Origin of the sequence: Buttiauxella cochleicola, from assembly GCF_021283185.1 — a bacterium.
Classification (GTDB): Bacteria; Pseudomonadota; Gammaproteobacteria; order Enterobacterales; family Enterobacteriaceae; genus Buttiauxella; species Buttiauxella massiliensis.
In genome coordinates, this window is sequence record NZ_JAJSOS010000008.1 from 1 (window position 1) to 57,671 (window position 57,671).

The window sequence follows — 57,671 nt, forward strand, 5'->3', positions numbered from 1 at the left end:
GTCTGGCGGGTGCAGCCGGAGCAGGAACGACAGCGCTGGCAGGGGAAGCGATTAAAAATGCGTTGTTTGGTGATATTCCGACAGATCAACTGACAGAGCAGCAAAAGCAAACGCTGATAGGACTGGGAACCCTGGCAACTGCTTTGGCCGGAGGTATCACGGGAGACAGCACTGGCAGTGTTGTTGCAGGTGCTCAGGCAGGGCAGAACGAACTCAGTAATAATATGGCGAGTATCGGGATGCTCCAGCAAATGATGGCGCAACAGACCCTGGCTTCAGCAGCACTGGCAGAAGCCGGCAGCACGAACGCGAATGATGTAGCGGCACTGGCGCTGACGAAAGCGGTTAAGCAGGGACTGAGTGCCGGATGTCTTGCAAGCGATGTGTGTGTACTGATGGCGGTGATTGCGGCGCAGAATCAGGGAAAAGCTGAAAGTGACAGTGCGCCGAATGTGGGTAAAGATCTGACGGATGCGGAAAAGGCTGAGCTTGGTGGGACGAGTTCGGGAACACCTGGCGGCTGGGAACCGGAGGATGAGGAAAATGCTCGGAATAGTGAGTCCTCTGCAAATCCCGAAAATCGAGCAGAGTATGAAAAATATGTCGATTCTCTACGCGCATCAATGGAAAAACCAAATGTTCAAGATGAGAATCTTAGCAATATAATCGACGATCTTTATCGGCCAAACGCTAAGATCGGAAGTGGGAGTACAGCCGATGCAGTCAGATACGAAATAGCAACCGGAGAAAAAGTCGGCGGAAGGGGTCATATTGAAAAGGCGGAAACGTATTCAAAAGCCCTACAAGACTGGTTGAATAAAAATCCACAGGCTTCTACAAGTGATAAAGCTGCTGCAGAAAACGTTCTTAAAGACATGCAGAATGCTCTTAAGGGTCAATAATGAAAAAGTCAATAAATGATTATGTAGCTGTGTTTACTCAGCGATCAGAGCCTATAAGGAATGCAGTTTATCAATGTGTGGAGTACTGGTTGCCTGAGCAAGCACCGCTAATCTTACTGTTTTCCACTATAGGTAAAGCTTATGTAAAACAGTTTGATGTACTTAGTGAGGTTGAGAAAACATTATTATTTCAACATATAGAGGATGGCATGCGATCAGATGACGATGAACTAGCCACAGCTGTAGCTACTGGTTTGGTTGAATCTCTAGTGACCGCATCAGATGGAAATGATGAACAGTGGGGGTATATCCAGCAGCATCTAGGAAGTGAATCAAATAAGCATGCTGTAGCGTGGAAAAATTTCGGGCAATAAATATTGATCCCGGCCACCGAGCCGGGATTTTTTTACCTGTCACTCAGCTAACAGCCGGATCACCAGTTGCCCCCGTTCAACAGCAATGGTAACCGGCGTATCTGTACCGAACCCCGCCTCCTCCAGCCAGTCGCCCTTCAGGTGCTGGCTGGGTGTACTGCTGAAATACGTGGTCATTTTAGTGGCGCGTTTTACATGCCAGATAGTGATGTAGACGATTTGTCACTGTGTCACTGCTTTACCCGGCATAGCCTCGCCCCGAAGGGGCCAGCGCAAGCGCTGTTTAAAAGGCTGAAGCCTTTTGTCCTGCAGCTTGAATTATTTTGGGTATATTTCGGGGGAAGGCTGCTGATGAAAACAATATGCTTTAAAAGCAGCATTTACACTGGTTTTGAAATATATCTAAACGTAGAAGTTTTTCTTATTATGTCGCAAATTTAGATATTAAATTTCAATGATTTTATGAAAAGTAACAGTGCTATCCTTCTGTTTGTAATCACTAATTTATGCCTTGTGTCATTAAGTGCCGCAAAAGTACCAGACAATAAAACCAATTCTGTGTTGCGCCTCACTTGCTGCTTTTTCCCACACTCCTCAGAATATATTTTGCCGCATGCTGCGGGTAATCGTGCTTATTACACCAGGGAGATGTGATGAAAAAGATCTTTTTATGCTGCGCTGCTGGAATGTCCACCAGTATGTTAGTGGAAAGAATGAAACAGTCCGCTGCCAGCCGAAATATTGAAGTAGAAATTACGGCGGTGCCGGTGTCTGATTTTGACCAAATCATCACGGACGCTGATGTCATTTTGCTTGGGCCACAGGTGAAATTCCAGCTACAGAGTATATCCAGCGCAGCCGCGCCACACGGCGTGCCAGTGGCGGCGATTGATATGATGCAGTACGGCTCAATGCAGGGCGATAAGGTGCTGGATCAGGCCCTGTCTTTATTAAAAAATGCACAATAAGGATGGGTCATGAAATATCGTTTTCCTGAGAATTTCTGGTGGGGTACAGCAACCAGCGCAACACAATCCGAAGGGCATCAGGCCGGACATGGCAAAGGCGAAAATATTTGGGATTATGCCTCACATAATTTTAACGAACGCTTCTTCGGTGGCGTAACGGCTGACGATACCTCAACTTTTTACCAGAACTATCGGGAAGATATTCAACGCGCCAAAGATATTGGTCTGAATTCCTTTCGTACTTCAATTTCCTGGTCACGCCTTATCCCTGATGGTGACGGGGAAATTAATCCTCAGGCAGTCGATTTTTATAACGCAGTGATTGATGAGCTCAATACTCAGGGCATCGAGCCGTTTATTAACCTTTATCACTTCGATATGCCTATGGCACTTCAGGAAAAAGGTGGCTTTGAAAACCGTGAGGTTGTGGATGCGTTTGCCCGCTACGCACGGATTTGTTACGAGCTTTTTGGCGACCGGGTGCGCTACTGGTTCACCTTTAACGAACCATTAATTCCTGCTGAAGCGGGCTATTTGCATCCTCGCCATTATCCTTACGTGACCAGTTTCCGCCGTGCTGCGCAAGTACTCCATCATATTGTTTTGGCGCATTGCAAAGCGGTTGCCGCCTGGCGCGAGCTCAATATTGCCGGGCAGATTGGCATCATTATGGATGTTATTCCGGTTTATCCACGCAGCGATGCGCCGGAGGACTTACACGCCGCAGAAATGGCCGATCTGTTTTATACCCGCAGTATTAACGAGCCGATTTTGCTTGGGCGCTACCCGGATGAATTGATTGCCATTTTGAAAGAATACGATCAATTGCCGGTCATTCAGCCTGGTGATTGTGAGCTTATTGCCAACACGCGTATCGATTTACTGGGGATAAATTATTATCGCCCGCGCCGTGTTAAAGCGCGTGAAACCCTGCTTGAAGAACCGCATGGTTTTATGCCAGAACGGTTTTTTGAAGAATATATTATGCCGGGGCGCAGGATGAATACCTCGCGTGGTATTGAGATTTATCCTGCGGCACTTTATGACATCGCGATGGTGGTTAAAGACCGTTACGGCAATTTGCCATGGTTTGTCTCGGAAAACGGGATAGGTATTTCTGACGAAGAACAGTTCATGGTGAATGGTCAGGTACAAGATGATTACCGGATTGAATTTCTCAAAGAGCATCTGAGTTATTTGCATCAGGCGATGGTGGATGGCAGCAATTGTCTGGGTTATCACATGTGGACGTTTATCGACTGTTGGTCATGGCAAAACGCTTATAAAAATCGCTACGGTTTTTATCGTCTGGATTTAGAGACTCAGCAGCGTTCGCTTAAAAAATCAGGCCTGTGGTTCAAGGCTGTGATTGAAAACAACGGATTCGAGGAGGCGAAATAATGTCTTACTTTGAAAGACTGGCTGAAAAAATGCTGCCGGTGGCAAATGCGATTGGCAACCAGCGGCATATGCAGGCAATCCGTAATGGTCTTATCTCAATTTTACCGCTGACTATTGTCGGGTCATTCTTCGTTATTTTGCTCAACATCCCGATTAAAGGTTATATGGATTTCATCGCGCCGTATCGCGATATGCTCGATGTGCCGTTCCGTTTTACTGTGGGATTAATGTCGCTGTATGCTGCTTTTACTATCGGTTCGTTCCTCGGTAAAAGTTACAAGCTCAACGATATTACCAGCGGGCTGTTGGCGATGCTGGCGACCTTGCTGATGATTGTGCCCGTCAATATCAAAGAAGGCATTACCGTTGCCGGAGACGCGGTCTCCGGGCGTTATATTCCCATTACGTCGCTAAGTTCTCAGGGGCTGTTTGGCGCGATTATTTCATCATTGATTGCTATCGAGATTTACCGTTTTATTAAAGTCAGAAATATTGAAATCAAAATGCCAGAGGGCGTGCCGCCAGTGGTGGCGAGTTCGTTTTCAGCACTGTTTCCGACACTCGCGGTAGTGTTGATCTTCTGGATCCCGCGTCACTTTTTGAATATCGATATTAATGCCATCATCAGTTACATCATCATGCCGCTCAAAGGGTTTATGACCGGTACGAATCTGTTTGGCGGCATTGTTACGCAGTTCTTTATCGATCTGTTCTGGGTATTCGGTATTCATGGCCATGCGGTAATGGGGCCACTGATTCGCCCGCTTTGGGATCAGGCGATTGTGCAGAATATGGAGATGTTCCAGGCGGGAACCAGTGCTTACGAGTTGCCAAATATTTTCACCGAGCAGTTCTTCCAGTGGTATGCGCAGATGGGTGGAACTGGCTCGACGCTTGCGCTAGTTGTGCTGTTTATCCGTTCTAAAGCTGCTTATCTGAAATCGTTGGGGAAACTCTCCTTTATTCCGGGGCTGTTTAACATCAACGAACCGATGATTTTCGGCGCGCCAATTGTGATGAACCCGATTCTGGCTGTTCCCTTTATTCTTGCGCCGATGGCAAACACCATAGTGGTGTATCTGTTTACCATCACCGGAATTATTCCGCGCATGATGGTGAAACCACCATTCACCATCCCTGCTCCGTTAGGGGCATTGATCACCTCAAACTGGAATCTGGTCGCCTGTGGGCTGGTGTTCGTCTGCTTCTTTATTTCACTGGCTATCTACTATCCATTCTTCAAGGTTTACGAGAAGAAGATGCTGGAAACCGAGCAGCAACAGCGCGAAGAAGAAGAGAAGGCGAAACAGCTGGCGAATGCCTAAAACACCCTGCTCATTTTCTGTGAAAGCGGGCTGAAGAGCTCACGGTGTAATGGACAGCCGTAACTAATCTTTAAGTACCGCCCCCATCCTCTCCCAATGGGAAAGGATGGGGGGATAATATTGAAATAATTAACACTTTTATTTAAGACCTTGCCTGAATAATTGAAATCCTATTCCTACGCATGTAATCAAAAATATGATCGACATCATCTATACCCGTCATACTTCAAATTGCATGTGCGTTGGCTTTCCTCGCTCACCCCAGTCACTTACTTGAGTAAATTCCTGAGGATTCACTGCGTTGCCGCCTTCCTGCAAAACGAATTTTTTAGGGTATGAATTAGGATTAACCTATTTATTAAAAAGGTAGATTAAATCAATAAAATTGATTTTCTGTTGGTTTTTTACTCATGATGTAAATATTTTAGAACACTTGGTCGGGCAAGTTATAATTTAATCTAACTCAGATTCACCTCTAAACGTAATAATATTACCGGCCTCGCTATTCTTTTCTACACCAGGATTTTATAACGCAATGAACGCGATAATCGTTGACGATCACCCTTTGGCGCGCATAGCCATTCGAAACTTGCTCGATACCAACGGTATCACGGTCACCACTGAGCTCGACAGTGGTGAGTATGCGGTACAAACCGTCGAGAAACTAAAGCCTGAACTGTTAATTATCGATGTTGATATTCCCTGCATCAGCGGCATTGAAGTGCTGGAACAGCTACGTAAACGGCACTACGTGGGCATCATTATTATCATCTCTGCTAAGAATGAATTGTTCTACGGTAAACGCAGTGCTGAATGCGGTGCTAACGGCTTTGTTAGCAAAAAAGAGGGCATGAATAATATCCTCGCGGCTATCGAGGCTGCAAAAAATGGCTACAGCTATTTCCCATTCTCACTCGAGCGCTTCAGCGGTGCCGCGAGGACAGAACAGGACAAGCTGGATACGTTATCTACTCAGGAAATGAAAGTATTACGCTATATTCTCAATGGTATTGATTACACGACCATTGCCAGCAAAATGAATATCAGTAATAAAACTGTCAGCACCTATAAAAGTCGCTTAATGGAAAAGTTAGATTGTTCCTCATTAATGGAACTTTATGATTATGCGCAAAGAAATAAAATAGGGTAATAAGATGCGGTTTCTATTATATGTTTATCTGGCAGCAATGTTTTTCTTGAACATTTTTTCAGCCTACGGTGCTTCTCAGTTAATTGAGCTGAAAAGTAATTATCAACCATCGGCACTGGATATTCGTTTAAGTGCCGATGAGTCGCGCTGGCTGGCACGGAATAATACTCTGACAGTCGGCACCTGGCTGCCGGAAGTATCCCCGATAGATTATGAAAGTGGTGGCGAACATTATCAGGGTGTTAATGCTGATTATCTCGCGCTATTACAAAAAAACCTGAATGTTAAAGTCGCTATCAAACAGTACGATAGCGAAAAAGAAGCCCTGGCAGCGCTCTCCCAAAACGAAGTGGATACTCTGCTCACGCAGTTATCTCAGCGCGAGGAAGTGGGGAGCGACTTGCTGCGAACCTCAGCGTTGATCAAGACCTGGCCAACACTGGTCACCTCCCTCAAAAACACCTTACTGCCGCTGGCAACAAATAAAAAAGTCACCCTTGCTTGTGTACGTGATTGTTCATTTCTCGATGTGATTAAGGTGGCTTTTCCTAACGCAAAAATCACCTTTTATGATAGCGACTATCAGGCGCTGTCGTCCGTGATGTCAGGTCTTAACCAATATTTTATTGGTAATAATGTCACCACCGGTAATTGCATCTCGAAATATTTCTCACAATCACTGGTTATCACGCACTACTTTAACAAGCAGGAACAATATAACTATTTTGTCACTAGCCAGAATCAGCCGCTGTTGCGAAACATCCTTGAAAGTTTTATTACCGCAATTAGCAATGAAACCCATATGCGGGTCATGCAGAACTGGCTAAATCGCGGCAACCTTTCTTACCTGAATACCCCGATTCCGTTCAGCAGTGAGGAAAAGAGTTGGCTTAAAAAGCACCCTAAAATCCGCGTGCTGGTGAATCCAAACTACCCACCGTTTACGCTTATCGATCATGACGGCGAGCTGCGTGGCATCATGGCGGATTTGCTCAATATCGTCCAACTGCAAACCGGCCTTGAGTTTCAGCCAGTTATCGTTAATTCCAATAAGGAAATGGCTGAAAAAATGGTGCCGGGTCAGTGGGATATGATCCCAGCCGCCACCCTTAGTAATCAGCCACAGAAATACATTTCTTTTAGCGACCCGTTGATGAATGTCTCTTTCGTACTGGTTACCGCACACCGAGAAAATGCCAACGTAATGCTGGCAAAACCCCGGCGTATCGCCGTGGCAGCGGGGCATATTTTGACGCACGACCTCAAGCTTCGTTTCCCGCAGGCGACCTGGGTTGAAACGGATAATGTCAAAGTGGCGATGAAAATGGTTGAGGAGGGGGAGGTTGATGCGGCGATAACCACCGAGCTTTCCGCTCGTTACATGATTGACCATTATTATCCGCAAAATATGCACTATACCCGGCTGCCAGGTATGCCCAGCGCGGCTCTTAGTTTTGCGATGGCGCGCGATGAGCCTGAACTGAAGTCTATTTTAGGCAAAGCGCTGCAAGCCATTCCTCCGCGCGAAATTCTGCAAATGACGGAGAAGTGGTCGAAGATTTCCAGCGTGCAGATTGATACCTGGAGCCTTTACAGCAAACAGTTCTATCAGTTGGTTCTTTTCGCGCTGATGCTTATCGCCATCAGCCTGGGATGGGGGCTATCGCTTTCGCGTGAAGTGCGTAAAAGAAAGCAATCACAGCGCCAACTCGAAGAGCAGCTGCATCTTAAAGAGGCACTATCTCACGAACTGGAGGCTGAAAAAGATAAAGCGATTCAGGCCACTAAAGCGAAAAGTCGTTTCCTTGCGAGTATGAGCCATGAGTTACGCACCCCCGTCAGTTCTATTGTGGGTTTCTTAGAATTGCTGTCGAGTTCGGATCTCAGCTCCAGCCAACGCAAAGAGGCGATAGCGCTTGCCGGGGCGACGGCACAATCGCTGCTGGGGTTGATTGGTAAGATCCTTGATGTCGATAAAATTGAGTCAGGTAAATATCAAATTGCTCCACAGTGGACTGATTTAACTCAGCTTATCGACCTGCAATGTCACTCGTTTGATGCACTGGCACGGCAAAAGGGTATTACGTTGCGCTGCGTTAGCCATTTGGCTGCCGATGATCGGGTGCTGGTCGATCCGCAGGCTTTGCGACAAATCCTCACCAATTTGGTCGGTAATGCGCTGAAGTTTACTGAACAAGGGCATATTCAGGTGTCTGCTCGCCTGATCCCCGAAATGGATAAACACGGCACGTTAGTGATTACGGTAAGCGATACCGGTTGCGGGATTAGCCCGGAAGAGCAGGAAACGTTATTTCACCGCTATGTTCAGGCACGTCAGGGACGCGAACAGACGGGTTCTGGTTTGGGATTGGTTATCTGTAAAGAATTGGTCACGCTGATGGGAGGTACGCTTGAAATGAACAGCCGCCAGTCGCTGGGTACCACTTTTACGATAACGCTTGCGGTTGAAACGGCTCAACAATCGCTAACGCCAACGCGCGATACACCTGCGGCACTGTCGCCATTGCCGCGCTTGTCGATTCTGATTGCAGACGATAATCCAACTAATCGGCTGCTACTCAAACGGCAGTTAAATACCATTGGTTTCAATGTTGATGAGGCTTGTGATGGTGAGGAGGCAGAAGCCAAAATCCTCAGCAAGCAGTACGACTTGTTGATAACTGACGTGAATATGCCAAAAAAAGATGGCCTTGAACTGGCGGCGTCGTTACGTCGTCAAAATCAGCGGCTGCAAATCTGGGGGCTTACTGCCAGTGCCTTGCCTCAGTCACGCGAACAGTGTCTGGAAAGTGGGATGAATCAGTGCCTGTTTAAGCCGGTATCGATTCAAACGCTGACCCATGAGCTCAGCAAACTTGATATTGGCCGTTCAATGCCTTGCGTTACCCGGCATTTGAAACTCAGTATTTTGACCGCGAATACTGGGGGTGATCGGAAGTTGATGAATGAAATTCTGGATACCTTCCGCGAAGCTTCGGCAAATGATTTGCAGGCTGCTGTGCGTTCAATAGAAGAAGATGAACCGCAGATGTTTTTGCATGCGCTACATCGTCTACATGGCTCAGCGCAAATACTGGAAATCACTGCTTTGCAGAAACTTTGTGAACCCTTTGAGTCACGTCGCTATGATTCGCTACCCCTTGAGGAGCGGCGGGAGGCGTTAGAGGAAATTGCGACAGTTATGCGGGAAATCGAGGTGGAGATAGAGAGCTTGATGAGCCACTGAGATTGAATGGTCGGGCAGTTATGCCCGACCATTCCCCGCGTGCACTCTCAATACAAACGCAGATTAGTTGCTGGCAGCGAACATTTCGCTATCAACCACGATACCGTCTTCAGCACCTTTCAGTACCAAATTCGCCTCGTAGTATTTACCGTCTGCCAGCAGTTTTTTGGCCTGAGCAACCGCTTTACGGGTCTGGTTCAGTGGCATCAGATACTGATTTTCCATCACGCCAATACCTGCCAGACGTAAGGTATCCATCGCACCTTTCTGGTCACCTTTTGCCAGTTTTTCATTAGCAGATTTGATGGCGGTCTCTTTTGCTGGAGTCGCAATGTAGTCTTCAGACAGCGCTACGGTTGCGTTAATGATCACGTATTGATCGTCGATCATTTTCGCTTTGGCGTCGGTTTTGACAAACTTCTTCCAGTCAGCGCTGTCATCTTTGAGCAAAGTTGCTGCGTCGTCGGTCAATTTCTTCGCGCTGGCGGGTTCACCGTGGAATAGCGCCAGGCGTGCAAACTGAATATCACGCATTGCATTGGCACCCTGAACCGCAACTTGCATTACATCAGCCGCTTCTTTTTGGATTTGTGCGGTTGCCGCAGCGGTCTGTGCTGGGGTTGCAGTCGCTGCTGCTAATACAGGTGCAGAACTCATCATGGTTGCCAACAGACCTGCCAGAATTAATTTTTTCATTATCTTCTCCTTAATAAAATAGGTGTTCATCACCAAACGCCACCAGAATAAAAAATAAGTATCACAATGAAAATCAGAGCGCCGAATGAATAATGCAAGCTGAGTCTGACATATGTCAGATGAGACAGACAGATGTCAGACTCAGCGTATAACAATGACTCTTCACTCTTATTTACTCCGCAGCCAGGTGGGTACTACCATTTCAATCATTGAAATTACGGCGGAGATAATATGTTCATCTTTAACCAATATAGAATGAAGGCACTGAGCGAAGCTTCTCGTCTTTATTATAAAAAACATGCTCTGGTCATGGCGGTGCTGCTGCTTATATGTGGCGCTTGCTGTCTTATCTATCCATTTATGTCAGGACTGTATCTCAGTTATATCATTGGCATGATGTTTATGATTTGCGGCTTTTATACTCTTTACTGCCTGGTTGTCTTTCGCCAACAGCACTGGAAATCAAAATTTGTCAGTGCGATTTTCGCTCTAGCCTGGTTGTTGTTGGGTTACAGCTTCGTCGCCAATCCCATGGTTGGGATGAATTCTCTATCGATAATATTTTGTTGTCTGTTCATTATCGGTGGCGTTTCACGCATCGTTTCTGGCTTCACCATGCGCGGGCGTTCCGGGGCTGTCTGGAACATTTTTATCGGTATTTTTGACCTGCTGATTGCCGCCATATGGCTGGGCATGAACCCTGAGCAGTCTTATCTATTCACCACTGCTTTTATTGGCCTGGAGATGATCTTCAGCGCCGGGAGTTTTATCTCTTTGCGTAAGAAATTGGCGCTGGCACAACCTAAACGACTGGCGTCAAAAGATTCAAAATAACTACTGGAATAATTTATGAATATTAAAGTAAGTATCTCGATAATTATTGCTGCTGCGGCTCTTTCTACTTCTATTAATTCTGCTTTTGCAGAGCAAGAAACGACGCCACAAAATATGACTTGTCAGGAGTTTATGGATATGAATCCGAAATCCATGACGCCAATCGCCTTTTGGGTAGTCAATAGAAATACCGATTTTAAAGGTGGCGATTATGTTCACTGGCATGAAGTCGAAACCGTAGCGGTGCCGAAAATATTCAAGCAATGTCAAAAAACACCGCATGCCAAACTGGGTGAAATAACTCCAGCCCTAAAGTAACTGAATAATAAATTTATCTGATACGAAAAGGATTAATTATGACTATGCTCATTCAACCCGCTGAAAATGAAAATGACGATGTTTATGCATCTGTAGAATTATCCACTTCACTGCCAAAAAACGAATTCCCGGTTCAAGAAAGCAATCCACGTAATGTTTTTCATGCCATTCATGACGAACTGATGCTTGATGGCAATTCACGCCAGAATCTGGCGACCTTCTGCCAGACCTGGGTGGATGATGAGATTCGCCAGTTAATGGATCTCTCCATCGATAAGAACATGATTGATAAGGACGAGTACCCGCAAACCGCTGAACTGGAACAGCGCTGCGTGAATATGCTCGCCGACCTTTGGCATTCTCCAGCAGCCACCGATACGCTCGGTTGCTCAACCATCGGTTCTTCTGAAGCCGCGATGCTTGGCGGCCTGGCGCTGAAATGGCGCTGGCGCAAACGCCGTGAACTGGCCGGGAAATCTACTGATAAACCAAACATGGTGTGTGGCCCGGTACAAATCTGCTGGCACAAATTCGCCCGCTACTTTGATGTTGAGCTGCGCGAAGTGCCACTTGAAGGTAATCGCCTGATGATGACGGCTGAAGAAGCACTGAAATATGTCGATGAGAACACCATCGGTGTGGTGCCGACTTTGGGTATTACCTTCACCTGCCAGTACGAGCCGGTGAAAGAAATTCACGATGCGCTCGATGACCTGTTCGAGAAAACCGGGCTGGATATTCCAATACACGTGGATGCCGCAAGCGGTGGTTTTCTCGCTCCGTTCTGCGCACCGGAAATCGATTGGGACTTCCGTCTACCGCGTGTGAAATCCATTAACGCATCTGGCCACAAATTTGGTCTTGCACCACTTGGTGCCGGTTGGGTGGTATGGCGTGAAAAGCAGGACCTGCCAGAGGAGCTTATCTTTAACGTTAACTACCTCGGCGGCAATATGCCGACCTTTGCGCTGAACTTCTCGCGTCCTGGTGGGCAAATTGTCGCGCAGTATTACAATTTCTTGCGCCTGGGCCGCGAAGGCTATCGCAAAATTCACATGGCCTGTTACGAGACTGCGCAGTATCTGGCTCGAGAAATTGCCGCGATTGGCCCATTCGAGATTATTTTTGACGGCAACCACCTGAACGGTATCCCGGCGCTAACCTGGGCGCTGAAAGCCGACCATCAGAATGATGGATACACTCTGTATGACCTGGCTGACCGCCTACGTAGCCGTGGCTGGCAGGTGCCGGCTTATTCCATGCCAACACATCGTGAAGACTTAGTGGTGCAACGCATCCTGGTTCGTCACGGAATGAGTACCGACCTGGCTGAATTGCTGATTGCCGATCTGAAACGCACTCTTCAGGCGTTGGAGAAAAATCCGGTTACGCATTCGCTGACTGCCGAAGAAGCGGGTGGCTTCAATCACGCATAAGACACTTTCTTATCTATTAACCAAAAACATCCGCAGGCATCTGCTTGCGGATGCGGAGAGACTTATGTCCACCACAACGACAAATTCCCCAGCAAGGTCACTGACTTTGCTTGGTTTTTTCGCGATTACTGCCTCAATGGTGATGGCAGTTTATGAATATCCAACGTTTGCCACTTCCGGTTTTAGCCTGATTTTCTTCCTGCTGATGGGCGGGGTTTTCTGGTTTATTCCCGTTGGTTTGTGCGCTGCTGAAATGGCAACCGTTGAAGGCTGGGAGGAGGGCGGTTTATTTGCCTGGGTTTCCAATACACTTGGTGAACGCTGGGGGTTTGCGGCGATTTCCTTTAGTTATTTGCAAATCGCCATCGGTTTTATTCCGATGCTCTATTTTGTGCTCGGCGCGCTCTCATACATCCTTAACTGGCCTGCGCTAAATACCGATCCGCTAGTGAAAACCATCGCAGCCCTGATTATTTTATGGGGCCTGGCTCTGACACAATTTAAAGGTACACGCTACACCGCGCGTATTGCTAAAGCGGGTTTCTTCTTTGGGATTTTATTCCCGGCAATCGTGTTGGTGGGGCTGGCTGTAGCCTGGTTGTATAACGGCCAACCGCTGGCAATTGAAATGTCGGCTGCGACTTTCTTCCCTGATTTTTCACAAATTGGCACATTAGTGGTGTTTGTGGCGTTTGTGCTCAGTTATATGGGCGTTGAAGCTTCAGCGACTCACGTCAATGAGATGACCAACCCGGCGCGTGATTACCCACTGGCGATGATTCTGTTGGTGATTGCCGCCATTGTACTTAGCTCGATTGGCGGTCTGTCGGTCGCGGCGGTTATTCCGCATGATGAAATCAACCTCTCCGCTGGGGTGATGCAGGCATTTAGTACGTTGATTGGTTATTACGGCCCAGGTTTTGAATGGGCGGTGCGTGTCATTGCGGCATTGCTGATGTTGGGTGTGTTAGCAGAGATTGCTTCGTGGATTGTCGGCCCTTCTCGCGGCATGTTAGTGACAGCACGACAAGGTCTGCTGCCTGCGCGTTTTGCCAAAGTGAATAAAAACGGCGTACCTGTAGCGCTGGTGATCTCTCAGTTGATCATCACTTCCATTGCGCTGATTGTCCTGACCAATACTGGCGGCGGTAGCAATATGTCATTCCTCGTGGCTCTGTCACTCACCGTAGTTATCTATCTGTGCAGTTATCTGATGTTGTTCCTGGGGTATATCCAACTGGTGCGTAAGCAGCGTGACAGAAAACGTGCCTTCCAGGTTCCGGGTGGGAAACCAGTGAAACTGGCTATCGCCTGTTCAGGGTTGGTGGTGTCGGTGTTGGCGTTTATTGTGTCATTTATTCCGCCAAGTTCGCTTCCCGGTGCCCACGCCCACGATGTGTATGGCGGTCTGCTGATTGTCTGCTTTGTACTGGTGTTTATTCTGCCGTTTAACGTCTATCTGTTCCGCGATAAAACCATTAAAAGTCACGCTCCGGATCTGGTTCATGTGAAAGTCGATAATGCGCCAGAAGGGCACTTTGCCGTGCATCCGAAAGCGCGTCCTTCGCATCTTCCTAAGCCTTAAATTAAACGTCGTGCCATCCACCGCGCAAAGTGTGGATGGCGCTATCGCTATTTTTCTTTATTGAAGGATAATGGTCGATTCTGAAACGACAGTTTAATTTTGGTTAAGGGAAGAGGCGTGAGTAATAACGTTTCACGGTTTACTAATAAGAAAATCGCATGGATGGGGGCCGCTTTTTGTTGCCTGTTATGGGGTAGTGCTTACCCGGCAATTAAAAACGGCTATGAAATATTTCAGATAGCGACGGACGACCTGCCTGGCAAAATTGTCTTTGCCGGATACCGCTTTGTAATTGCTGGTTTGTTGTTGCTGGCATTTGCGTTTTTACAGGGTAAGCCGATTGCTCGTTTGTCGCGCCAGCAGTATTCCCAGTTGGCCGTATTGGGCGTCACGCAAACCGCAATTCAATACATTTTCTTCTATATTGGCCTTGCATACACCACCGGTGTTAAAGGCTCAATTATGAATGCCACCGGTACTTTCTTTAGCGTGTTACTGGCGCATTTTATCTACCAAAACGACAAACTCAGCATCAACAAAGTCGTGGGTTGCGTGCTCGGTTTTGCCGGTGTGATGGTGGTGAACTTCAACAGCCAGTTGATGGACTTTAGCTTCAGCCTGATGGGCGATGGTTTCGTGGTGCTGGCGGCGTTTATTCTTTCTGCCGCGTCGTTGTACGGTAAGCGTATTTCGCAAACCATGGATGCGACGATTATGACCGGCTGGCAACTGGCAATTGGTGGCCTTGTGCTCACGGCTGGCGGCTATGCCTGCGGCGGTACGCTTGCGTTTCATGGTTGGGAATCGGTGGCCATTCTGGGTTACCTGGCGCTGTTATCATCCGTGGCGTTTGCACTATGGAGCCTGCTGCTCAAACATAACCGTGTGGGCATGATTGCACCATTTAACTTCCTGATCCCGGTATCCGGTGCGGTATTGTCGGCAATCTTCCTGCAAGAGAGCATTCTTGAGTGGCGTTATGCGCTGGCGCTTGTGCTGGTGTGCTTCGGGATTTGGCGGGTTAACGTGGTGAAATCCCGTTTAAATTAGAACCAGGCAAAATCATTAAATGCAGGCCATTATTTATCTATCTTTTATCGATAAAGGGCCTGCAAATGACCAGACTTACCGCAAAAGATTTCCCTCCTGAATTACTCGAATACTTCGATTTTTATGTACATGGCAAAATCAGCAAACGCGAGTTTCTCGATCTGGCGGGGAAATTTGTTGTTGGTGGCCTTTCGGCTGTGGCACTCGGTACATTGCTGACCCCAAATTATGCCTTTGCGACGCAAGTGGAGTTTACCGACCCAGATATTGTCGCTGAATATATCGAATACCCAAGTCCGCAGGGCCACGGCAAAGTGCGGGCCTACATGGTGCGTCCGTCAAAAGCCGTGGGCAAAGTACCGGGGGTGGTCGTGGTGCATGAAAACCGTGGGCTTAATCCCTACATCGAAGATGTGGCGCGGCGCGTTGCCAAAGCGGGTTTTATTGCATTAGCTCCTGATGGATTAAGTTCGGTTGGCGGCTATCCTGGCAATGATGAAAAAGGCCGCGAGCTACAATCCCAGGTCGACCCGACCAAACTGATGAATGATTTCTTTGCCGCGATAGAATTTTTGATGCATCACGATGCGGTCACGGGAAAAGTGGGTATCACCGGTTTTTGTTACGGAGGAGGAGTGGCCAATGCCGCAGCGGTCGCTTACCCGGAATTAGCAGCCGCCGTACCGTTCTATGGTCGCCAGCCAAAAACTGAGGATGTACCGCGTATCAAAGCACCTTTATTGCTGCATTATGGCGAGCTCGATTCGCGCATAAATGAGGGATGGCCCGCTTATGAAGCGGCTCTGAAAGCCAATAATAAAGTCTACCAAGGTTACATCTACCCCGGCGTGAATCACGGGTTCCACAACGATTCGACACCGCGTTACGACAAAGCCGCGGCAGATCTTGCATGGACGAGAACCATTGATTGGTTCCGCAAATACCTGGTTTAAGACTGAATAATAATCCTGGCACCCAAGGCGATGCCATTTTTGCCGGTGCGTTTAATCAAGTACATCGATTCATCGGCGCGAATAACTGCATTATTAAAAGTGTCATCCGCCCAGGATTCATTCACCCCAATAGATGCTCCTACTTTAGCGGCGCCATTACCTAATTCGAACGGGGTGATGGCGGCATCCAGGCAGCACCTGGCGATGTGGTTTACCTCGGAATGTTCCAGCGACCATGGCAATAACAGGATAAATTCATCCCCCCCAATGCGACCAATGGTGACCTCTGGCGGGCAGGATTCGTGCAAGCGCTGACTGAGTTGCAACAGCACTTCATCACCGCTGCGGTGGCCCAGCGTATCGTTAACGTTTTTGAAGTCATCGAGATCGATAAATGCTATCGAAAGTGGGCCAAGTTTTTTTAACAGATCAAACTGCGCCTGTAGCGCGTGGCGGTTGGCAAGGCCTGTGAGGGGGTCGTGATTGGCGAGTTTTGCCAGTTGCTGCTCGTACTGCTTTTCTTTGGTCATATCAATGTGGGTGCCGGTCACTTTCAGCGGTTTCCCATCATCACTCCATTGGGTCACTCGACCCCGATCCAGCACCCATGTGATGGTGCCATTTTTCGCCTGCATGCGATGCAGTGCTTCATAAAATGGCGCTTTACCTTCGAGGTGGTTATAAAACGCGGACAGCACCATCTCTTTATCTTCAGGATGCAGGTGCTCACGCCACACATCAAAATGAGCGCTAAGTTCTTTGGGCTGAAAGCCCAGCATGGAACCCCAACGACGGTTGAAAATAACCAACTTTCCGCTTGGCACATCGAGCTGCCATAAACATAAGCCTGTCCCGTCCAGTGCTGCACTGAGCTTATTGCGAGAGTCGTGTGCAATTCTTTTGAGTCGGGCATTGTGTTTTTTAAGGTTCTGAATCTGCTGCCTGAGTATCTCTTCTGACATTGACCACAGTTATGAGTAAATAATATACATTCTTAACAGCTATTAATTACTTGTAAATATGGCGATGAAAAAATCGTGCTAATTACACAAACGTTTTGCTGTTGTAGCCATTTTTTCTCTCTCTACTGGAATGACGGACAGCAACACGCCGCATAACATTCCCGCGAGCAGAATCCACGATGTTTGAGAAAATACGCTGCCCATCACCACACATTCCAGGATGACCGCGATAACGGGAAAGCAGATAAATACCAAAGAGGTGTTAAAAGTCGAAATGCGTTTTTGCAGCGAGAAATAACACAAGATCCCGAATACGCTAGCCACGACGCCCAGGTAAAGAATCGAAGAAAAAGACAACCAGGTGATGTTTTCAATTTCCGGCTTTTCCACTACCGCGCCAGTCAATGTGAGCAGTAAACCAGCAGCCAGGCAAGGCAGGGCGTTAAACGTGAAAAGTGAAACCTGGCAACTGCGCTTCTTACATTGCACATACATAAAAGCATGCATGGTGACGGCCGCTACGACAGCAAATGCGCCTTTCCAGTTATTACTGAGACTGTTTCTGGACTCTTCCTGCAAGAGACAAAACAGGGAAAGCATAGCCAGCATTGCGCCCATTAGCTGCAACAGGCTGGTAGGGGCATTGAGTACCACAATAGAAATCAGAAGCACGGCGACGGGCATTCCGGCGAAGATTATCGCGGCAGTGCTGGCGTTAACGTACTGTTCGCCGTAAATCACCAGCGTGAAGGGCAGGCAGAAACAAAATAGGAACACGCAGAACTGGAAGAACCGGTGCCCAGGCGGGAATAACAATGATGAGCGCGTAATATGCAGCAGCCATAGCAGCAGGGGTGCTGCACTTAAAAAGCGCAGCCCGGTGGCAAATATCGGCGGCATGCTGACCAATGCAAACTTCATGGCAAGCCAGGTTGTTCCCCACGTCAGAATAACGATGGCGAAGAGAATAAACATTTTTGTTTTCTGCATGGGTGGCTCCCTTTCTTACCTTAAATTAATGATCAATATAGAGATAGTGCATCCAACTGGTCATGCGCAGCAGGATTTTGCGAATAATGGAAACGTGCTCGAAATAACCGGAATACACTGCGACCTGGCCCATGGTTCCTGCGGGTAGCCTTTGAACATCGGCAACGTTTTTCAGCTCAATTTCCGCATAGATACCGTCGAGTTTCGGGTCAAGGCTCAAGCCTTGTAGATGGCCTTGCGCCTGATAGCTGCTGTTAGCGATCGCGGGGAGGATTTGCTTTACAGTGCCTTGCACGACACTGCCGGGCAGGCCATTAAATACCACTTCGGCCTGGTCGCCTGCGACTAAGCGTAAGGCGGAGTTTTGGCGGAATACGGCATAAACACTGGTTTTTTGATCCGGAACGAACACCATCACCGGGCGCAGCGGCAAAGGGCGCACGAACATACCGGGTTTCAGCAAAAGCTGTGTCGCGTAGCCATCGCTCGGCGCGCGAATCACGGTTTTTGCAAGGAAGTACTCTGCTTCTTTGAGGTTTGCTTTCAGCCGGTAAACCGTGGCGTTTTCACCGTTTATCATGGCATCAAGCTGTGCCGCTGTTTGATCTCTCTTTGAGAGGGAAGATCGCCACTGTGCTTGCGCGGCCAGATACGTCTGCTGTGCGCGAACCACTTCTTGATCGGTAAATGGGCTTTTCAGTTTGTCCCGGCTGCCGTTGCGGTAACGGTCGGCATCTTTCAAGGCTAAATCGCGCTCTGCTTTTGCCTGTGCGATATCGGCGTTTTCGGAAGCAAGGCGTGCTTTGAGCATCTCTACATTTTGCTGAGCGCTTTCTATCTCACCTTTTATTGCTTCGACTTTGGCTTCATAGGCAGTGGGGTCAACCCGAAATAGGAAATCCCCTTTTTTCATCTTCTGATTGGCATTGGCGGTTACTTCTACCACGACGCCTTGCACTTCGGGGATGATGGGTAACGTAACGGTAACCATCTGGGCTCGTTCGGTGTATGGATGGTTATAATTCATTAATAATAACAACGAGCCAATAAGAATAATGCCACCCAACACAGCGGTAGGCACACTCCATTTATTTAACGGAATTTTAAAGAATTTAAATATACCGAAGCAAATGGCGGTATATGTAAGAATGAGTAATAAATCCACAATGAATCCTGCTCAATTAGTCGGTTACTGATGACTTGCTTTGGTTTTTCTCATGCAGGGACTCCAGCCGGAGTAACCTTTCACGTAGCATTTCCATTTCATTATTTTTGACGGCAAACCCCCAGCCTCTGTCTTCACGATATAACATCGCCCAGATCCACAGGAACGGCCATAAAACATGCAAAGTAAATAGGCTTACCCACCCTGCTGCATGAATAGCATCTTGATGGGGATGATTACGATGTACTGCTATTTCATAGGGGATGTCGTGTACAACAATAACGCCATAAAAGAGCGTCAGTGCCACGAAAATAAGTGCGCCTAAGGCAAAGTAATCGAGAAACATAGATGGGTGCCCCCGTGAGAAAATGTCTGGAGACACTAAAGATAAGGTGAGTATCGCTCCACTTTTATTTTGTTTAAAAATAAATAGAGGATAAATATTCAATTGCACAAAGCCATAATAGTGTGCAAGAGGAAAACCTGGAAATTACAATTCTTTGCATCATGGAAATAGTTGTAAGAATGTTGCTGAATATTGTTTTAGTTTTAATAAACACGGTTGTATCTATAAGCCAAACACCGCAATGTAGCGCACCCAGCCAGATCGTTGGCGTGGTATATACTTCAAGGAACCTGTGCATACAGTGAGCAATTTCAGGAAAAATAATGACTATCTCTCCTCCAACCCGCCCGGAATCCGCTATCCAGCGTCTGATTGCCATCCTCGAACCCCACGGAACACCGATGGAGGTGATTCCCCGTAAACGGATAAACTGGGAATATAAAGAGATCCCGCAATTTTATATCTTCAAGCAAGGCGAGATCTCTGTCTTGCGGGCGGCTGATGGCCTGGTTATCGCTACGGTCTCTGGCCAGAATCTGTTTGGTATTGCAGAAAGCATCCAGCCATTACGCAGCCATATTTTGCGTGTAGAAACTGAATGCACCATGCTGCGTCTTGATGCCAGCCTTGCTCATGAAATCATTACTCAGGAAGGGATGTGGAAAGATATTGCGGTGATACTCGCTTATTATACTACCCATCTTTTCTATCGCGATTCTGTGGTGGTGCAGCAACGCACCTATTCCATCATTCGAGGCCATCTTATTGAAATGAACCGCCTGCCTGAAGATTCGCGGTTGAGAACTTCCATTCTTGATTACATTCAGGAAAGAACTCACTTATCGCGCAGCAGTATTTTGAATGTAATGTTTGCGCTAAAAAACGGCGGGTACATCAATATTAAGCGTGGTGGGTATTTACTGGCGGTGATCAACTTGCCGGAGAAATTCTGAGGCAGGTTTACATTCTGGCTAATAACTAAAAATACTGGCGAAATAATTTTCGCCCAATCTTCTTTTATTTAAAATTAAACAAAAATCAAATTCCCTCTCCCTGGGAGTCTGAATACCATCCGTCCCTGAAATATCAAAACCATAGAGTTATCTCCCTGCAGTGATTTCAAGGATTATGATGAAAAAGACTCTTATTGCGTTAATCGTATTCAACACCTTTGCAGTAACGAATGCCAATGCGGTGGCATTTCACGGTGAGGCTGGTGCCGACTGGACTAATCTTGGAATGAGTTTTGGTGCAAACGAACCGGGTTTTACCTTCAATGGTAATTGGGCGCACAACGATAATGATGGTGATATTGCCAGTCTGGGAATGGGCTGGAATATACCGCTTGGGTCTGTTTTGGTGACATTGGGTGGGAAAACACTGTACCTCAATCCGAGTGATGGTGATGAGGGTTATGCCGTAGCCGTTGGCGGTGGCGCGCAACTTCCACTTGGTGATCATTTTAGTCTGTTTGGTGATGCATATTATTCGCCTGATTCACTCTCCAGTGGGGTTGACCAGTATGGGGAAGCGAACGCAGGCATTCGCTGGAAAGTTAACCCAACGCTGTCAGTTGAAGGTGGATATCGCTATGTGGGTATGCAGGGAAAAGATGGTCATAGCGATAACATCTTAGCCGATGGGGGCTACGCTGCGGTTAATTTCAACTTCTGATCAATTTATTTTTATATGCGAAGACAATTGCCCGATAACAAATCGCGCATTAAAATTATTTTGTTGATGCATCAAGTCTCATTGATATTATCAATCCCGAGTGATTAGATATTTTTTAATGTTGTTTGTGTGCTTTATTGCGCCAATACAATGTGCCCGCCTGTCCGGCGGGTATTTTTTTATCCATAATGCAGCATTTATTTTTAAATAAAAAGATAATTGAGTACTGAGGAAAATGGTTCTATGCTGTTTATAGCCAATAAGGATGTAGGCTATGTAAGTAATAATCAAATAGTTAGTGCTCAGCAGCCACACTATGGCAACATAGTGTGGCTTTTTATTAGGTTTTGTATGGGAAATTAATTTCGCGGGCCGCAGTAAGATAGCAGTAAAACAAAACAACATCGATAATGATGTTACTTACTGAGAAATAAAGCCCAGAAAGTAATAGTATTATCTTGTGTGTGGCGAAATAAATAACCATAAGCACTGCGCCAATCTTGCTCTTGATAAAAATAAGATAGGTGAGTAGTGCAATAACTAAAAACTCAACAGGAGTTTGTAGGTATTTCAATTCAACATAATTACTGTATTCATTAAATATCACCGCAAATATAGTGTACAGTAATGAAAATAACCCTGCCAGCCAACCTTGACGGTTCTGTTTTTCTTTGCGATGTAGTTGTTCACTTGATTCAATCTGGACATTTTTGGTTTTTTTCATTTGGCCAGCGTGCAGTTGCGATATAAAAGTATACGAACAAATTGATTAGCGGAAGTAGTAATAAAAGTGAAACCCAGGGTTTCAGTCCGGTACGTTTGACAATAACCCATTGCAAAAATACGAATAAGAACAAAGTTATAATTTGTGTGATAAGCATTAGGTACTCCATGTGACGTATAACCTTTATTATAATAATAAACTTTTAAATACAATTAATTGGTTTGTTTAAAAATAAATAACTAATGATTTCTAATGATGTTGTTACTGCGTTAATAATGTGGGCGTTCAGATGCTATTAATACACACTATGTTTAAGGGTATAGAATGAAGAAAGTATTTAAAATTGCCACATTGATTACGGCACTGGCTTTTTCAGGAATGGCTGTTGCATCTTCTGCTACAGAAACGCTGCCGCAGGATTCATTGGCGAAGCAATTAAATTTCTCACCAGAGCAAACGCAGAAGGTAAAAGCACTGCGTGAAGATACGCAAAAAGAGATCGCCAAAATTAATACCGATGCTTTAACACAAGATGCGATTGTTGATATGTTCCATTCTGGCGTCTGGGATGATAGCGCAGCGAAGAAACAGCTTAATGCCATCGGTGATATTCAGAGTAAGGTGCGCTACCAGCGAGCAAAGTACCTGTTTAATGTCAGCCAGGTGTTAACCACGGAACAAAAAAAGCAGTTACAGCAAATGCTGATTGAGAAGCAACTTTACTGATTATTGAGTGAACGAGAGTCGGATGGAGCATCGCTTATCCGAGCTACGGTAAGTCGTTGGTAGGTGGACTAGCGTAAGCGACATCCACCAATTTTAGTTGGCTCAGGATGTTTTCTCTTTTATTGGTTTTAAGGCTTTGCCAATCTGCACTAACCCATCTTTGTTTTGATCTTTTAGATAAGTGTTATTCAGCTCATCAAATTGTTCGAGCCGAGTCAGCGCCTGGAAAACATCATCAATACCATAGCGATTATCAAAAACATCTACACTTCTGAGGTTATCGACCCGTGCCGCTTTTATTTCTGTGGTGAGACGGGTAATCACCTCCTTATTAGAAGTATGCAAAGTTTGCAATTCTTCCGGACTGCTATTAATAGCTGGAGACATCGTGCCGGGATGGAATTCGAGGGTATTTAGGGCTTCAACCGTCTCATCACCTGGATTGGCACATCCGGCAATAACGAAAGTGAATACGAGTACGAATTTTTTTAACACGATATTTCCTTGCAGTTTGCTCACTGAATAATTCAGACGGCAACTTACCTGCAACGGTTAGGCTTAAACCACCCATAGTTTGTTTAATTTTAAATTTTTACGCCCTGCATACTGAAAACTTGCAGGGCGTGGTTGAGTGCAGCTGTGTCTACTTCGCCAGCTTATCTTCGGTACGTAGCTCAAAGTCCGACGCATCGTGGCGTTCATGCAACTGCTCAGACGGCTCACCGAAGGTGCGGTTTACAATGCGCCCACGTTTAACCGCCGGGCGGCTTGCGACTTCATCGGCCCAGCGTACGAAGTTTTTGTACGAAGCGAGGTCGAGGAATTCAGCCGCGCTATACAGCCCGCCTTTTGCCAGGCTGCCGTACCACGGCCAAATGGCGATATCTGCAATCGTATATTCATCACCTGAAATAAAACGATGTGTCGCCAGCTGCCTGTCGAGCACGTCTAACTGGCGCTTAGTTTCCATAGCAAAGCGGTTAATTGCGTACTCAATTTTCATTGGTGCGTAATTATAGAAATGACCGAAGCCACCGCCCAGATATGGCGCTGAACCCTGTAACCAGAACAGCCAGTTCAAGGTTTCAGTGCGTGCGGCGAGATCTTTAGGCAGGAAATGGCCGAATTTCTCCGCCAGGTAGAGCAAGATTGCGCCGGATTCAAACACGCGAATCGGTGGTGTTACCGAATGGTCCATGAGTGCCGGGATTTTTGAATTCGGGTTCACGTCTACAAAGCCGCTGGAGAATTGATCCCCTTCACCGATACGAATCAGATGCGCATCGTATTCAGCTTCGCTTACACCCAGAGCCAGAAGCTCCTCAAGCAGAATAGTCACCTTCTGCCCGTTCGGTGTGCCAAGTGAATAAAGCTGCAATGGATGCTTGCCGATTGGTAGCGTGCGTTCGTGAGTTGGGCCCGCTATCGGACGGTTGATGTTAGCAAAGGTGCCGCCTTCGCCTTTTTGCCAAGTCCAAACTTTTGGCGGCTGATAGTTATTATCTGACATGTTGTGTCTGCCTTTTGATTGCCAGTGAGAGATTGAAAAGTGTAACCCCACTTTGTTTTGTTCGGTAATCGCCCGCTATTTTTTTTAACTTTCTGAGGTGTGATCTGGGGTAACAATAAATTAACTATAAATTTGCAATATGAACCAAATGATACAACATTAACCGACTTATCCCGACAGACCAGGAGCCATCATGCAGCGTTCAATTGCAACCGTATCTATCTCTGGCACGTTGCCTGAAAAACTGGCCGCAATTTCGGCTGCTGGTTTTGACGGTGTAGAAATCTTTGAAAATGATCTTCTTTATTACCCAGGCACGCCTGCCGATGTGCGAAAAATGGCGGCCGATCTCGGGCTGACTATTACATTGTTTCAGCCGTTCCGCGATTTCGAAGGCGCGGAACGCCCGCAGTTTGCCAGCAATCTGGAACGTGCGCGGCGTAAGTTTGCCCTGATGCACGAGCTGGGGTGCAACACCATGCTGCTGTGTAGCAACGTGGCACCCGATTGTTCGCCGAATCTTGATTTGCAGGTCAGTGACCTCGCGCATTTGGCTGAGTTAGCCCAACGTAATGAAATAACCGTTGGCTATGAAGCGCTGGCGTGGGGCACCCATGTGAACCGTTATCGCCAGGCATGGGAGCGTGTAAAACAGGTCAACAGCCCGGCGTTGGGACTGGTTCTCGACAGCTTCCATGTGCTTTCGTTGGGTGACCAACTGATTAATCTCGATGACATTCCGGTCGATAAAATTACCTTCCTGCAACTGGCCGACGCGCCGTTGATGAAAATGGATGTGCTCGAATGGAGCCGCCATTTCCGTTGCTTCCCAGGCCAGGGCGAATTGCCGGTGGTCGAATTTACCCGCTTGCTGACGGAAAAAGGCTACCGTGGCCCATGGTCGCTGGAGATTTTCAACGACAGTTTCCGTGCTACGCCAAATGCACCAACGGCCAAAGATGGTTATCGCTCGCTGCTTTGGCTGGAAGAGCAGACCTGGAATGCTAATCCGCAAATTGATGCGCAACTATTCCATAGCGCAACCCAGGCCAGTTATCAGGGCATTGAGTTTTTAGAGTTTGCCACCGACGCTAAAGATGCCGTCGCATTGGGAGAAGCCCTGCAACCGCTCGGTTTTGACCATGCCGGAGAGCACCGTTCCAAAGACGTTTCACTGTGGCGCAACGGCGGCGTGAACGTGATTATCAATCATCAATCGCACAGTTGGGCGGATGAGTTTCATCGTCGCCACGGTGTTTCGCTGTGCGCGATGGCGTGGCGCGTGAAAGGGGCGGAAAATGTAGTGCAACGGGCGCAGGATTACGGTTACCCGATCTGGCATGAAAAGCATGGGCCAGATGAGCGTGCACTGGCGGCAGTGTGTGCGCCTGACGGTAGCCTGATTTATCTGATAGAGGCACCAGAGCAGGGTGAAAGCGATATTTATCAAACCGATTTTAACCTTTCAGAAACCACCAACCAGGGCACTTTACTTGGGATTGATCATCTGGCGTTAGGGCTGGTAGAAGGCAGCCGTGATAACTGGATTATGTTTTTCCGCGCGGTATTCGGCTTTGAACTGGATAACGAACTGAGCGTGCCAGATCCGTATGGTCTGGTCAGAAGCCAGGTGATGCACAGCCCTTGTCACTCGATCCGCTTGCCGCTGAATATGTCGCACAGCCTTGATACGCAAATTGCCCGTTCGGTTGCCAGTTATCAGGGCACGGGCCTGCAACACGCCGCGTTTTCCTGTGATGATTTGCTCGCGACGGTAGAAGGACTGCAATCACAAGGGCTGAAATTGCTGCCGATTCCGGCAAACTATTATGACGATTTGCTGGCGCGTTACGGGGCAAATAACCCATTGCTGCAAGGTCTTGATCGCCTGGATATTCTTTATGAACGAGATGCGCATCAGCATGAGTTTTTGCATGCCTATACACCACCTTTCCGCCCGGACCGTTTCTTCTTTGAATTAGTTGAACGGCGGGGGGATTATCAGCAATACGGTGCAACCAACGCCGCCGTGCGGTTGGCCGCTATGCAAATGCGTTAATGCGATTTACAACAATAAATGAACCTTAAGGTTCAATAAGACACCTGTAACCTACAAATAACCGAGGTAAAAACCATGGCGAGTTATGGCCAGGGCGACATCGCTGCCCAGAAAACTGGTGTTGTAAAAAGAACCCGTACCCGAATGGTTATCCTGACCCTTCTGGCTATCGGAACCATGATTAACTATCTCGACCGTACCGTGCTTGGTATTGCTGCACCGCAACTGAGTGCCGATCTTGGCATCGGCGCGGCAACGATGGGGATTGTGTTCTCGGCGTTTGCCTGGACTTACGCGGCAATGCAAATCCCAGGCGGCATCTTCCTTGACCGCTTTGGCAATAAAGTCACCTATGCGCTGGCACTGTTTTTCTGGTCGGCATTTACCCTGTTCCACGGTTTAACCGTTGGCCTGAAAACGCTGCTGCTATGCCGCTTAGGTTTAGGGATTAGTGAAGCGCCATGCTTCCCGGTGAACAGTCGTGTGGTGGGGAAATGGTTCCCGCAGCATGAACGTGCGCGCGCTACGGCGGTTTATACCGTTGGGGAATACATTGGCCTTGCTGCGTTTGCGCCGTTGCTGTTCTTTATTATGGAAACCTTCGGCTGGCGTGCGTTGTTTATCACCGTTGGCGTCGTGGGCATTTTGTTTGTGCTGGTGTGGTGGCGCTTTTATCACGAACCGCACGAGTCCAAAACTGCCAACAGTCTTGAGCTTGAATACATCGGTCACGATCTCAAAGAGGCCGAGCCTGAACCGAAGATGAACTTTAGCTGGGCGAATGTCGCAAGGCTTATTAAATGCCGCCAAATCCTCGGTGCGGGCATTGGCCAGTTTGCCGGGAACACGACGCTGGTGTTCTTCCTGACCTGGTTTCCAACCTACCTTGCTACCGAACGCCATATGCCATGGCTGAAAGTGGGCTTCTTCGCCATTTTGCCGTTCCTAGCCGCCGCAGTGGGGGTGATGTTTGGTGGCTGGGTCTCCGACCAAATCCTCAAACGTACCGGTTCGGTGAATATCGCCCGTAAATTGCCGATCATTTCTGGGCTGTTGATGGCCAGTCTGATTATTTCGGCTAACTGGATGCCAACCGATGCGCTGGTGATTACGGTGATGTCGGTAGCGTTCTTTGGGCAAGGCATGGTGGGACTCGGCTGGACGCTGATATCCGATATGGCCCCGAAAAATTTAGCGGGCTTAACCGGCGGGTTATTTAACTTCTGCTCAAACCTGGCTTCTATTATCACGCCACTGATTGTTGGTTTTATCGTTGCGGCGACCGGTAACTTCTTCTACGCGCTGGTGTACATCGGCGGTGCCGCGTTGCTGGGCGTATTCGCTTACGTCTTTATTCTTGGCGATATCAAACGTATTGAGCTGGCGGACTAATTATGGATATCAGTGGCAATACTCGTTTAATCGCCCACCTGGGCTACCCGACAACCACTTTCAAAGCACCGATGATTTACAACCCCTGGTTTGATGAGCAAGGCATAGATATCAAAGTGGTGCCGATGGGGGTGAGGGCAGAAGACTATGTGCAGTTGATTCCTTCTCTCTTTCGCATGACCAATATTATTGGCGCGTTGGTGACGATGCCGCATAAAGTTTCAACTTGTGAGCTAGTTCACACTATGAGCCCAACGGCGCAAATTGCCGGGGCGTGTAATGCCATTCGCCTTGAGGCGGACGGCTCATTGCGTGGCGATATGTTTGATGGCGACGGTTTCGTGCGTGGCGTGTTGCGCAAAGGTATTCAGGTGGGTGGAGCGCGTGCGTTAGTCGTGGGTAGCGGTGGCGTGGGTTCCGCTATTGCAGCGTCTCTGGCGGCTGCCGGGGTTGATACGTTGGCGCTGTTTGATAGCCGGGCTGAAAGCTGCGAAGAGCTGGCAAAACGGCTACGTAGCCATTATCCGTCTCTTAAGGTGCTTACCGGGTTGCGCAACCCGAAAGAGTTTTCCATTGTCGTTAACGCAACGCCGTTGGGTATGAATGCCGGTGACGAATTACCGGTGGATGTTAGCTCGATAACGCCCGGAACCTTCGTGGGAGAGGTGGTAATGAAGAGCGAAATCACGCCATTTTTGCAGGCAGCCATGAAAAGAGACTGCCAGATACAACCTGGAACAGATATGTTGTTTGAGATGATTCCTGCATATATGGAGTTTTTTGGCCTGCCAGAAGTGACGCCAGAAGCATTGCGTCGCGTAGCTAAAATTGATTACTAACAACTGGTTAAGGTAGCTGTAGATGGGGGCGAAAGGATGCCATTCGCACCCCCTAAACGAAACGGTAAATGAGACGTAATTTAGCTATAGAGCTGTGGACGGCTAAAATAATCCTTGTCATTCATCGCCTAAGCATGAGTTAATACGCCCCATCGGTTTGACGTACAGACCTTTAAAGCAACCTAGTAAAGCAGTCCTTCAAGAGTCATCCCTGGATACCCTTTGTCGTGTGCTCCTCTACCGCTTCATAAAATCTGTAAAGCATACCAAATCGCCGTAAGGCACACTCAATTCAAAAGGTAATACACATGTCTAACAAAATGACTGGTCTGGTAAAATGGTTCAACGCTGATAAAGGTTTCGGCTTCATCACTCCAGACGACGGTTCTAAAGACCTGTTCGTTCACTTCTCTGCAATCCAGAACGACGGTTACAAATCTCTTGATGAAGGCCAGAAAGTTTCCTTCACCATCGAGAACGGCGCTAAAGGCCCAGCAGCTGGTAACGTAACTAGCCTGTAAGGTTAGCGTTAACTAAGCTCTAAAGAATTTAAAAACCCGCTTCGGCGGGTTTTTTCGTTTCTGTCCGATACGGTTCCCCACCGGATCACTTGTTGAAAATTTATTCATTCCACTCTATAGTCAGCGTACGGAAAAACACCGTACATAATTTCCTATGCCAACGCGAGCAGTTATGGAGCGCACTATGTCAGGATTAAAAAAACAGCGCATCGATCTCAGATTAACTGACGACGACAAGAGCTTAATCGAAGAAGCTGCGGCAATGTCCAACCAGACTATCACTCAGTTTATGGTAGCCAGCGCTTCTGAACGTGCTGCACAAGTCATTGAGCAACATCGCCGTCTGGTTCTTAATGAAGAATCGTGGGATTTGGTGATGGAGGCTCTCAGCAATCCGCCTGCACCGAACGCCAGGCTTAAAAGTGCCGCTAAACGCTTACAAAATATGGAGTAATGCGTGGCTGACATGATGATTGAGATTTTTTCGCAGGATGCTGAATACGATTTTTCCGGCTTCGATTGCGGTGAAGAATCGTTGAATACTTTTCTAACCAATCATCTTGCACGTCAGCATAGTGGCCGTATCTTACGCGGCTACTTGCTTGTTGCTAAAGAGCAGAAATCGAAAGTGTTCGGCTACTATACGTTGTCGGGCAGCTGCTTTGAAAAGGCGACACTTCCGTCGAATACCCAGAAGCGGCAAGTCCCTTATGCCAATGTTCCCAGCGTCACGTTAGGGCGCCTGGCGGTTCATAAAGATCTTCATGGGCAAGAGTGGGGCACAACGCTTGTCACGCACGCGATGAAAACGACCTGGCTTGCATCACAGGCGGTGGGGATTCACGGAATGTTTGTGGATGCCATTAACGCGGGGGCGATGCAGTTTTATCTCAAACTCGGATTTACTGCATTGGTAGGCGACAATGCGAATTCGCTTTTCTACCCCACTAAGTCCATCGAACAGTTGTTCGCAGAATAAGAAGACTTCATTTTAAGGTGGATGGCGTTCATGCTTATCCACCCTATGATTTACTGTTTTGGCGATTCCGGAACACAGGATTTCGGGTCAAACACCGTTCTCCAGTCCTGCTTCATATCCACTACCGTCCAACCTTTTTCCTTCGCCACCGTTAACCCTTCAACCAGTTTTCCGCTGGCTGGTGGATGACTGTCGTACGCATATTCACGTTTTGCATCCGTATGGTGGACCAGTAAGCCGAAAGTTTTGTAGTCCGGGTTTGCTGCGGTGTACTGCATCATCGCCAAATCGCCGTCACTGTTACCAAATGCTGCAACCGGGCGTTGGCCCATAAATAGATGAATGGCGACCGGCTTGGCGGCAGCATCGTCGTTAAACGCGCCTTTCATGGTTTTACGCAGTTGCGTGCCGTTGTCCGTTAGCGAAAACTCACTCAGTGAGAATGATCCCACCACTTGTTCTGGCGGGATGCCGTACATCCTCTGCGCCACGACACGCATAAAATCGATGCCGCCGCCGGAAATAATCCACGTTTTAAAACCATTGTCGCGCAGGTAGTCGAGCAACTGACGCATCGGTTGGTAGCCCATCTGGTCGTAATGGCAGCCAAAACGGTTATCACGATGACTGGCTACCCAGTTACTGACGCGTTGGTCGAATTCATCCGTGGTGATATTGCTGTGCGTTATCTCCAGCAGTTGCATCAACCCTTTTTCACCTGCGGCAGCGACGCTTTGCAAATCGTTGTTCAGCACAGCACTTACAATCGGGTCGCTCTTCCATTCAGGGTGCTCAGGTGCAAGGCGTTTCACTTCATCAATAGCAAACTGTAACTGGAAGGTCAGAGGTGCTTCAGGCCACAAAGTACCGTCGTTATCAAACACAACGTAGCGTTTCTCAGGTGGAATAAAGGTCGAGCGATCTTTGTTGGTTGCGTTTTGCACCCACTGCTCAATAGCTTGTTTTGCGGCGGTATCGTTCCAGGCGGAGAGCGGGTCGGCGGCCTGTGCTGTGCCAATAGCGCTGAAGATCAGAGCGCTGAGTAATAATTTATTTTTCATCGTTCACCCCTTTTGGTGGGAGTCAGTTCGGGCAGTTGAACCGGGCTCCAGAAGCGTCGCCAGGCATGATGCAGGTATTTCAGGCAGCGCATGAGCAGGCGTCGCGTAAACCAGATGAGTAGCAAAAGGAAGGCAATGGCGCTGATAACCAGCACGGTTTGCCATTTATCCTGGCCTGTCGTGCCGCGTAGTGCCGATTCGCTACCGGCCGCGCGTGCTTGTGCGACTGTCATCGTTGAACCGGGTAGTTGCGCGACTTGCCATTGCTGATTGGCGGTATCCCACCAACGCAATTTAATGGGGGGTAGCGTGATGGTTCCTGCCTGTGAGGGTAGATAACGCAATGTCTCTTCACGCTGTGCGCCTTCGATTTCGCCGCGCCCAGATTTCAGCATCGTGTTTACAGGCGTCAGGCGCTGGGTTTCTGTACCTGGAATGGCGTACAGCAATTGCGGGATTTGCGTCGCCACAATTCCGTTAGCTTTCACCGTGACAACACGTTCCACAACATCTCCGGCGTGCAGAGTCGTGTCTTTACTGGCGTGATACTGAGTGATTTTTTGACTTAACGTTAAGTTGCTGGCAGGTAAGAAACGGTCTGGCTGCTCAACGCCTTTCGGCCAGACCACCTCTTTTTTCAACTCTGGCAATTGCACCGTTACCGGCGGCTGGTTTGGTGATGTCAGCGTAATTTCTACCGCAGGTAGACTCAGCACGCCTTGATCCCATGCCGTGACCTGTTTTTCCAGGCGAATCCCGCTCCAACTGATGCCATTTTTCTGGCGGCTTAACAGCTGGTTTGGTAGCGGTGTGCTCATTAACGAGCCGTTTTCGATTTTAAAATCAGGCCACTCCGGCGGCGGGTTAAACCAGCTATCTGTCCAGAAAGTAATAGCGATACGTACCGGCTGTCCCGGCACAACATGTTGCGGCACCTCGAGTTCACGTGTGATGTCCATTGCTGCACGGGCTGGAAGTACCGCCAGCAAAAGCAGAATCAACAAGGCTCTCATGGTGTCTCCTCCGTATTGGCGCGGTAGAGATTTTCCAGCAGGCCGGACGGGGAAACTTCGAGGTTTTCAAACCATTGGTTAACCTGCGGGCTGCTGCTTTCAACCGGTTGAACATCCTTTTGATTCACGCCCTGATCTTTCTTCAAATCATGCTTAATCTCATCGGGTTTGTAGTCTTGCTCTTTGCCTTGGGCCGCCTGGCGATCGCGCTCTTTTTGCCGCAATTCCATAATGATTTTGGCGATTGCAGCTCGGTTTTGTTGCGCCATTTTCCAGTCTGGTCGCAGGCTTAACGCGCGGTCATAGCTGTTGATTGCCTGTTGCCACTGCTTTTGCTGGGCATAGCTATTACCCGTCCATAACAGGGTTTCAGCGGTTTGTGGTGCCTGGTGAAATGCTGAAGTGGCGGCGACAAAATCCTCCGCCCGGTAGTAAGCAATGCCTTGCCAGAGTGGGTCCTGGAAGCGTTCAGCCGCTTTTTTGTAATCACCATTTTTGAAAGCTACCTGCCCCTGCATATCCGGGCTAATCCACGCATCCTGCCATGCGGCCTGGCTTTGTGGCAGATAGAGCAGTGGCACCAATACAATGAGCCAGCAAATCAACTGACGCCGCCCAAGCAACAACAAAATCAGCATCGGGATAACCAGCAGATAGCCGCTATTTTTCCAGTGCAAATCACCGCGTGCATTGTTTTGCGCACTAACCGATTGCTGGATATGACTGGTGATGACGGATAAATCGCTGTCGTCACTGGTCACAAGCGTTACGGGAATACCTCCGTCGCGAATCTGACTGAAACGTTCAACGTTAAGCCGGGTATCAATGCCGCGCTGGGCGTAGCTTTCCGGTAGTTCGCCGCCGCGAGCGGTGCCTGGAACCCAGATTTGAATCGGCGCTTTAAGTTGTGCAAGCCAGGCCGCGTCCTGCGCTGAAACGGTGTCGGCGACCAGCAAAATATTGCGCGGCATATTCGGTGTTGCCGGCATGCTTTTCAGCGCAAGGGCGATGGCCTGCTTCAGTCCCGATCCTTCACCTTCTGGCAGTAAATTCGGGCTTTGGGCATGCAAAAACAGCGCGTAAAACGATGGGTCTGAAGTGAGCGGGGTCGTTAAATATGCATGGCTGTTGTACACCACCAGGCCAAAATGCGTGCCGGTAGAGCGGTTCATTAAAGCCATGATTTTGCTTTGCATACGCTGGTGGCGGCTGGGTGCGAGATCCTGCGCGTACATTGCCGGGTCTTGTTGCAGAACCACCATCATATTGCTTTGCTGCGTTAAAGCCGCAGGCAATTCGCGTTGCCATGTTGGGCCTGCCAGCCCGATAACGCCTAATGCGCACAGCCATGGTAAAACCTGAGTGATTCGTTTCTGCCGCCCGATAATCAGCACCTTAGCGAAAGGCTTGTCCATAATCTTGTGCCAGGCGCTGCGCTGCCCGGTGCTGATAAACCACAACAGAGCGCAAATCAGCAGGCCGAGTAGCCGCCAGGGATAAACAAAATGGAAATCACTCATGCTGTTTTCCCCCGAACAAAACGACCGATAGCGAGCAAAATCAGCAATACCAGCGCGAGCATTAGCGGCCACTGGAACAGCGGAATATGCCACGACCAGCCGATGGATTTCACCTGCACCGGCGTGATGGCGTCGATTTCCTTCCAGACGCTATCGAGCGCCGCGCCGGAGCCTGCGGCAGTCCAGGATTTGCCTCCGGTAATGCGTGCAATTTCCTGCATTAGCGGGAGGTCGACTTTGTCATCGCCGGTGCTGTTGAGGTCGCCAAAAGCAATGGTATGCACCTGAACATGATGTGTTGCGGCCAGTTGCGCGGCAAGCGGTGGGGCTAATTGCGAGGCGGTGTCGTTGCCATCGGTGAGCAAAATAGCCAGTTTGCTGGCGTCTTTGTTGGTGGTGCTGTCGAGCAGTTTCACACCCACGCCTAATGCGTCACCAATCGCGGTTTGCTGGCCAATCATGCCGGGAGCCAATTGGTTGATACGGGTTTGTAGCGCCTGTTTATCTTCGCTGACTGGCGCAAACGGCCAGGCCGAACTGGCAAAAATCACCAGCCCGATGCGGTCAGTTTTACGCGCCGCGACGAATTTACGCACCGATTCCTGAACCGCCTGTAAACGTGTGATCCCGCCCTGCACGTCGTTTTTGCCCATCGAACCGGAGACATCAAGAATTAGCACCACATCGCGCATCGGTTTTTGAATATGCTGTGGTGGCGTCAGGTATTCCGGGCGCGATAGGGCGGCGAGCAACAAAAGCCACACCAGCCAGAACATCAAGCCTGCAAATTTGCTGCTGCGCACCGGCTGGCTATTGAGCTTTAGTTCATCAATTAATTCTGGCAAAAATGGCACGCGAACATGCTCTTTCACTTCGCGGTCTTGTGGCAAAAAATAGCGGCCAATCAATGGCAAGAAAATCAATAACCAGGCCCACGGCCAGGCGAAATCTATGCGGCTCAGAAACTCAGACATACGGCAGTTTCTCCAGCCAGTTTTTCAATTGGCTTTGCAGGCGTGCAGCCTGGCTTGCGTCGAGTTGGTTATCCGGCTGGCAATATTTGGCGCTCAGTTGCTGGCGCAAATCGGCGTCGATTTCCACCTGCCGCAAGAGTTGTTCTGGAGAAAGTGTGTGGCTAATTTGGCTGCGCGGCTGGTGCATCAGCAGAATGCGTTTGATCAGTTCCAGCCAGCTATCGGCGCTGTGGGGTTGTTGTAATGCCGCCAGTGCTTCACGACGCCACACATTGCGCCGCCAGCGTGCGAGGCGAAATAACCCAAATATCATCAGCGCGATAAGCAATACGCCACCGAGAACAAACCAGCCTGGCGGCAGCGGGAACCAGGAGAAACTTTTTGGAAGCGCCGGGTTTAACAGCTCCGGCACGCTAAATCCTTTCTCCAGCATTCAGACTCCCTTTTGTAGCTGCTTGAGAAGATCCTGCGCGACCACTATCTGATTTACGCGGATCCCAAGTCGTGTGAGCCGGTTTTGCAGGCCGGAAAGTCGGGAAGTTATGCTCTGCGCAATCTCATCTTTTAAGCTGGGTGAAAGGGAGAATGCAGCTTCACGCCCCTGATAACTGGCGGCCAAATCACCTTGCGCGGGCAGTTTAAGATGGAGATCGTCGAGGATCACAAAGGCGCTTATCTCGCAGCGTCGTCTCAGGGCTGCAAGTAATGCCTCACTCGGCGCATCCAGATCGTGGAAATCGCTGATGACAGCCACCCACGATCCGCTGGGGATCAGCTGAATTGCGTGTTGTAGTACGTGAGTCAACGTGACAGAGGCAGGCATTTCATCGGGATAGCGTTCGGGTAACTGTTGGTTGTATTGCAGCACATCATCAAGTACGGCAGGGAGATTGCTCTTCGGAGAGCGGCATTTTTGCAGGCTGTATTGGGTATCGCTGAAAATCGCGCTACCCAGACGATCGCCATCATGCCAACTGCGCCATGCCAGCAGGCCAGCAATTTTGGCGGCGGTGACGGATTTGGTTTGCCCACGAGTGGCAAAAAACATATCCAGGCGTTGGTCGACTATCAAGAAAACCGGGCGCTCGCGCTCTTCGTTGTAGAGCCTGATCCATGGCGATCGCAGGCGCGCTGTAGCTTGCCAGTCGATCAACCGCACATCATCACCGGGTTGATAGCGCCTGAGGCTGTCAAAATTAAGCCCACGCCCCTGTTGGCGTGATACGCGTTCACCTGCAAGCGCCCCCGGTGGGATTTGCCCCGGCGGGTTTGATAACAGCCGTGCTTCGCCTGCCAGTGCCATCAGGGTTTTTCTGTCCACCTGCAATGCGTTGTCCATCACGCCACCACTGCATCAAGCAACATCCGAATCACATCATCTGGCGAGCAGTTATCGGCGTTGGCCTGGTAGCTCAACATCAGGCGGTGGCGCAACACCGCAGGTGCGACATGTTGAATATCTTCCGGCAATACCGCATCGCGGCCTTCAAGCCAGGCCAGCGCCCGACCGCAACGGTCAAGTGCCAGTGTGCCGCGAGGGCTGACGCCAAAAGTAATGTAACTGGCGAGAGTATCGCTAACACCTTGTGGATGACGGGTCATATCCACCAGGTTCACGATGTAGTTTTCAATAGTTGGGGCGACGTAAACCGCAGAGATTTCCTGCCAGCAGGTAGCAATATCCTGTTGCGATAACATCAGAGCTTCCGGCGGTTTTTCCCCAGTATCAACCGATCCTGCCTGGTACTTTTGCTGTTGCTCTGTGCGCACCAGTTGCATCACTTTTTGTTCGTTCTCTTTGGACGGGTAATCCACCAGGACTTTCATCAGGAAGCGGTCAAGCTGGGCTTCTGGTAAAGGCCAGGTGCCTTCCTGGTCGACCGGGTTTTGCGTTGCCAGTACCATGAAAATGCCCGGTAGCGACCAGGTTTTCCCAGCCACGGTGACATGGCGCTCTTCCATCGCTTCAAGCAGTGCTGACTGCACGCGTGCTGAAGCACGGTTTATCTCATCGGCAAGAATGATGTTGCCAAACACCGGGCCTGGGCGAAAACGGAACTGGTCTTCTTCACGGGTGGCATTTTGCTGGTAAATCTCGCTGCCGGTGATGTCCGACGGCAGCAAATCCGGCGTGAACTGAATGCGGCGGAATTCGCCATCAACGTGCTTAGCGAGTTCACGCACCGCACGTGTTTTTGCAAGTCCCGGCAAGCCTTCGAGCAGCACGTGGCCGTCGCAAAGCAGGGCGACAATCAACATGCGTACCAGCGATTCTTGCCCAAGAACTTGTTCGTTCATGCGCTGCTCAAGCTCAAGCAGTTTCTCTCTGTTAGTCATTTGCGTAATCCTGCAAAGTCGCGTTTCAAAAGAGTGGCAAGCCCAACAAGAATCGGCTCGGCGTAATTGAAGAAAGCTTTGATTCCGGGGCAAAGATAGTTCAGGCCTTGCTCGCCGTCCGGCGTGCGGACAAGTCGGTTTTTCGGGCACTCGCCCCAGCACAATTTCAGGTACGGGCACTGCTTACAGTATTCCGGCAGGGTCTCTTTTTTACCCATGCCAAAGGCTTTCTGCCGCTCAGAAAAGGCCAGGTGGGCGAGCTTGGTATTTTCGATATTGCCTATCTGGTATTCGGGATAAACGTAGTGGTCGCAGGAATAGATATCGCCATTTTTTTCGATTGCCAGACCTTTGCCGCAGAATTCAGAAGCGGTACAAATTTGCGCGGGCATGCCCATGGTTTGGGCGACGGCGGTTTCAAACAAGTTAACCTGCACGCGGCCTAAATCGTTGTTCACCCACTCTTCAAACACGGTTTTCAGGAAGGTGCCCCAGTCGTCCGGGTCAACGGACCAGTCGGTGACGATGGAATCCAGGTCGCCCGGTTTTGCGCGGCGTGTTCCAGTAATCGGGATGGTTTCATCGCGCCAGAATTGCGGGGCGGTGACTTTGAAATCTACCGCTTCTACGCACGGGTTAAATTGCACGTAGGTCGCGCCCAGTTCTTGGGTGACAAAGCGGTAAACTTCTAGCGGGAAACGAGCATTGGTGCGGTTTACAGTGACGAGTGCATTGAAAGGGACTTTGTATTTTTTGAGCGCTTCAACGCCTTTCATCACTTTATCAAACGTTGGTTTTCCGCTGCGCGTGACGCGATAGCGGTCGTGTAACTCTCGTGGGCCGTCAATCGACAGGCCAACCAGAAAACGGTGTTCTTTGAGGAATTCAGCCCATTTGTCATTAATCAGCACGCCATTGGTTTGGAGGTCGTTTTCGACGCGCTGGCCGGGCTTTTGGTACTGCTTCTGGAATTTGACGACTTTTTCGAAAAACTCGAGGCCCATCAACGTGGGTTCGCCCCCTTGCCAGGAGAAAACCACTTGTTCGCCATCTTGCCCGTCAATGTACTGGCGAATGAAGTTTTCCAGTACTTCGTCGCTCATGCCGGTGTGGCGGTCTTGATGTAGCAGATCTTCTTTACTCAAGTAAAAACAGTAGGTGCAGTCGAGGTTGCAGGTGGAGCCGCTCGGCTTCGCCATGACGTGAAAGCGGCGTTTGTATTCAGGGCCTTTGCCATCGTATTTTTCAGCAGACGGTAATGCTTTAACCGGCAATGTAGTGCTGTATTTCATGGCTATCCCCTAAAAAACCGGGCAGTTTCCCACCCGGTTGACTGATTTAATTATTCGCGTTGGAACCTTGTTCAATCATCGCCGCTGCATCGGAAACCGTGAAGGAACCCGGTTTCTGGCGCGGTGGGTAGTCTTTAAAGGTCGCCAGCATCTCTTTCACATATTTCTGAGCGCCGCCCATCAGGAACATGCGGTCATAGAACCAGCTCTGATAACCCATACCGTCAGAAGCTTTTTCTAACGGGTCCACTTCCAGGTCGAAGATCATTGGCGCACGTAGTTTCGTGAACGGATAACGCCACAGATCAAGCCCGGTGTGTTCCTGAATCATGAAGTGTGCTTTCCAGCGGCCGTAACGAATGGCCAGCAAGTCGCCGTCATCGCTCCAGTAGAAGAACTCTTTGCGAGGGTCTTCGCCTTTGCCTTGTAGGAAGTCGAGTTGGTTATAGCCGTCAAGGTGGACTTTGTAGGTGATTGACGGTGTTTTGTAGCCTTGCAGTAGTTGCTCTTTGATATCCGGGACGCCAGCCGCCGCGACCAGTGTTGGGAACCAGTCATTACTGCCGAAGATATCGTTAATCAAGGTGCCCGGTTTGATATGCCCCGGCCATTTGATCATTGCCGGTACACGGAAGCCGCCTTCCCAACCGGTATTTTTCTCGCCACGGAATGGCGTGATACCTGCGTCAGGCCAGGTTGCCGTCATCGGGCCGTTATCGGTGGTGTAGAGAATGATGGTGTTGTCTTCGATACCGAGATCTTTAATCTTCTGCAGTACCTCGCCGACCATCTTGTCATGCTCAACCATGCCGTCTGCATACGTCCCAAGACCCGTTACGCCGATACTTGCATCTTTCAGGTGTGTTTTGTTGTGCATGCGCGTGGTGTTAAACCAGGTAAAGAATGGCTTACCGGCTTTGGTCTGGCGCTCCATAAAGTCGTTGTTGGCTGCGAGAGTCTCTTCATCGACTGTGCCCATACGCTTGACGGTAAGAGGGCCGGTATCTTCAATTTTGCCGTCGGCGGTGCTCTTAATGACGCCGCGTGGGCCAAATTCTTTACGGAATTCAGGATCTTTCGGGTAGTCCGGGTTTTCGGGTTCTTCTTCAGCATTCAGGTGGTAGAGGTTACCGAGGAATTCGTCGAAACCATGTGCAGTTGGCAGGAATTCATCGCGGTCACCAAGGTGGTTTTTACCAAACTGACCGGTGGCATAACCGAGTTGTTTAAGGATGTTGGCAATGGTCGGGTCATCTTTGCTCAGACCCTGTGGCGCGCCAGGCATACCGACTTTACTCATCCCGGTACGGAATGGCATTTGCCCGGTAATGAACGAAGAACGCCCTGCTGTGGAGCTTTGCTCTGCATAATAGGAGGTGAATTTGGCACCTTCATTAGCAATGCTGTCGATGTTCGGTGTTTTATAACCCATCATTCCCTGGTTATAGGAACTGATATTCCAGTAACCAATATCATCACCGAAAATAACCACGATGTTGGGTTTTGATGTGTCTTGTTTCGGTGCATTTTCGGGCGAGGCGGTAGCAGGAGCGGCATTAACAGAGGACACTGCGCCAGACATCAAAGTAAGCATGCTGGCAATCATTGTCCTTTTGAAAGGGACGTTGTTAAGCATCTTTGGGACTCCGTTCATTTAGGGGACTGAATGAGTATAGTCAAGGGTTGAAACTTGCTATTACATTATGAATTACCATGAAAAATTCATAATTAAGAGTGTTGCAACTATTATTAAATTGAAAAACAAGAAGGGTTATCTAACTGATTGATACTTAATAAATGAAGATATATACAGTACCATTTGGGACTAAAGGGATTCTTAACAAATTAGTTTAATATTAAACGTCAGAGCCTAAAGTTGAATGAGATTTGTGAGGGGATTAAAAGAAATGACCGGGAGGGTTTCCCTTTTCCCGGTGGATTATAATTAGCAAAGTTAAGATATATCACATGATTAAATTTGATTTTTTCTTGTGATTATTAACATTTAAAAGCAAACGCGGTTTCTGCCATTTTTCTTAGCTTTATAAAGCTGCTGATCTGCCTGTTCTACTAGTGCTTCCAGTGCCATTCCCTCTTGCCATTGTGCAATACCCTGGCTGATGGTGAGTACTGAAGAGACGTCTGAACCCTTATGAAGAATGTGGGCATGAGCAATATTTTGCTGAATCCTGTGGCTTATCGCTTTGACCTGAGAAATATCATCACACACCGTCAGTACAACAAACTCTTCACCTCCGAAACGAAACGCACTATCGCTCTCTTTTCTTAGTGATTTCTCAATGCATTGTGAGACTTTTATCAGGCATTTGTCGCCTGCAACATGGCCGTATACATCGTTGTATTGCTTGAAAAAATCAATATCCATAACAATCATGAACAGCTTTTTTTTATTCCCTGAAAGTGAGCTTACGCATTCTTCAAAGAAGCGAGTCAGGCTCAGGCGGTTAAATAGCCCGGTTAAAGCGTCATAGTGCGCCTGCTGCACCAGTTTTTTAATCAGGATATTTTTTTCATATTCACTGCGTTGAACGCGCTGATACCACTCGAGCAAAATGTAGCGCGCGGAGTAGATAACCAGCAGCATGATGATGGCACCGATAAATTGTGGCAGGCTGAAGTTATGTTTTAAGAAAATTTCAACATACAGCAGTGAAAGCACCAGCGGTGTAGAAAAGAGAAATAGCAGTCGGCCAGAGATGAAGAACGTTATCGTGGCTGGTAATAACACCATGATGGTCATCATTAATGTGATGAGCGGGCTTTGGTAGTAGAGCGTAAAGTTGAAGAATAATACCGCCCACAACAATCCCAAAACCAGCACAATGGCGGGAAGGATTTTGTGATAAAAACCCTCATTAATGTTCTTCTTTATATTGACGGTCACAATCAGGTTTATTAATGAAAGTGACATGATACAACCACAGAGAATTTGTAATACTAATGGGAGGGATTCCAGACCATTGTGGTGGGTATCGCGTAAGAATAACCAGGCGCAGAAAATGATATTTAGTGACAAAAACCACATGTAGCCTTTGGTACTGGTAATGACGTTTTCGCCAGTGCTGTGATTAATGTCCACAGGTACAGCTCCTTTAATAAATTTAACTAATCCATTTAATAATACCGTGCATGCATAAGTGATACCACCTATTGAAGTCCACATCTGGTAACTCGTTAACATCTCTCCATTTATCTTGAATATGCTTAATGCTGGTCTATGCTCAAAGCAGATATTAGACGAGTGCGATTAATCTCGTGTGATTGAATAATAAAACAAAATTCTTTCCTTTCCGGGTGATGAATATGATTAGGGCGCTGCTGATTTTTTTGGCATGGACAACTCTGTACGCCTCTTGCGCGCTGCAAGCGGCTGAACCACGGCAACTACCTTCCGAGCAAGATAAAGCACGCACGGTTTATATCTTTCATCAACCGATTGTCATGTTGCAGGCAAAGTTTGGCCTGACCACTCCTGAGGAACGCGTATTGCGTATCCGCCAGACTTTACGTTCGTTACATGAAGACGACATCAGCCAGCCGGTGCAAATCACTCCGGTAAAACGCTATAACCAGCAGGGGCGGCTATTCACGATTAATGGCAAGGTGTTGATGTTACTGACCGAAGGCGATCTGGATGAGGGCGATGACTTAACACTCGACCAGGCTGCTCAACGTGTATTAGTGCGTCTTGATGAACAAAGAACGTCACTCAAAGATCAATATTCTTCCTCCTATCTTGCCATCGCGACGGTAAAAACCGTGGCGGCCACATTCGCTTTAGGTGTGCTGTTCTACGGCGCATTCAAGTCTTGGAAAAGAGTCAAACGCTACTTTGAAGGGAGAGCCAGTCAGAGAAAGGGCTTAATCCCGGCTAAATGGCGCGAGTTAGTGGGGGCCGTGGAAGGCTATCTTTACGGTTTGCTTATGATTTTATTGGGAATCGCCGCATTTTATGTCTGGTTGAGTTGGATCTTCCTGCTTTACCCGTGGACGCGAGTCTGGGGGGAATCGTTAGGTGACTGGTCGATTGGTGTTATTCAGAAAATTGCCTTATCGATAGTTTCGGCCTTCCCCGGTTTATTAATTGTTTTGATTATCTTTTTACTAACCGCATTTATCCTCAAGTTACTGAAAATACTCTTAGCACGTGTTGAAAGCGGCAAATTGACGGTGCCTGGTTTGCATCCGGAAACGGTCGGAGCCACACGCAAACTCATTTCCGTGATGGTTTGGCTGTTCGCACTTTCAGCCGCTTACCCGTTCTTGCCAGGTGCGAACTCGCTAGCTTTTAAAGGCATCAGTGTGTTCTTCGGTTTGATGCTAACGCTCGGCTCGGCGGGGGTGATGAACCACGCTATGAGTGGCCTGGTGCTGACCTATTCCCGTGCTCTACGCAAAGGAGATGTCATTCGCATCGGCGATAACGAAGGGCTGGTGAATGAAGTCGGTATGCTGGCAACCAAAATCCTCACACGTGAAAACTACATCGTCACGGTGCCGAATGCGGTGGTCGTGAGTGGGAAAATCACTAACCTCAGCGCTCAGAATCCAGGTTCTGGCGTCAATCTGACAACCAGTGTCACTATCGGTTACGACACGCCCTGGCGGCAGGTTCACGCCATGCTGGAGCTGGCTGCTAAACGTACACAAGGCATTGATCCCAGTACACCACCGCTGGTTCGCCAGCTCAATTTGATGGACTGGTACATCGCATACGAATTACAGGTCAAATTACGCGTGGGTGAATCATTGGCTGGCGTGAAGAGCGAATTGCACAGCCATATTCAGGATGTGTTTAACGAATTCAACGTGCAGATTATGTCGCCGAATTTTGTTAACCAGCCGGAAGGTGCGGTGATGGTGGCGCGTGATAACTGGTTTGCTGCGCCTGCCACCCAGCCTGAGAAGCCTTCGTGAAAAGGTCTGGCTATTCGTTAGCACTGCTTCTTGGCGTGGGCTTGTCACAGCCATTGGTCGCCAGTGCCAGCGGGCTGATTGATGAGGTGGACGGTATGCTGGATATGAGCGAATACCTTAGTGACAACCGTTACGGCTTTTTGCCGGTCCCGGTGGTGATAACCGAGCCTGCGGTAGGTTACGGCGGCGGATTGTTTGGCCTTTTCTTGCATGATACGCCGGACAGTGAAGCCGGGAAAAACCATCCCGGTGGAAAAACTATCCCGCCTGCAGTCACGGCTTTCGGTGGGGGCGCGACGCAAAATGGCACCTGGTTTGTTGGCGGTGGTCATCGCCATACCTGGAACAATGACAGCATCCGTTATTTGGTCGCACTCGGTTATGCCGATGTAAATCTTGATATTTATTCAGGTGACGTTGCAGGATTCTCTCGAGGAAAGGGCATCAGTACGCAAACCAAAGGCTACGGCGGTATGCAAAAATTGCAGTTCCGAGTAGCTGATACGCCATTCTTTATCGGCGCTTCACAGTTTTACGCAGATACCAAAATCTCTGCGGATAACCCGGTTATTAGCCGCGCATTGCAGCGTGTTTTGGGTGAGGAGAGCGCTTCTTCAGCGCTTGGGTTGGTCATGGAATATGACACCACCGATAACTTTTTCTACCCGCACAACGGGCTGTCAGCCACGGCGGAATACCAGTTTTATAGCAGCTTCCTCGGTGGTGATTACCGCTACGACATGTTGACGCTCGACGGCAAATATTTCCAACCGCTTGGCACCGATTTCACGCTGGTGCTGGCCGGGAATTATCAGTCACTTTCAAACCATGACCGGCATTTGCCACCGATGGCACGGCCCTATATCAAATTGCGAGGCATCTCGCAGTATCGCTATCAGGGAGATTATGTCAGCACTGCGCAAACCCAGCTTGAATGGCAAATGACGCCGCGCTGGGTGTTGCAGGGTTTTGTGGGGGCAGGAAGCGCCAGCAAAGAGGCCGACGATCTGTTTAATAAAACCGAAGTGGCGTATGGCGGTGGGTTTCGCTACCTGATTGCGCGCAAGTTTGGATTGCACACCGGGATTGATGTCGCCTTTAGCGACAGCGAACAAGCCGTTTATTTCAATGTGGGGGCGGGGCTATAGAGGGAATTTGCCGCCTGACTGACCATGCAAATATCAAAGAGAACGCCATGAAGAAAATCCAAAAGAGTGTGCAGCAGTGCCGAGTAATTGCGCTGCCGCTACTGTTTTTATCCGGTGCGGCGTTTGGTGCGACGACGGACACTGCGACAGACAGCAGCACGTTTCCCATCTGGGGAGATGAAGCGCGTGCGCGCGGATATTCTATTCCGCTGCCGTTTGGTGTGAATCTCAGCTATATGAATATTCGCCAGAATGTCGACGTTGATAGCATTACTTTCTCAGGGTTGAAGCTTGGCGCGCACCCCATTCCCAGCGATATGTTTGCCATTGATGTCGGCCATACGCGCGAGCGCAGTAAAACTGAAAACCTGCGCCTCGATATGTGGGTGTTCCCGTTTTTAAATATTTATGGGCTGATGGGTTACACCAAAGGCTCGTCGGTTTCGAACGTATCGGTGGATGCCGATCCGTCGCGTTATACCGGCATTGACCGGATTATTGCCTCGTCGGTGCACAGCCTCAATCAGAGCGGTGATTTACAGAACATCGATTTCACGCTCGATTTTGAAGGCGTTACTTATGGCACCGGCATTACGCTTGCGGGTGGGTATAAAAACTGGTTTACGCTGGTGGACACCAACTACACGCGTACCAATTTCGATATTCTGGATGGCAAAATCTCAGCCCTGACCGTATCGCCACGTGTTGGGTATCGTTTCGATATGCCGCAAATTTCCGGGCCATCGCATTTAAGCGTGTGGGTCGGGGCGATGTATCAGGACGTCCAGCAGGAGTTCAAAGGCAATCTATCTGACTTGCATATGCCTGCCGAACTTCAGCCGCTTATCAATTCAGTAAATAAAGATGACGATGGACGCTTTGACGTTAAACAGCATCTCACTTCGCCATGGAACACGTTGATTGGTGCGCAATATGAACTTACGCAAAACTTTAACGTGCTGACGGAGATTGGTTTTAACGAGCGTAATAGCTTCTTCATCGCAGGCGAATATCGATTCTAATGAAGAAACGTGGCGCGCTATTTTTGGGCTTATTAAGCCTGATGAATATACCGACGGACGCGGTTGCCATGACGCGCGAGGAGATTGACGGTTTTCTGGGAAAGCTGGGGGCTGATAATCAGTATGACCCCAGTAAAGGCATTGACTGGAGCGTGTTGCCGGGGCCGTTTTATACCCCTGAGTTGAAACTTGGTCTGGGGACTGCCATCGCGGGAGTGTATCGCGTTGATCCCAACGATCATGTCACGCAAAACTCGTCGGTGTCGTTTACCGGTTTTGTGAGTACTAGCGGTGCGTTAGGGCTTGGCATGAAGAATTACACCTTCTTTGCGGGGGATGAATGGCGGCTGTTTATTGATGGATCGCTTGCGAAGATCCCGACCGGTTTTTGGGGTATCGGGTACGATGCGGCGCAGGGTGATGAGCAGAAATACACGCAACAATCGATTAGCCTTCAACCGCAGATCATGCGCCAGGTGGTTGATGATCTGTATGCCGGTTTGGGTTGGGATTTTTCAACGTATGACGCTGAAAATATTGATGATCAACATCCCGGTGATAACTTCTCCCGCTACAACGTAAATGGAAATTCGCTAAGTTCAGGGATCACGGCGACTATCAACTACGATTCTCGGGATGTGATAACCCGGCCGCAACATGGGCAGTTCTTTAGTGCCGAATACAGTCTTTTTGATCCTGCCCTTGGCTCGGATAACCACTTCACCGTTTTGCAGCTGCAATATAATTATTACCTTCCGCTAAACAATCAGGATGTGTTGGCGTTCGATCTTTGGGGGCGTTTTGCGCGTGGTGATGTGCCATGGGATCGCTTGTCGCAGGCCGGGGACGATAATCGGATGCGTGGCTATTACCAGGGGCGTTATCGCGATAAAGACGTGGTCAGCACACAACTGGAATACCGTAAAAAACTTAACTGGCGACACGGTTATGTGTTGTGGGTTGGCACGGGCGCACTGGGTGATAGCCCACATAATCTTTCAGACAACCCGCTGTTACCTACGGTCGGCGCGGGTTACCGCTTCGAAGTTAAGCCTGATATGAATATTCGCCTCGACCTGGGGTTTGGCAAAGAGAGTGCCGGGTTTTACTTTCAAGTTGCGGAGGCATTTTAATGCAGCGCTGGATTTTTTCTCTGCTGCTCGGTGTGGCATCCCTGAGTTTTGGCGCATCACCGAAATCAGCAGATATCTTGCCCATTGAGAAGGCGAGGCGAGTATGGCCGATAACACAAGAGCTCACGGCTCCTGAGTCTTTACGGCCTTGCTGTGCCTTTGGATATGACCTGCAAGTGCGAGCCGTTGGTGTACCCATTCCGGTCTACCAGATTGGTAATATTCTGACGCTTACTACCCTTGGTCATCATCGTTATAACGATAGCGCGTTGGGAGCGGTCAAAAATATTGTTGGTTTGAGTGAGGAGAAAAGTGGCCTCATTTACACTCGCCGTGGGGGTTTTATTGATATCGCCCATGTACGTGATACTGCTGATAACACCTTCTATCTTTTCACGCAGATCTACTCGCGGCTTGGCCAGGACTGGCGGCTGTTCTATAGCGAAGAATTGGGGGTCCGACGCATTCAGCTTCATGCGTTCAATCCACCCGCGTCCATGGTTGAACGCTATACGATTGCCGCCTGGCTTGCGGGGCATCTCGCGTTTCAGTTAGCGCAATGGCATGAGATTGCCCAGTGGTATGGATTCCAGTCGGTTCCGGGATTTTCCGAGGAGATCTCTGCTTTTTCACCCGAAGATCTCTATTCCAATTTATTGGGCGCGCGGCTTGCGATAAACGTGATTTTGCACGGACACGCCAGGTCAATTGAGTCTTACGATCATGCGATAGACAAGGCGTTGCACAAGGCATTGGTACAACTTGGCGCGGTCAGCAAAACAGAATCAGAAAGAAAATTCCGCGAAGTGGACGGCGACTGGTGGAACAGCAAGCGCCGGGTGCCGGATAAATTTTTGGTGCTCAACCGTAACTATGATCTCAGCGAGAACCGTTACCCGACTCCAGTCCCATTTGAAAAGGCGAAGCCTTACCGCTTGGTGATGCCTGCGGCAGTTGCCGGGGTGACGATAAGTCAGCTTGGAGAATTGCAAATCCACACCGGCAGCGACATGCGTGGGCTTAGAGTACCGGAGAGTTTTTATCTTCCGGCACAGTTTCCAGCGCTGGCAGAACAAGCCAAATATGCCGATCAGATTCAGTTACAGCAGATGAAGAAGTGAGAACTATAAGTAATCGTTATTGGACGAACAGGCGATTGTTCGTTTTGATGTTGCAAATATGTTACTTGCTCTCTACCCAACATTTGGAAACCTCGCATGTTCACAATCAAAATTGACGATCTTTCGCATCCGGCGGTGCAGACATTAGTGGCCTATCATATTTCCGGCATGCTGGAACAGTCACCACCCGAAAGCAGCCACGCGCTGGATGTGCAAAAACTCCGCGACCCGGCAGTGACATTTTGGTCTGCGTGGGAAGGGGAGCAATTAGCCGGAATTGGTGCATTGAAAATGCTCGATGATGGGCATGGTGAGTTGAAATCAATGCGTACCGCGACGGACTTTTTACGCCGTGGTGTGGCAAACCAGTTTTTGCTGCACATTTTGCAAGTGTCGCGTGAGCGTGGATTCCAGCGTCTGAGTTTAGAAACCGGAACTCAGCCGGGCTTTGCTGCTTGTCATCAGCTTTATCTCAAGCATGGCTTTGTCGATTGTGAGCCGTTTGCTGATTATCAACTTGACCCGAATAGCCGCTTTATGACGTTGGTTTTGTAGCGGGTTTAACGTAAAGCTACCCAAAAGTAAGATTGTTTCTTTTGGGCTGGGCCACTATTTTAAAACCATGCATCTTTGTGGAACATCGAATTTTGCGATGTTCCCTTTAATGTATTTGCATAATCCCTTCTTCATCTTATTTTGCTTTATTTCCCCTAAAAATATGAGCATTCAATTTATCCATTTATATTAATTATTGAGTCAGTTGTCATTTAATAATATGTTTGATTTTCACACAACTATTCAGTAATGTTTATTACCCTCATAAAGTTCATAATAAATATCCAAAAATAGACATCGCTGGGACAATGAATATATTAAAGTTAAGAAAAATCGCGCTATTTATACCTCTTTTGTTAACGGCATGTGGTGGAGGCGGCGGTGGTAGCGGCTCGGGCTCTCCGCAAACAATAAATACTCCAGCTATAAAACCCGATGTGCAAACTCCAGGAACAAATAATAAAGTCAAAGTTGGGGTATTAGATTCAGGCATTAATAAAAATCTCAGTAATATAACCGGTAAGGTTGCTATTATTTTGCATTATGTCGGGCAGGGGAAGAACCTTGGCTCAGGCGCATTTACTCCTGAGGATATTACAGCATCTCTGGCACTGGCTGATATGGATACTTCGGGACATGGGAGCTATGTTTCTCAAATCCTTGCCAGTACGGGGAGTGGTGGGACCTATGTGGGTAGCCAGAACGTTCAGCTTTATGAAGCGAAAACGACCGATGACCCTCTTGGCCATTCAATGATTGATGATCAACTTGCTGCCATTATGGATCTGCATGAGCATTACGGAGTCAATTTATTTAATGCTTCATGGGGGAGTTATAATTCTTATGATGCGAATTCACCTATTACCGCGGTATTAAAATATCTGGTAAATAGTAATGGCTTAATCGTTTTCTCTGCCGGCAATGATTTCCTTAATAATCCATCCTCAGAAAACCTCACTCCGTTGATTGATGGCTCAATAGAAAATGGGTTAATCACGGTGGTAGGGATTGATGGTAATAAGCAACTCTATAGCGGATATGATGAAAACGGCGTAATTAAAGGCAGTAATGCATGTGGAAGGGCGGCAGCCTGGTGTCTTGCTGGCGATTATGTTATTGGGCCACTGCTCAGCGAGAATAACAACGGTTATGTCAATTTCTACGGTACTTCAGGTGCTGCACCTCAAGTTACGGCTGCGGCGGCAAATGTATGGCACAAATATCCCTGGATGACCGCAAAGCAGGTAAAGCAAACAATATTAACGACCGCAAACTATCTGCCAGATGGTTCACCACAGGGGGCACCTTATAATGCGACCTATGGTTGGGGTGAGTTAAATGCGCCGCGTGCAGAAGATGGCCCAATGCTGTTTTCTTCTCTCTTTGGCGATTTTAATGCGCAAGTACCCGATTCGCATTACATCTTCAGTAACGATATATCAGGAGATGCTGGTCTGGTTAAAAACGGTAACGGCATTCTGGAACTGGCGGGCGATGACAGCTATAGCGGAAATACGACTGTAAATCAGGGCACACTGTGGGTTAGTGGCAGTATTCATCGTGGCTCGGTGAATATTTCTCCCGGCGGTACGTTAACCGGTTCTGGTTCAGTGAGTTCGACTTATAACAATGGGACGATAGATTTATCTAATGGCTCACTGAAAGTGAAAGGCAATTATTCACAGAGCCATAGCGGCATACTTAATGCCTACATTGATAATCAGCTTGATATTAGCGGTAACGCGGCGCTGGATGGCACGGTCAACGTGGTTAATCAGAATTACGTGGTTAACGGAACGTACGACATTCTGCATGCGCAAAATATTCAGGGGCAATTTAGCCAGGTCAAGGGCAGCAAGTTCCTGAAGATTGATCATGTTGATTACACGCCTGACCACGTCAATCTCGATGTGGAACAAGTCTCTGCACAAAATACCGTCAGTAATGGCGATTCTCTGTCAATGGCGGGGGCCAAAGCGGTAGACAGCATTTTTGCTGCTGCTAATGACATTGCATTAAAGCAGCACAACGGTGAAGTACTGACGGTAGACGAGCAGCAATTATTGGATTATTCCGCGGGCTTACAATCTACTCGTTCAGGAGATGGTGTTCAGCGCATTGTGGATAGCCATTCTGGTGTTATTTATTCCGAGCTGCCTTCCGTATTGCTGGCGGAGCAAAACCGCCTTACGCAAACTGTCGTGAATCGTTTAAGTGCCATGTATGGCATGGGTAAAGTTACCCCTGGCGTGTGGACTTCTTATGATTATATGAAAAACAAGTATCAGCCTGATGGATGGAACCAGGTGAGCAGCACCACTAATAACACCTCTGTGGGGATGGATGGTCGTGTGAGTAATGCCTTGCTGCTGGGTGGTTTCGTTAATAAAAATAATATCACTGCCAGGCTGGACAGAAACGGTGGGAGTCTTGATGGGAGCCAGAATGGTATTGGCGCGTATGGGCAGTTCAACGATAGAGCGTTCTATCTGAACGGTCTGGCAAGTTACCAGCGTGGCGATGCTGACATTAAGCGTCCGGTTATCGGCAATGGCACGCAAAGTAGCCAGAAGTCGAATACGGATATGAGCAGCGCGAGCCTCTACTTTGAATCAGGCTACGCATTTCATTTACCGCATGAAGCCGATATCACGCCTTATCTCGGCTTTGAATACGATCGTTCTCATACCGATAGTATCGATGAAGGAAACCCACAGGGTGTGAGTGTTAGCTGCATGAAAGGGCGCCAGAGCAGCGTGGCGCTGGGCTCTCGCTTTAATTATATGGTGAGCAATGAACTGCATTTGTCAGCATGGGCACAGGCCAGCAAGATTGTGGCGCGCGATATCAGCGATATGAGACTGACGACCAATATGAGCGGGCAGGAGATTTCGCTTAACTCGCCAGAGTTTGACCGAAACAGTTTCGATTACGGCTTAGATATTGATTACGTTCTTTTGGATAGCGTGCAGCTTTTTGCCGGGACGCAGAGTAGCACGGCGAATGACCAGGCCTTTTCTGCCAGCGCGGGTGTGAAGTACTTCTGGTAATTGTTATATCAGGGCGAGTCGCAGGGAAGCGACGAGCAATAGAATTATTGAACGCAGTTCGATGAAGAGTCCGAATCCCCAATAGCAAAAAAACCGCCATAGGCTGGTTTCTTTAAATAGTGGTGCCCGGACTCGGACAAAAACGTCGGGAACGTTTTTGAACAGCGCTTGCGCTGGCCCGCAGGGCGAGTCACACGGAGGTGACGAGTAATCGAACGCAGTTCGATGAAGAGTCCGAATCTCGAAAAGCAAAAAACCCGCCATAGGCGGGTTCTTCTAAATGTGGTGCCCGGACTCGGAATCGAACCAAGGACACGGGGATTTTCAATCCCCTGCTCTACCGACTGAGCTATCCGGGCAACGGGGCGCATTAAACCGTAAAGGCCGCCAGGCGTCAACGGCTTTGTCATAAAAAAGGGGCTAAATGCGTTTAAGTGCTTTCTTTTCATGCAAAATGGCGAGAAAACAATTCATCAGGTCAATGCGCCACCTTGTCGACACTGGGCAAATCGCAGAATATCTTCGGCCAGTCGACGGGCAGTTTCGATATCAGCCTGGCTGCGTTTCACCAACAAACGGCTCAGGCAGCCTTCCAGCACTAGTTCCATTTGATGCGCCACCATCGTTGGGTCATCCACTTCCAGCTGCATTAGCATTTCATGAGTGAATTCCCAGGCGGCTTTTTTCTGCTGATCGGCCAGTTGGTGAATCGGGTGCGATGCATCCGGGTAAAAAGTGCAGGCAGCGATAAACAGGCATCCTGGATAGCGATGGTTGTTGACGCATTCGGTCAACGCTTCGTAGCGTTTTAACAGTTTTTGCTCGAGTGACATCTCTTCATTAAGCGCGAGCTGACGGCGCCAGACATCAATTTGCTGACTCAAATAACGCAGGGCGTCATAGAGTAATGCCTCACTGTTTGGCCAGAAATTGCTGATCTCTGTAACCGGATAGTCTGCCTCAGCGGCGACCATATCCAGGGTGGTGCTGGCAATTCCTTCACGTTCAAGTACGTGTAAGGCGTGCTCTAGTACTGTTTCGCGTTGCACGGTTATCTCCTCCGTTGTACCCGTCATACTTCAAGCTGCCTCGATGCAAGCTGAATTATTTAGTGTACTTCCCACAATGAGTGTTGTTTACGGCGTCAGTTTCTGCAAATGCGTACGGAAGGTGTCAGCATTCATAAAACCGGTCACACGTGCTTCTGGCAACTCGTGCCCTTGTGTATCAAAGAATAAAATCGTTGGTAGCCCTAAAACCTGGAGATGCTTTAACAGCGCCACATCTTGCGCGTTGTTGGCGGTAACATCAGCCTGGAGTAAAACGGTATTTCCCAACTGTTGCTGTACCTGCGCATCGCTAAAGGTGTATTTCTCAAACTCTTTGCAAGCCACACACCAGTCGGCGTACAAATCGAGCATTACGGGTTTGCCTTTTGCACTGGCAAGTGCGGCATCGAGCTGCTCAACGTTAGCAATTTTGGTGAAATTGAGATGTGCCTGGCTGACGGTTACTGTATTACCGAATGCCCAGTCTTGCAGAGGGCGAGCACAAACCAGTGCCGCGCCGAGCAGGATTATCTGCACCACGCGCATCCATGATTTAGTTGCTTGCAGGCTGGTAATAAATGCCCAGCCGAAGAACGCCACGCCGAGCAAACCCCATAACCGAATACCCCAACTATCTCCCAGTATGCGTTCCAACAGGAAAACCGGCAGTGCGAGGATCACAAAACCAAATGCGATTTTGACGGTTTCCATCCACGGGCCACTTTTGGGAAGCAGACGGTTGCCGAATACGGTGATGAGCATCAACGGTAGGCCCATGCCTAACGCGTAGAGATACAACGTGCCGCCTCCGAGCCACATGTTCCCGCTCTGGGCGATGTACAGCAGAATGGCGCTCAGCGGTGCGGTAGTACAAGGCGAGCAAATCAGCCCGGCTAATGCACCCATCGCAAACACACCACCCGCGGAACCGCCTTGCTGGCGATTACTCATCAATGTAAGGCGCGTTTGCAACGATGATGGCAGTTGCAGGGTGAATAGCCCAAACATAGAAGCCGCGAGCAATACAAACAGCGCTGACAGGCCGATAAGCACGTAAGGGTGCTGGAGGGCTGCCTGGAATTGCAGGCCCGCCGCCGCAACCACAAGGCCCAGCGCGGTATAGGTCAGCGCCATTCCTTGCACATAGACAAAGGTCAGCAGCAGGGCACGAGCAGTGGATAAACGCTGTTTACCGCCGAGCACAATGCCGGAAATCAATGGGTACATCGGCAGCACGCAAGGCGTGAAGGCGATACCGATACCGATTAGAAATGCCCAAAGTGCGGAGAAGGGCAGTTGCGTGGTTTTAGTATCTGTAGCGTCTGCTGGTGGCTTTGGCGCAACAGCCACGGGCGCTGATGAATTTGCTGCTGGCAGAACTTCACTAAGTGGCACCACGCGCGTCTCAGGCGGGTAACAGAAGCCCGCTTCGGCGCAGCCCTGATACGTCACGCTAACAGTTGCCCCTTTGCTCGCCTTCTCAATCGTTATCGGTAGATTAAGCTGCTGGGTATAGATCTCAGTCTTGCCGTAAAACTCGTCTTCATGCCAGGTGCCTTTTGGCAACTCCAGCGGCGCGAGTTCGGCTTGTGCAGGGTTGAGTTTTATCTGCTGGCGATAAAGGTAGTAGCCGGGTTTTATCTGCCAGTTCAGGTTGAGCTGGTGGTCAGATTGCTGAAAATCGAATGCAAAAGCCTGGTCGACCGGCACAAACTGAGATTTGCTTTGGTTGTCGAAAAGACCTGCAAAAGCGTGTGAGCTGAATAGCGCAAAAATTAGCGCAAAGATGCGTAGAGCCATGAGAGGTATTCACTATCTCCGTGGGTAACTGGCAGAACCAGTAATTCAGGGGTTTGATATGGGTGATGCGATTTCAGGCAAGCCAGCAGCGCTTCCTGATGCTCGATGTCGCTTTTGAGCAGCATTTGAACCTCATACTCCTGTTCCATTTTCCCTTCCCAGTAATAGAGCGATGTCGCACCGGGCAATAAGGTGACGCAGGCCGCCAGTTTCTCAGCCAGCACAAGGGCGGCAAGTTCCTGAGCGGTGGCTTCATCTGGGGCAGTACAAAGGATGACAACAGCCTGGGTAGTCGGCATAGCTAACCTCGTATCTGGTGGATTCGCGGTTGACTATAGCATGTGGGAGTGAGTGGGGGCGTTAAACGGGCCGCAGTGCGACCCGTGTTTTAAAAGATTTACAGAACCATGCCGCCGACAATGAAGCCGAGGATCACGCACAGCGTAATAGCGATAACACCAGGAATTAAGAACGCGTGGTTAAACACGTATTTACCAATACGCGTTGAGCCAGTGTCATCCATCTCTACCGCAGCCAGTAAGGTTGGGTAAGTTGGCAGCACGAACAGCGCTGAAACAGCGGCGAAAGAGGCGATGGCGGTCAGTGGGCTAACACCAAGCATTAATGCCGCTGGCATCAGAGCTTTGGTGGTTGCTGCCTGGGAGTAAAGCAAAGTGGCTGCGAAGAACAGCACTACAGCCAGCAACCACGGATAGCTTTGCAGTAAGTCACCCGCAACGGCCTGAATATCCTGGATATGGTTTTTAACGAAGGTATCACCCAACCAGGCTACACCCAGTACGCAGATACAAGCACTCATGCCCGATTTGAATGTGCTGGCATTGAGGATTTCGCCAGTATCGATTTTACAGGTGAAGGAGATAAGCGTAGCGATGGTCAGCATAAACACCACAATCGCTTCGTTACGCGGCAGGATAGGGTTTTGAATCAGGCCAACGGTGTCGCTGATGGCGGTGGCGTACAGCATGACGGCAACGATACCGATAAGGAACAGTAGCACCGAGCGTTTTGCATGAGGTTTTAATTCAAACACGCTGGCCCCACGCAGTTTTACTTCGCCTTTAGCCAGACGTTCCTGATAAACCGGGTCATCTTTCAGTTCACTGCCCAGGAAGTTACACACAATCGCTGTCAGCATAACGGCTACCAGCGTAACCGGAATACAGATGCTCAGTAGAGTCAGGTAGCTGATGCCCATTGGCTCAAGAATGCCGGAGAAGAACACTACAGCCGCAGAAATTGGCGAGGCAGTAATCGCAATTTGTGAGGCCACAACGGCGATAGACAATGGGCGCGATGGGCGAATGCCTTGTTCTTTGGCAACTTCCGTAATTACCGGAAGCGTGGAAAATGCAGTATGACCCGTTCCCGCAAGAATAGTCATAAACCATGTCACGAGCGGAGCGAGGAAGGTGATGTATTTCGGATGGCGACGCAGCAGTTTTTCTGCAAGGCTGACCAGATAGTCCATTCCGCCTGCTACCTGCATGGCGGCAATCGCGGCAATAACTGCCATGATGATTTCGATTACATCAAATGGGATAGAGCCCGGTTTTACCTGAAAAACAAGCGTTAAAACCAGCACACCAAAACCGCCAGCAAAGCCAATCCCTATGCCGCCGAGTCTGGCCCCAAGATATATCGCTAAAAGCACGATAACGAGTTCTGCTCCAAACATGATTTCCGTCCTTGTGTTTGATTAATTGATAATTATTTGTTGTGTTTTTGTTGGTGATACAAATGAAAAAGGCACGTCCAATGGACGTGCCTTTTGTTAAGGACCGGAAAGGTTACTGTTCGCTTTCATCGGTATAACGCTTCGCTTTATAAACCGGGTGCATCAGGTTGTTGATAGAGAAAATATCATCCAACTCGGCTTCGGTTAACAGGCCGCGCTCCAGAACGACTTCACGCACGCTCTTACCGGTTTCGGCACAGATCTTCCCAACGATGTCACCATTGTGGTGGCCAATGAATGGGTTCAGATAAGTCACGATACCAATTGAGTTGTAAACGTAGCTTTCACACACTTCTTTATTAGCAGTGATGCCGTTGATGCATTTTTCCAGCAGGTTGTAGCAAGCATTGGTCAGGATATGAATGGACTCGAACATCGCCTGGCCAATGACAGGTTCCATTACGTTCAGCTGCAGCTGACCGGCTTCGGAAGCCATAGTTACGGTGATGTCGTTGCCAATCACTTTGAAGCAAACCTGGTTCACCACTTCTGGAATTACCGGGTTCACTTTGGCAGGCATAATAGAAGAACCGGCTTGCAGCTCTGGCAGGTTGATTTCGTTCAGGCCGGAACGCGGGCCGGATGAGAGCAGGCGAAGGTCGTTACAGATCTTCGACATTTTCACCGCCAGGCGTTTGAGCGAGCTGTGAACCATGACGTATGCGCCGCAGTCGGAAGTCGCTTCAATCAGGTCTTCAGCTGGTACGCATGGCAGGTTGCTGACTTCAGCCAGTTTCTGGACCGCCAGTTGTTGATAACCATCAGGGGTGTTCAGGCGAGTACCGATGGCGGTCGCACCGAGGTTCACTTCCAGCAGCAGTTCTGCGGTACGCAGCAAGTTGCGGGTTTCTTCATTCAACAACACGTTGAATGCGTGGAATTCCTGGCCCAGCGTCATTGGTACGGCGTCTTGTAGCTGAGTACGACCCATTTTCAGGACATTCTCGAACTCAACCGCTTTGCGTTGGAAGCCATCGCCTAACTGGTTGATAGCATCAATCAGTTTCACAATAGAAGCGTACACCGCGATTCGGAAACCTGTCGGGTAGGCATCATTGGTGGATTGGCATTTGTTTACGTGGTCATTCGGGTTCAGGAACTGGTACTCACCTTTCTGGTGGCCCATCAGCTCAAGCCCAATGTTGGCGAGCACTTCGTTGGTATTCATGTTGACGGAAGTACCGGCACCGCCCTGGTAAACGTCCACCGGGAATTGGTCCATGCACTTGCCGTTATTCAGCACTTCATCACAGGCCTGGATAATGGTGTTTGCGATGCTTTTCGGAATGGTTTGCAACTCCTTGTTCGCCATTGCCGCTGCTTTCTTAACCATGACCATGCCGCGCACAAATTCAGGTATATCACTGATTTTGCTGTTGCTTATGTAGAAGTTTTCAATCGCTCTCAGAGTATGAACACCATAATAGGCATCCGCTGGCACTTCCCTGGTACCCAACAAATCTTCTTCGATACGAATGTTATTTAACATGTGAACCTTCTTAATTAAAGCTGCCATTGATTGATCATTGCACACACAGGATCTACGGTTGTGCGATGAATAGACCGACGATTATGTCCATATTCGGTCTGCGTGCCGTGATGATATGCTGATGATAGCGAAAAGCAGTAATCTGGATCACTTATTAAAAGGTCTGCTCACATAACAATTATTAATATGTGATGTTGATCAATTGTTGAAAACTTCCAAAAAAATAATAGGGCGCTTAGATTGATTTTTGACTATGGCGTCGCCATCTCTTTGACTGTGCATAA

Annotated in this window: 53 protein-coding genes and 1 tRNA gene; 29 read left to right on the forward strand and 25 right to left on the reverse strand. The window is 48.8% G+C overall.

Going from position 1 to position 57,671, the window contains the following annotated elements:
• Positions 1-902, forward strand: a 902-nt coding sequence (locus tag LVQ76_RS13395; protein WP_232921842.1) for a VENN motif pre-toxin domain-containing protein, incomplete at its 5' end; no start/stop codon positions are given.
• Positions 902-1,276, forward strand: a complete 375-nt coding sequence (locus LVQ76_RS13400) for a hypothetical protein (RefSeq protein WP_232921843.1) — start codon at positions 902-904, stop codon at positions 1,274-1,276. The genes LVQ76_RS13395 and LVQ76_RS13400, both read left to right, overlap by 1 nt.
• 39 nt (positions 1,277-1,315) lie before the next feature.
• Here LVQ76_RS13400 and LVQ76_RS13405 read toward each other — a convergent pair whose 3' ends face one another.
• Positions 1,316-1,453: a SymE family type I addiction module toxin gene (locus tag LVQ76_RS13405; protein WP_232921844.1), complete on the reverse strand. Its 138-nt coding sequence runs from the start codon at positions 1,451-1,453 to the stop codon at positions 1,316-1,318.
• Positions 1,454-1,929: 476 nt separating this feature from the next.
• Here LVQ76_RS13405 and LVQ76_RS13410 point away from each other — a divergent pair, with 476 nt between their 5' ends.
• The 5 genes from LVQ76_RS13410 to LVQ76_RS13430 all read left to right on the forward strand — a co-directional run bounded on the left by LVQ76_RS13410 (position 1,930) and on the right by LVQ76_RS13430 (position 9,367).
• Positions 1,930-2,244 carry a PTS sugar transporter subunit IIB gene (locus tag LVQ76_RS13410; protein ID WP_232921845.1) on the forward strand — a complete coding sequence of 105 codons (315 nt, stop codon included), beginning with the start codon at positions 1,930-1,932 and terminating at the stop codon, positions 2,242-2,244.
• A 9-nt stretch (positions 2,245-2,253) separates the two neighbouring features.
• Positions 2,254-3,645 (forward strand): glycoside hydrolase family 1 protein, encoded by a 1,392-nt coding sequence (locus tag LVQ76_RS13415; protein WP_232921846.1) that lies wholly within the window; start codon positions 2,254-2,256, stop codon positions 3,643-3,645.
• Entirely contained in the window at positions 3,645-4,970 is a 1,326-nt protein-coding gene (locus LVQ76_RS13420) for a PTS sugar transporter subunit IIC (protein WP_064515507.1), read from the forward strand. The genes LVQ76_RS13415 and LVQ76_RS13420 overlap by 1 nt, the downstream gene beginning before the upstream one ends.
• 535 nt (positions 4,971-5,505) lie before the next feature.
• The gene (gene evgA, locus LVQ76_RS13425; protein WP_232865416.1) at positions 5,506-6,120 is read left to right on the forward strand and encodes an acid-sensing system DNA-binding response regulator EvgA; all 615 of its coding nucleotides are present in this window, start codon (positions 5,506-5,508) and stop codon (positions 6,118-6,120) included.
• Positions 6,121-6,157: 37 nt separating this feature from the next.
• On the forward strand, positions 6,158-9,367 hold the full coding sequence (locus LVQ76_RS13430; protein ID WP_370640079.1) for an ATP-binding protein: 3,210 nt from the start codon (positions 6,158-6,160) through the stop codon (positions 9,365-9,367).
• A 63-nt stretch (positions 9,368-9,430) separates the two neighbouring features.
• On the opposite strand, the gene LVQ76_RS13435 is transcribed toward LVQ76_RS13430, so the two are convergent.
• Positions 9,431-10,063, reverse strand: a complete 633-nt coding sequence (locus tag LVQ76_RS13435) for a YfdX family protein (protein ID WP_134186175.1) — start codon at positions 10,061-10,063, stop codon at positions 9,431-9,433.
• A 231-nt stretch (positions 10,064-10,294) separates the two neighbouring features.
• Between LVQ76_RS13435 and LVQ76_RS13440 the strand changes: the two genes are divergently transcribed.
• From LVQ76_RS13440 to yghX, 6 genes are all read left to right on the forward strand, one after another.
• Positions 10,295-10,897: an HdeD family acid-resistance protein gene (locus LVQ76_RS13440; protein WP_232904710.1), complete on the forward strand. Its 603-nt coding sequence runs from the start codon at positions 10,295-10,297 to the stop codon at positions 10,895-10,897.
• A gap of 15 nt (positions 10,898-10,912) precedes the next feature.
• On the forward strand, positions 10,913-11,215 hold the full coding sequence (hdeB, locus tag LVQ76_RS13445) for an acid-activated periplasmic chaperone HdeB (RefSeq protein WP_064515517.1): 303 nt from the start codon (positions 10,913-10,915) through the stop codon (positions 11,213-11,215).
• 44 nt (positions 11,216-11,259) lie between these two features.
• Complete coding sequence (gene gad / locus LVQ76_RS13450; protein WP_370639854.1) at positions 11,260-12,651, forward strand: glutamate decarboxylase; 1,392 nt, start codon at positions 11,260-11,262, stop codon at positions 12,649-12,651.
• A 64-nt stretch (positions 12,652-12,715) separates the two neighbouring features.
• Entirely contained in the window at positions 12,716-14,236 is a 1,521-nt protein-coding gene (gadC, locus tag LVQ76_RS13455) for a glutamate/gamma-aminobutyrate antiporter (RefSeq protein ID WP_232921848.1), read from the forward strand.
• 162 nt (positions 14,237-14,398) lie between these two features.
• Positions 14,399-15,286 (forward strand): DMT family transporter, encoded by an 888-nt coding sequence (locus LVQ76_RS13460; RefSeq protein WP_051880769.1) that lies wholly within the window; start codon positions 14,399-14,401, stop codon positions 15,284-15,286.
• Positions 15,287-15,351: 65 nt separating this feature from the next.
• Entirely contained in the window at positions 15,352-16,239 is an 888-nt protein-coding gene (gene yghX / locus LVQ76_RS13465) for a YghX family hydrolase (protein ID WP_232921849.1), read from the forward strand.
• Here yghX and LVQ76_RS13470 read toward each other — a convergent pair.
• From LVQ76_RS13470 to LVQ76_RS13485, 4 genes are all read right to left on the reverse strand, one after another.
• Complete coding sequence (locus LVQ76_RS13470) at positions 16,236-17,201, reverse strand: GGDEF domain-containing protein (RefSeq protein ID WP_232904707.1); 966 nt, start codon at positions 17,199-17,201, stop codon at positions 16,236-16,238. The two genes, yghX and LVQ76_RS13470, sit on opposite strands and share 4 nt — an antisense overlap.
• A gap of 78 nt (positions 17,202-17,279) precedes the next feature.
• Positions 17,280-18,191 (reverse strand): DMT family transporter, encoded by a 912-nt coding sequence (locus LVQ76_RS13475; protein ID WP_232921850.1) that lies wholly within the window; start codon positions 18,189-18,191, stop codon positions 17,280-17,282.
• Positions 18,192-18,216: 25 nt separating this feature from the next.
• On the reverse strand, positions 18,217-19,356 hold the full coding sequence (locus LVQ76_RS13480) for an HlyD family secretion protein (RefSeq protein WP_232865425.1): 1,140 nt from the start codon (positions 19,354-19,356) through the stop codon (positions 18,217-18,219).
• A 16-nt stretch (positions 19,357-19,372) separates the two neighbouring features.
• The gene (locus LVQ76_RS13485; protein WP_232865426.1) at positions 19,373-19,702 is read right to left on the reverse strand and encodes a DUF3302 domain-containing protein; all 330 of its coding nucleotides are present in this window, start codon (positions 19,700-19,702) and stop codon (positions 19,373-19,375) included.
• A 323-nt stretch (positions 19,703-20,025) separates the two neighbouring features.
• Between LVQ76_RS13485 and LVQ76_RS13490 the strand changes: the two genes are divergently transcribed.
• Positions 20,026-20,655, forward strand: a complete 630-nt coding sequence (locus LVQ76_RS13490; protein ID WP_232865427.1) for a helix-turn-helix domain-containing protein — start codon at positions 20,026-20,028, stop codon at positions 20,653-20,655.
• 178 nt (positions 20,656-20,833) lie between these two features.
• Positions 20,834-21,376, forward strand: a complete 543-nt coding sequence (locus LVQ76_RS13495) for a YfaZ family outer membrane protein (protein ID WP_232865428.1) — start codon at positions 20,834-20,836, stop codon at positions 21,374-21,376.
• Positions 21,377-21,716: 340 nt separating this feature from the next.
• Here LVQ76_RS13495 and LVQ76_RS13500 read toward each other — a convergent pair whose 3' ends face one another.
• A complete protein-coding gene (locus LVQ76_RS13500; protein ID WP_232865429.1) occupies positions 21,717-22,100 on the reverse strand; it encodes a hypothetical protein in 384 nt (127 codons plus the stop codon).
• A gap of 324 nt (positions 22,101-22,424) precedes the next feature.
• Between LVQ76_RS13500 and LVQ76_RS13505 the strand changes: the two genes are divergently transcribed.
• A complete protein-coding gene (locus LVQ76_RS13505; RefSeq protein WP_232865430.1) occupies positions 22,425-22,826 on the forward strand; it encodes a Spy/CpxP family protein refolding chaperone in 402 nt (133 codons plus the stop codon).
• Positions 22,827-22,928: 102 nt separating this feature from the next.
• Here LVQ76_RS13505 and LVQ76_RS13510 read toward each other — a convergent pair whose 3' ends face one another.
• Entirely contained in the window at positions 22,929-23,321 is a 393-nt protein-coding gene (locus LVQ76_RS13510) for a KPN_03583 family lipoprotein (RefSeq protein WP_232921851.1), read from the reverse strand.
• Positions 23,322-23,469: 148 nt separating this feature from the next.
• Positions 23,470-24,336: a glutathione-dependent disulfide-bond oxidoreductase gene (yghU, locus tag LVQ76_RS13515; RefSeq protein WP_232865432.1), complete on the reverse strand. Its 867-nt coding sequence runs from the start codon at positions 24,334-24,336 to the stop codon at positions 23,470-23,472.
• Positions 24,337-24,529: 193 nt separating this feature from the next.
• On the opposite strand from yghU, the gene LVQ76_RS13520 reads away from it, so the two are divergent.
• The 6 genes from LVQ76_RS13520 (at position 24,530) to LVQ76_RS13545 (ending at position 30,126) form a co-directional block, all read left to right on the forward strand.
• Positions 24,530-26,395: a bifunctional sugar phosphate isomerase/epimerase/4-hydroxyphenylpyruvate dioxygenase family protein gene (locus LVQ76_RS13520; protein WP_232921852.1), complete on the forward strand. Its 1,866-nt coding sequence runs from the start codon at positions 24,530-24,532 to the stop codon at positions 26,393-26,395.
• Between the two features lie 75 nt (positions 26,396-26,470).
• Positions 26,471-27,787: an MFS transporter gene (locus LVQ76_RS13525; protein ID WP_151994149.1), complete on the forward strand. Its 1,317-nt coding sequence runs from the start codon at positions 26,471-26,473 to the stop codon at positions 27,785-27,787.
• 2 nt (positions 27,788-27,789) lie between these two features.
• Entirely contained in the window at positions 27,790-28,626 is an 837-nt protein-coding gene (locus tag LVQ76_RS13530; RefSeq protein ID WP_232921853.1) for a shikimate dehydrogenase family protein, read from the forward strand.
• A gap of 308 nt (positions 28,627-28,934) precedes the next feature.
• Complete coding sequence (cspE, locus tag LVQ76_RS13535) at positions 28,935-29,147, forward strand: transcription antiterminator/RNA stability regulator CspE (RefSeq protein WP_034461105.1); 213 nt, start codon at positions 28,935-28,937, stop codon at positions 29,145-29,147.
• A 184-nt stretch (positions 29,148-29,331) separates the two neighbouring features.
• A complete protein-coding gene (locus tag LVQ76_RS13540; protein ID WP_232921854.1) occupies positions 29,332-29,601 on the forward strand; it encodes a type II toxin-antitoxin system TacA family antitoxin in 270 nt (89 codons plus the stop codon).
• Positions 29,602-29,604: 3 nt separating this feature from the next.
• Entirely contained in the window at positions 29,605-30,126 is a 522-nt protein-coding gene (locus tag LVQ76_RS13545) for a GNAT family N-acetyltransferase (RefSeq protein ID WP_232921855.1), read from the forward strand.
• Between the two features lie 50 nt (positions 30,127-30,176).
• Here LVQ76_RS13545 and LVQ76_RS13550 read toward each other — a convergent pair whose 3' ends face one another.
• From LVQ76_RS13550 to LVQ76_RS13595, 10 genes are all read right to left on the reverse strand, one after another.
• Positions 30,177-31,187, reverse strand: a complete 1,011-nt coding sequence (locus tag LVQ76_RS13550) for an HAD family hydrolase (RefSeq protein WP_232921856.1) — start codon at positions 31,185-31,187, stop codon at positions 30,177-30,179.
• Positions 31,184-32,200, reverse strand: coding sequence for an oxygen tolerance domain protein (locus LVQ76_RS13555; RefSeq protein WP_232921857.1), 1,017 nt, complete (start codon positions 32,198-32,200; stop codon positions 31,184-31,186). Before LVQ76_RS13555 ends, LVQ76_RS13550 begins: the two co-directional genes overlap by 4 nt.
• The gene (locus tag LVQ76_RS13560) at positions 32,197-33,720 is read right to left on the reverse strand and encodes a vWA domain-containing protein (RefSeq protein WP_232921858.1); all 1,524 of its coding nucleotides are present in this window, start codon (positions 33,718-33,720) and stop codon (positions 32,197-32,199) included. The genes LVQ76_RS13555 and LVQ76_RS13560 overlap by 4 nt, the downstream gene beginning before the upstream one ends.
• Positions 33,717-34,694, reverse strand: a complete 978-nt coding sequence (locus tag LVQ76_RS13565) for a VWA domain-containing protein (RefSeq protein ID WP_232904697.1) — start codon at positions 34,692-34,694, stop codon at positions 33,717-33,719. Before LVQ76_RS13565 ends, LVQ76_RS13560 begins: the two co-directional genes overlap by 4 nt.
• Entirely contained in the window at positions 34,687-35,127 is a 441-nt protein-coding gene (locus LVQ76_RS13570; RefSeq protein WP_232921859.1) for a DUF4381 domain-containing protein, read from the reverse strand. The genes LVQ76_RS13565 and LVQ76_RS13570 overlap by 8 nt, the downstream gene beginning before the upstream one ends.
• Positions 35,128-36,033: a DUF58 domain-containing protein gene (locus tag LVQ76_RS13575; protein ID WP_232921860.1), complete on the reverse strand. Its 906-nt coding sequence runs from the start codon at positions 36,031-36,033 to the stop codon at positions 35,128-35,130.
• The gene (locus LVQ76_RS13580) at positions 36,033-37,031 is read right to left on the reverse strand and encodes an AAA family ATPase (protein ID WP_232921861.1); all 999 of its coding nucleotides are present in this window, start codon (positions 37,029-37,031) and stop codon (positions 36,033-36,035) included. The genes LVQ76_RS13575 and LVQ76_RS13580 overlap by 1 nt, the downstream gene beginning before the upstream one ends.
• Positions 37,028-38,323 carry an anaerobic sulfatase maturase gene (locus LVQ76_RS13585; protein WP_232921862.1) on the reverse strand — a complete coding sequence of 432 codons (1,296 nt, stop codon included), beginning with the start codon at positions 38,321-38,323 and terminating at the stop codon, positions 37,028-37,030. Before LVQ76_RS13585 ends, LVQ76_RS13580 begins: the two co-directional genes overlap by 4 nt.
• A gap of 46 nt (positions 38,324-38,369) precedes the next feature.
• A complete protein-coding gene (locus LVQ76_RS13590; RefSeq protein ID WP_232904693.1) occupies positions 38,370-39,959 on the reverse strand; it encodes an arylsulfatase in 1,590 nt (529 codons plus the stop codon).
• 369 nt (positions 39,960-40,328) lie between these two features.
• Complete coding sequence (locus tag LVQ76_RS13595; RefSeq protein WP_232921863.1) at positions 40,329-41,423, reverse strand: GGDEF domain-containing protein; 1,095 nt, start codon at positions 41,421-41,423, stop codon at positions 40,329-40,331.
• A gap of 224 nt (positions 41,424-41,647) precedes the next feature.
• On the opposite strand from LVQ76_RS13595, the gene LVQ76_RS13600 reads away from it, so the two are divergent.
• The 7 genes from LVQ76_RS13600 to LVQ76_RS13630 all read left to right on the forward strand — a co-directional run bounded on the left by LVQ76_RS13600 (position 41,648) and on the right by LVQ76_RS13630 (position 51,290).
• Positions 41,648-43,261 (forward strand): mechanosensitive ion channel family protein, encoded by a 1,614-nt coding sequence (locus tag LVQ76_RS13600; RefSeq protein ID WP_232921864.1) that lies wholly within the window; start codon positions 41,648-41,650, stop codon positions 43,259-43,261.
• On the forward strand, positions 43,258-44,409 hold the full coding sequence (locus LVQ76_RS13605; RefSeq protein WP_232865447.1) for a BamA/TamA family outer membrane protein: 1,152 nt from the start codon (positions 43,258-43,260) through the stop codon (positions 44,407-44,409). Before LVQ76_RS13600 ends, LVQ76_RS13605 begins: the two co-directional genes overlap by 4 nt.
• 47 nt (positions 44,410-44,456) lie before the next feature.
• The gene (locus tag LVQ76_RS13610) at positions 44,457-45,431 is read left to right on the forward strand and encodes a putative outer membrane beta-barrel protein (protein WP_232904690.1); all 975 of its coding nucleotides are present in this window, start codon (positions 44,457-44,459) and stop codon (positions 45,429-45,431) included.
• A complete protein-coding gene (locus LVQ76_RS13615; protein ID WP_232921865.1) occupies positions 45,431-46,564 on the forward strand; it encodes a BamA/TamA family outer membrane protein in 1,134 nt (377 codons plus the stop codon). The genes LVQ76_RS13610 and LVQ76_RS13615 overlap by 1 nt, the downstream gene beginning before the upstream one ends.
• Positions 46,564-47,685, forward strand: a complete 1,122-nt coding sequence (locus tag LVQ76_RS13620; RefSeq protein WP_232865450.1) for a DUF4056 domain-containing protein — start codon at positions 46,564-46,566, stop codon at positions 47,683-47,685. Before LVQ76_RS13615 ends, LVQ76_RS13620 begins: the two co-directional genes overlap by 1 nt.
• A gap of 96 nt (positions 47,686-47,781) precedes the next feature.
• Entirely contained in the window at positions 47,782-48,240 is a 459-nt protein-coding gene (locus LVQ76_RS13625; RefSeq protein ID WP_232921866.1) for a GNAT family N-acetyltransferase, read from the forward strand.
• A gap of 308 nt (positions 48,241-48,548) precedes the next feature.
• The gene (locus LVQ76_RS13630) at positions 48,549-51,290 is read left to right on the forward strand and encodes an autotransporter domain-containing protein (RefSeq protein ID WP_232921867.1); all 2,742 of its coding nucleotides are present in this window, start codon (positions 48,549-48,551) and stop codon (positions 51,288-51,290) included.
• Between the two features lie 283 nt (positions 51,291-51,573).
• Here LVQ76_RS13630 and LVQ76_RS13635 read toward each other — a convergent pair.
• The 6 genes from LVQ76_RS13635 to aspA form a co-directional block, all read right to left on the reverse strand.
• A tRNA-Phe gene (locus LVQ76_RS13635) sits at positions 51,574-51,649 on the reverse strand.
• Between the two features lie 114 nt (positions 51,650-51,763).
• Complete coding sequence (locus LVQ76_RS13640; RefSeq protein WP_151994130.1) at positions 51,764-52,339, reverse strand: transcriptional regulator; 576 nt, start codon at positions 52,337-52,339, stop codon at positions 51,764-51,766.
• Between the two features lie 87 nt (positions 52,340-52,426).
• Complete coding sequence (locus tag LVQ76_RS13645) at positions 52,427-54,139, reverse strand: protein-disulfide reductase DsbD (protein WP_232921868.1); 1,713 nt, start codon at positions 54,137-54,139, stop codon at positions 52,427-52,429.
• A complete protein-coding gene (gene cutA / locus LVQ76_RS13650) occupies positions 54,115-54,438 on the reverse strand; it encodes a divalent cation tolerance protein CutA (RefSeq protein ID WP_034461116.1) in 324 nt (107 codons plus the stop codon). The genes LVQ76_RS13645 and cutA overlap by 25 nt, the downstream gene beginning before the upstream one ends.
• A 98-nt stretch (positions 54,439-54,536) precedes the next feature.
• On the reverse strand, positions 54,537-55,838 hold the full coding sequence (locus tag LVQ76_RS13655) for an anaerobic C4-dicarboxylate transporter (protein WP_232865454.1): 1,302 nt from the start codon (positions 55,836-55,838) through the stop codon (positions 54,537-54,539).
• Positions 55,839-55,950: 112 nt separating this feature from the next.
• Entirely contained in the window at positions 55,951-57,387 is a 1,437-nt protein-coding gene (gene aspA / locus LVQ76_RS13660) for an aspartate ammonia-lyase (protein WP_232865455.1), read from the reverse strand.
• Positions 57,388-57,671 lie beyond the last annotated feature (284 nt).

Bases quoted from the DNA above. Each gene is read 5' to 3' on its own strand.
- LVQ76_RS13485 (WP_232865426.1), bottom strand. From the start codon at position 19,702: ATGTTTCTCGATTACTTTGCCTTAGGCGCACTTATTTTCGTGGCACTG.
- LVQ76_RS13560 (WP_232921858.1), bottom strand. From the start codon at position 33,720: ATGAGTGATTTCCATTTTGTTTATCCCTGGCGGCTACTCGGCCTGCTG.
- yghX (WP_232921849.1), top strand. From the start codon at position 15,352: ATGACCAGACTTACCGCAAAAGATTTCCCTCCTGAATTACTCGAATAC.
- LVQ76_RS13420 (WP_064515507.1), top strand. From the start codon at position 3,645: ATGTCTTACTTTGAAAGACTGGCTGAAAAAATGCTGCCGGTGGCAAAT.
- LVQ76_RS13615 (WP_232921865.1), top strand. From the start codon at position 45,431: ATGAAGAAACGTGGCGCGCTATTTTTGGGCTTATTAAGCCTGATGAAT.
- LVQ76_RS13415 (WP_232921846.1), top strand. From the start codon at position 2,254: ATGAAATATCGTTTTCCTGAGAATTTCTGGTGGGGTACAGCAACCAGC.
- LVQ76_RS13645 (WP_232921868.1), bottom strand. From the start codon at position 54,139: ATGGCTCTACGCATCTTTGCGCTAATTTTTGCGCTATTCAGCTCACAC.
- LVQ76_RS13570 (WP_232921859.1), bottom strand. From the start codon at position 35,127: ATGCTGGAGAAAGGATTTAGCGTGCCGGAGCTGTTAAACCCGGCGCTT.
- LVQ76_RS13590 (WP_232904693.1), bottom strand. From the start codon at position 39,959: ATGCTTAACAACGTCCCTTTCAAAAGGACAATGATTGCCAGCATGCTT.
- gadC (WP_232921848.1), top strand. From the start codon at position 12,716: ATGTCCACCACAACGACAAATTCCCCAGCAAGGTCACTGACTTTGCTT.
- hdeB (WP_064515517.1), top strand. From the start codon at position 10,913: ATGAATATTAAAGTAAGTATCTCGATAATTATTGCTGCTGCGGCTCTT.
- LVQ76_RS13520 (WP_232921852.1), top strand. From the start codon at position 24,530: ATGCAGCGTTCAATTGCAACCGTATCTATCTCTGGCACGTTGCCTGAA.
- cutA (WP_034461116.1), bottom strand. From the start codon at position 54,438: ATGCCGACTACCCAGGCTGTTGTCATCCTTTGTACTGCCCCAGATGAA.
- LVQ76_RS13555 (WP_232921857.1), bottom strand. From the start codon at position 32,200: ATGAGAGCCTTGTTGATTCTGCTTTTGCTGGCGGTACTTCCAGCCCGT.
- LVQ76_RS13400 (WP_232921843.1), top strand. From the start codon at position 902: ATGAAAAAGTCAATAAATGATTATGTAGCTGTGTTTACTCAGCGATCA.
- LVQ76_RS13435 (WP_134186175.1), bottom strand. From the start codon at position 10,063: ATGAAAAAATTAATTCTGGCAGGTCTGTTGGCAACCATGATGAGTTCT.
- gad (WP_370639854.1), top strand. From the start codon at position 11,260: ATGCTCATTCAACCCGCTGAAAATGAAAATGACGATGTTTATGCATCT.
- LVQ76_RS13505 (WP_232865430.1), top strand. From the start codon at position 22,425: ATGAAGAAAGTATTTAAAATTGCCACATTGATTACGGCACTGGCTTTT.
- LVQ76_RS13495 (WP_232865428.1), top strand. From the start codon at position 20,834: ATGAAAAAGACTCTTATTGCGTTAATCGTATTCAACACCTTTGCAGTA.
- LVQ76_RS13585 (WP_232921862.1), bottom strand. From the start codon at position 38,323: ATGAAATACAGCACTACATTGCCGGTTAAAGCATTACCGTCTGCTGAA.
- LVQ76_RS13500 (WP_232865429.1), bottom strand. From the start codon at position 22,100: ATGAAAAAAACCAAAAATGTCCAGATTGAATCAAGTGAACAACTACAT.
- LVQ76_RS13550 (WP_232921856.1), bottom strand. From the start codon at position 31,187: ATGAAAAATAAATTATTACTCAGCGCTCTGATCTTCAGCGCTATTGGC.
- LVQ76_RS13565 (WP_232904697.1), bottom strand. From the start codon at position 34,694: ATGTCTGAGTTTCTGAGCCGCATAGATTTCGCCTGGCCGTGGGCCTGG.
- LVQ76_RS13630 (WP_232921867.1), top strand. From the start codon at position 48,549: ATGAATATATTAAAGTTAAGAAAAATCGCGCTATTTATACCTCTTTTG.
- LVQ76_RS13410 (WP_232921845.1), top strand. From the start codon at position 1,930: ATGAAAAAGATCTTTTTATGCTGCGCTGCTGGAATGTCCACCAGTATG.
- cspE (WP_034461105.1), top strand. From the start codon at position 28,935: ATGTCTAACAAAATGACTGGTCTGGTAAAATGGTTCAACGCTGATAAA.
- LVQ76_RS13405 (WP_232921844.1), bottom strand. From the start codon at position 1,453: ATGACCACGTATTTCAGCAGTACACCCAGCCAGCACCTGAAGGGCGAC.
- LVQ76_RS13540 (WP_232921854.1), top strand. From the start codon at position 29,332: ATGTCAGGATTAAAAAAACAGCGCATCGATCTCAGATTAACTGACGAC.
- LVQ76_RS13470 (WP_232904707.1), bottom strand. From the start codon at position 17,201: ATGTCAGAAGAGATACTCAGGCAGCAGATTCAGAACCTTAAAAAACAC.
- LVQ76_RS13600 (WP_232921864.1), top strand. From the start codon at position 41,648: ATGATTAGGGCGCTGCTGATTTTTTTGGCATGGACAACTCTGTACGCC.
- LVQ76_RS13620 (WP_232865450.1), top strand. From the start codon at position 46,564: ATGCAGCGCTGGATTTTTTCTCTGCTGCTCGGTGTGGCATCCCTGAGT.
- LVQ76_RS13430 (WP_370640079.1), top strand. From the start codon at position 6,158: ATGTTTTTCTTGAACATTTTTTCAGCCTACGGTGCTTCTCAGTTAATT.
- LVQ76_RS13460 (WP_051880769.1), top strand. From the start codon at position 14,399: ATGGGGGCCGCTTTTTGTTGCCTGTTATGGGGTAGTGCTTACCCGGCA.
- LVQ76_RS13655 (WP_232865454.1), bottom strand. From the start codon at position 55,838: ATGTTTGGAGCAGAACTCGTTATCGTGCTTTTAGCGATATATCTTGGG.
- yghU (WP_232865432.1), bottom strand. From the start codon at position 24,336: ATGTCAGATAATAACTATCAGCCGCCAAAAGTTTGGACTTGGCAAAAA.
- LVQ76_RS13575 (WP_232921860.1), bottom strand. From the start codon at position 36,033: ATGGACAACGCATTGCAGGTGGACAGAAAAACCCTGATGGCACTGGCA.
- LVQ76_RS13580 (WP_232921861.1), bottom strand. From the start codon at position 37,031: ATGACTAACAGAGAGAAACTGCTTGAGCTTGAGCAGCGCATGAACGAA.
- LVQ76_RS13525 (WP_151994149.1), top strand. From the start codon at position 26,471: ATGGCGAGTTATGGCCAGGGCGACATCGCTGCCCAGAAAACTGGTGTT.
- LVQ76_RS13610 (WP_232904690.1), top strand. From the start codon at position 44,457: ATGAAGAAAATCCAAAAGAGTGTGCAGCAGTGCCGAGTAATTGCGCTG.
- LVQ76_RS13530 (WP_232921853.1), top strand. From the start codon at position 27,790: ATGGATATCAGTGGCAATACTCGTTTAATCGCCCACCTGGGCTACCCG.
- aspA (WP_232865455.1), bottom strand. From the start codon at position 57,387: ATGTTAAATAACATTCGTATCGAAGAAGATTTGTTGGGTACCAGGGAA.
- LVQ76_RS13625 (WP_232921866.1), top strand. From the start codon at position 47,782: ATGTTCACAATCAAAATTGACGATCTTTCGCATCCGGCGGTGCAGACA.
- LVQ76_RS13440 (WP_232904710.1), top strand. From the start codon at position 10,295: ATGTTCATCTTTAACCAATATAGAATGAAGGCACTGAGCGAAGCTTCT.
- LVQ76_RS13475 (WP_232921850.1), bottom strand. From the start codon at position 18,191: ATGCAGAAAACAAAAATGTTTATTCTCTTCGCCATCGTTATTCTGACG.
- evgA (WP_232865416.1), top strand. From the start codon at position 5,506: ATGAACGCGATAATCGTTGACGATCACCCTTTGGCGCGCATAGCCATT.
- LVQ76_RS13490 (WP_232865427.1), top strand. From the start codon at position 20,026: ATGACTATCTCTCCTCCAACCCGCCCGGAATCCGCTATCCAGCGTCTG.